General features: G+C 73.2%; 49 protein-coding genes, 1 tRNA gene and 1 pseudogene. 33 read left to right on the forward strand and 18 right to left on the reverse strand.

What is annotated here, in order from left to right; all coding sequences use genetic code 11:
- The first annotated feature begins 194 nt into the window (after window positions 1-194).
- Window positions 195-1583: a serine hydrolase domain-containing protein gene (locus AB0D44_RS23615; RefSeq protein WP_362594372.1), complete on the forward strand. Its 1389-nt coding sequence runs from the start codon at window positions 195-197 to the stop codon at window positions 1581-1583.
- On the opposite strand, the gene AB0D44_RS23620 is transcribed toward AB0D44_RS23615, so the two are convergent.
- Window positions 1580-2809, reverse strand: coding sequence for a PLP-dependent aminotransferase family protein (locus tag AB0D44_RS23620; RefSeq protein WP_362594374.1), 1230 nt, complete (start codon window positions 2807-2809; stop codon window positions 1580-1582). The two genes, AB0D44_RS23615 and AB0D44_RS23620, sit on opposite strands and share 4 nt — an antisense overlap.
- 128 nt (window positions 2810-2937) lie before the next feature.
- On the opposite strand from AB0D44_RS23620, the gene AB0D44_RS23625 reads away from it, so the two are divergent.
- A complete protein-coding gene (locus AB0D44_RS23625; RefSeq protein WP_362594376.1) occupies window positions 2938-3783 on the forward strand; it encodes a hypothetical protein in 846 nt (281 codons plus the stop codon).
- Between the two features lie 131 nt (window positions 3784-3914).
- Here the strand turns inward: AB0D44_RS23625 and AB0D44_RS23630 are convergent, their stop codons facing one another.
- From AB0D44_RS23630 to AB0D44_RS23640, 3 genes are all read right to left on the reverse strand, one after another.
- On the reverse strand, window positions 3915-4124 hold the full coding sequence (locus tag AB0D44_RS23630; protein ID WP_362304148.1) for a DUF397 domain-containing protein: 210 nt from the start codon (window positions 4122-4124) through the stop codon (window positions 3915-3917).
- Window positions 4125-4332: 208 nt separating this feature from the next.
- Window positions 4333-5226, reverse strand: a complete 894-nt coding sequence (locus AB0D44_RS23635; RefSeq protein ID WP_362594378.1) for a helix-turn-helix transcriptional regulator — start codon at window positions 5224-5226, stop codon at window positions 4333-4335.
- Between the two features lie 219 nt (window positions 5227-5445).
- On the reverse strand, window positions 5446-6180 hold the full coding sequence (locus tag AB0D44_RS23640) for a GPP34 family phosphoprotein (RefSeq protein WP_362594380.1): 735 nt from the start codon (window positions 6178-6180) through the stop codon (window positions 5446-5448).
- A 172-nt stretch (window positions 6181-6352) separates the two neighbouring features.
- Between AB0D44_RS23640 and AB0D44_RS23645 the strand changes: the two genes are divergently transcribed.
- The 4 genes from AB0D44_RS23645 to AB0D44_RS23660 all read left to right on the forward strand — a co-directional run bounded on the left by AB0D44_RS23645 (window position 6353) and on the right by AB0D44_RS23660 (window position 12842).
- Window positions 6353-8995, forward strand: coding sequence for a hypothetical protein (locus AB0D44_RS23645; RefSeq protein ID WP_362594466.1), 2643 nt, complete (start codon window positions 6353-6355; stop codon window positions 8993-8995).
- A 226-nt stretch (window positions 8996-9221) separates the two neighbouring features.
- On the forward strand, window positions 9222-10982 hold the full coding sequence (locus AB0D44_RS23650) for an MFS transporter (protein WP_362594468.1): 1761 nt from the start codon (window positions 9222-9224) through the stop codon (window positions 10980-10982).
- 100 nt (window positions 10983-11082) lie between these two features.
- Entirely contained in the window at window positions 11083-11283 is a 201-nt protein-coding gene (locus AB0D44_RS23655; protein WP_362594382.1) for a hypothetical protein, read from the forward strand.
- 254 nt (window positions 11284-11537) lie between these two features.
- Window positions 11538-12842 (forward strand): HAMP domain-containing sensor histidine kinase, encoded by a 1305-nt coding sequence (locus AB0D44_RS23660; RefSeq protein WP_362594384.1) that lies wholly within the window; start codon window positions 11538-11540, stop codon window positions 12840-12842.
- A 49-nt stretch (window positions 12843-12891) separates the two neighbouring features.
- Here the strand turns inward: AB0D44_RS23660 and AB0D44_RS23665 are convergent.
- From AB0D44_RS23665 to AB0D44_RS23675, 3 genes are all read right to left on the reverse strand, one after another.
- Window positions 12892-12964 (reverse strand) — tRNA-Arg (locus tag AB0D44_RS23665).
- A 293-nt stretch (window positions 12965-13257) separates the two neighbouring features.
- Entirely contained in the window at window positions 13258-13656 is a 399-nt protein-coding gene (locus AB0D44_RS23670) for a TOBE domain-containing protein (protein WP_362594386.1), read from the reverse strand.
- 79 nt (window positions 13657-13735) lie between these two features.
- Window positions 13736-15013, reverse strand: a complete 1278-nt coding sequence (locus AB0D44_RS23675) for a M6 family metalloprotease domain-containing protein (RefSeq protein ID WP_362594388.1) — start codon at window positions 15011-15013, stop codon at window positions 13736-13738.
- A 504-nt stretch (window positions 15014-15517) separates the two neighbouring features.
- On the opposite strand from AB0D44_RS23675, the gene AB0D44_RS23680 reads away from it, so the two are divergent.
- The 4 genes from AB0D44_RS23680 (at window position 15518) to AB0D44_RS23695 (ending at window position 20118) form a co-directional block, all read left to right on the forward strand.
- Complete coding sequence (locus AB0D44_RS23680) at window positions 15518-16114, forward strand: TetR/AcrR family transcriptional regulator (protein ID WP_362594470.1); 597 nt, start codon at window positions 15518-15520, stop codon at window positions 16112-16114.
- 73 nt (window positions 16115-16187) lie between these two features.
- Window positions 16188-17726, forward strand: a complete 1539-nt coding sequence (locus AB0D44_RS23685) for an MFS transporter (protein ID WP_362594389.1) — start codon at window positions 16188-16190, stop codon at window positions 17724-17726.
- A 185-nt stretch (window positions 17727-17911) separates the two neighbouring features.
- On the forward strand, window positions 17912-18700 hold the full coding sequence (locus AB0D44_RS23690; protein WP_362594391.1) for a class III extradiol ring-cleavage dioxygenase: 789 nt from the start codon (window positions 17912-17914) through the stop codon (window positions 18698-18700).
- A gap of 440 nt (window positions 18701-19140) precedes the next feature.
- Window positions 19141-20118 (forward strand): sigma-70 family RNA polymerase sigma factor, encoded by a 978-nt coding sequence (locus tag AB0D44_RS23695; RefSeq protein ID WP_362594393.1) that lies wholly within the window; start codon window positions 19141-19143, stop codon window positions 20116-20118.
- A gap of 65 nt (window positions 20119-20183) precedes the next feature.
- Here AB0D44_RS23695 and AB0D44_RS23700 read toward each other — a convergent pair whose 3' ends face one another.
- Window positions 20184-21152, reverse strand: coding sequence for a YafY family protein (locus tag AB0D44_RS23700; protein ID WP_362594395.1), 969 nt, complete (start codon window positions 21150-21152; stop codon window positions 20184-20186).
- Between the two features lie 62 nt (window positions 21153-21214).
- Here AB0D44_RS23700 and AB0D44_RS23705 point away from each other — a divergent pair, with 62 nt between their 5' ends.
- From AB0D44_RS23705 to AB0D44_RS23720, 4 genes are all read left to right on the forward strand, one after another.
- Window positions 21215-22801 (forward strand): MFS transporter, encoded by a 1587-nt coding sequence (locus AB0D44_RS23705; RefSeq protein ID WP_362594397.1) that lies wholly within the window; start codon window positions 21215-21217, stop codon window positions 22799-22801.
- 134 nt (window positions 22802-22935) lie between these two features.
- Window positions 22936-23697 (forward strand): DeoR/GlpR family DNA-binding transcription regulator, encoded by a 762-nt coding sequence (locus AB0D44_RS23710; protein WP_362594399.1) that lies wholly within the window; start codon window positions 22936-22938, stop codon window positions 23695-23697.
- Window positions 23694-24644, forward strand: coding sequence for a 1-phosphofructokinase (gene pfkB, locus AB0D44_RS23715; RefSeq protein ID WP_362594400.1), 951 nt, complete (start codon window positions 23694-23696; stop codon window positions 24642-24644). The genes AB0D44_RS23710 and pfkB overlap by 4 nt, the downstream gene beginning before the upstream one ends.
- Window positions 24645-24664: 20 nt before the next feature.
- Window positions 24665-26728: a fructose-specific PTS transporter subunit EIIC gene (locus AB0D44_RS23720; RefSeq protein WP_362594402.1), complete on the forward strand. Its 2064-nt coding sequence runs from the start codon at window positions 24665-24667 to the stop codon at window positions 26726-26728.
- 128 nt (window positions 26729-26856) lie between these two features.
- Here AB0D44_RS23720 and AB0D44_RS23725 read toward each other — a convergent pair whose 3' ends face one another.
- The gene (locus AB0D44_RS23725) at window positions 26857-27627 is read right to left on the reverse strand and encodes a DUF6227 family protein (RefSeq protein ID WP_362594404.1); all 771 of its coding nucleotides are present in this window, start codon (window positions 27625-27627) and stop codon (window positions 26857-26859) included.
- 183 nt (window positions 27628-27810) lie between these two features.
- Here AB0D44_RS23725 and AB0D44_RS23730 point away from each other — a divergent pair, with 183 nt between their 5' ends.
- On the forward strand, window positions 27811-28461 hold the full coding sequence (locus AB0D44_RS23730) for a vitamin K epoxide reductase family protein (RefSeq protein WP_362594406.1): 651 nt from the start codon (window positions 27811-27813) through the stop codon (window positions 28459-28461).
- 85 nt (window positions 28462-28546) lie between these two features.
- Here AB0D44_RS23730 and AB0D44_RS23735 read toward each other — a convergent pair whose 3' ends face one another.
- A complete protein-coding gene (locus AB0D44_RS23735; protein ID WP_362594408.1) occupies window positions 28547-28960 on the reverse strand; it encodes a rodlin in 414 nt (137 codons plus the stop codon).
- A gap of 268 nt (window positions 28961-29228) precedes the next feature.
- Between AB0D44_RS23735 and AB0D44_RS23740 the strand changes: the two genes are divergently transcribed.
- Complete coding sequence (locus AB0D44_RS23740; protein ID WP_362594410.1) at window positions 29229-29714, forward strand: hypothetical protein; 486 nt, start codon at window positions 29229-29231, stop codon at window positions 29712-29714.
- Between the two features lie 142 nt (window positions 29715-29856).
- On the forward strand, window positions 29857-30096 hold the full coding sequence (locus tag AB0D44_RS23745; RefSeq protein WP_362594412.1) for a chaplin: 240 nt from the start codon (window positions 29857-29859) through the stop codon (window positions 30094-30096).
- Window positions 30097-30165: 69 nt separating this feature from the next.
- On the opposite strand, the gene AB0D44_RS23750 is transcribed toward AB0D44_RS23745, so the two are convergent.
- From AB0D44_RS23750 to AB0D44_RS23765, 4 genes are all read right to left on the reverse strand, one after another.
- Complete coding sequence (locus AB0D44_RS23750; protein WP_362594414.1) at window positions 30166-30510, reverse strand: hypothetical protein; 345 nt, start codon at window positions 30508-30510, stop codon at window positions 30166-30168.
- Window positions 30511-30688: 178 nt separating this feature from the next.
- A complete protein-coding gene (locus AB0D44_RS23755) occupies window positions 30689-31933 on the reverse strand; it encodes a chaplin family protein (protein WP_362594416.1) in 1245 nt (414 codons plus the stop codon).
- 121 nt (window positions 31934-32054) lie between these two features.
- On the reverse strand, window positions 32055-32288 hold the full coding sequence (locus AB0D44_RS23760; RefSeq protein WP_362594418.1) for a chaplin: 234 nt from the start codon (window positions 32286-32288) through the stop codon (window positions 32055-32057).
- A gap of 218 nt (window positions 32289-32506) precedes the next feature.
- Window positions 32507-32917, reverse strand: a complete 411-nt coding sequence (locus tag AB0D44_RS23765; RefSeq protein WP_362594420.1) for a rodlin — start codon at window positions 32915-32917, stop codon at window positions 32507-32509.
- Between the two features lie 303 nt (window positions 32918-33220).
- On the opposite strand from AB0D44_RS23765, the gene AB0D44_RS23770 reads away from it, so the two are divergent.
- From AB0D44_RS23770 to AB0D44_RS23810, 9 genes are read left to right on the forward strand one after another with little or no spacing between them, the layout of a single operon-like run.
- On the forward strand, window positions 33221-34330 hold the full coding sequence (locus AB0D44_RS23770) for a DUF3344 domain-containing protein (RefSeq protein ID WP_362594422.1): 1110 nt from the start codon (window positions 33221-33223) through the stop codon (window positions 34328-34330).
- 19 nt (window positions 34331-34349) lie between these two features.
- On the forward strand, window positions 34350-35537 hold the full coding sequence (locus AB0D44_RS23775) for a glycosyltransferase (RefSeq protein ID WP_362594424.1): 1188 nt from the start codon (window positions 34350-34352) through the stop codon (window positions 35535-35537).
- A gap of 2 nt (window positions 35538-35539) precedes the next feature.
- Window positions 35540-37060 carry an exopolysaccharide biosynthesis polyprenyl glycosylphosphotransferase gene (locus tag AB0D44_RS23780; RefSeq protein ID WP_362594472.1) on the forward strand — a complete coding sequence of 507 codons (1521 nt, stop codon included), beginning with the start codon at window positions 35540-35542 and terminating at the stop codon, window positions 37058-37060.
- Window positions 37060-38490 (forward strand): O-antigen ligase family protein, encoded by a 1431-nt coding sequence (locus tag AB0D44_RS23785; protein WP_362594426.1) that lies wholly within the window; start codon window positions 37060-37062, stop codon window positions 38488-38490. Before AB0D44_RS23780 ends, AB0D44_RS23785 begins: the two co-directional genes overlap by 1 nt.
- The gene (locus tag AB0D44_RS23790; RefSeq protein WP_362594428.1) at window positions 38487-40565 is read left to right on the forward strand and encodes a lipid II flippase MurJ; all 2079 of its coding nucleotides are present in this window, start codon (window positions 38487-38489) and stop codon (window positions 40563-40565) included. Before AB0D44_RS23785 ends, AB0D44_RS23790 begins: the two co-directional genes overlap by 4 nt.
- On the forward strand, window positions 40555-41331 hold the full coding sequence (locus AB0D44_RS23795; RefSeq protein WP_362594430.1) for a polysaccharide deacetylase family protein: 777 nt from the start codon (window positions 40555-40557) through the stop codon (window positions 41329-41331). Before AB0D44_RS23790 ends, AB0D44_RS23795 begins: the two co-directional genes overlap by 11 nt.
- Window positions 41328-42521, forward strand: coding sequence for a glycosyltransferase (locus AB0D44_RS23800; protein WP_362594432.1), 1194 nt, complete (start codon window positions 41328-41330; stop codon window positions 42519-42521). Before AB0D44_RS23795 ends, AB0D44_RS23800 begins: the two co-directional genes overlap by 4 nt.
- A 32-nt stretch (window positions 42522-42553) precedes the next feature.
- Complete coding sequence (locus tag AB0D44_RS23805; RefSeq protein ID WP_362594434.1) at window positions 42554-43381, forward strand: lipopolysaccharide biosynthesis protein; 828 nt, start codon at window positions 42554-42556, stop codon at window positions 43379-43381.
- Window positions 43378-44520, forward strand: coding sequence for a GNAT family N-acetyltransferase (locus tag AB0D44_RS23810; protein ID WP_362594436.1), 1143 nt, complete (start codon window positions 43378-43380; stop codon window positions 44518-44520). The genes AB0D44_RS23805 and AB0D44_RS23810 overlap by 4 nt, the downstream gene beginning before the upstream one ends.
- Before the next feature lie 665 nt (window positions 44521-45185).
- Here AB0D44_RS23810 and AB0D44_RS23815 read toward each other — a convergent pair.
- Window positions 45186-46214 (reverse strand): annotated as a pseudogene (locus AB0D44_RS23815) (glycosyl hydrolase); the annotation flags it as partial.
- A 294-nt stretch (window positions 46215-46508) separates the two neighbouring features.
- On the opposite strand from AB0D44_RS23815, the gene AB0D44_RS23820 reads away from it, so the two are divergent.
- From AB0D44_RS23820 to AB0D44_RS23840, 5 genes are all read left to right on the forward strand, one after another.
- Window positions 46509-47837: an ATP-grasp domain-containing protein gene (locus tag AB0D44_RS23820; protein ID WP_362594438.1), complete on the forward strand. Its 1329-nt coding sequence runs from the start codon at window positions 46509-46511 to the stop codon at window positions 47835-47837.
- Between the two features lie 31 nt (window positions 47838-47868).
- The gene (locus tag AB0D44_RS23825; RefSeq protein ID WP_362594440.1) at window positions 47869-49152 is read left to right on the forward strand and encodes an NAD(P)-binding domain-containing protein; all 1284 of its coding nucleotides are present in this window, start codon (window positions 47869-47871) and stop codon (window positions 49150-49152) included.
- A gap of 36 nt (window positions 49153-49188) precedes the next feature.
- On the forward strand, window positions 49189-49434 hold the full coding sequence (locus AB0D44_RS23830; protein ID WP_362594442.1) for a hypothetical protein: 246 nt from the start codon (window positions 49189-49191) through the stop codon (window positions 49432-49434).
- 108 nt (window positions 49435-49542) lie between these two features.
- Entirely contained in the window at window positions 49543-51555 is a 2013-nt protein-coding gene (locus tag AB0D44_RS23835) for a SpoIIE family protein phosphatase (RefSeq protein ID WP_362594474.1), read from the forward strand.
- 71 nt (window positions 51556-51626) lie between these two features.
- A complete protein-coding gene (locus AB0D44_RS23840) occupies window positions 51627-51794 on the forward strand; it encodes a hypothetical protein (protein WP_362594444.1) in 168 nt (55 codons plus the stop codon).
- Between the two features lie 54 nt (window positions 51795-51848).
- Here AB0D44_RS23840 and AB0D44_RS23845 read toward each other — a convergent pair whose 3' ends face one another.
- Window positions 51849-52274, reverse strand: a complete 426-nt coding sequence (locus tag AB0D44_RS23845; RefSeq protein WP_362594446.1) for a DUF6299 family protein — start codon at window positions 52272-52274, stop codon at window positions 51849-51851.
- 187 nt (window positions 52275-52461) lie between these two features.
- On the opposite strand from AB0D44_RS23845, the gene AB0D44_RS23850 reads away from it, so the two are divergent.
- Together AB0D44_RS23850 and AB0D44_RS23855 are read left to right on the forward strand one after the other, a co-directional pair.
- Entirely contained in the window at window positions 52462-53082 is a 621-nt protein-coding gene (locus AB0D44_RS23850) for a hypothetical protein (RefSeq protein WP_362594448.1), read from the forward strand.
- A 57-nt stretch (window positions 53083-53139) separates the two neighbouring features.
- On the forward strand, window positions 53140-53634 hold the full coding sequence (locus tag AB0D44_RS23855; RefSeq protein ID WP_362594450.1) for a DUF5949 family protein: 495 nt from the start codon (window positions 53140-53142) through the stop codon (window positions 53632-53634).
- A gap of 139 nt (window positions 53635-53773) precedes the next feature.
- Here AB0D44_RS23855 and AB0D44_RS23860 read toward each other — a convergent pair whose 3' ends face one another.
- Window positions 53774-55021, reverse strand: a complete 1248-nt coding sequence (locus tag AB0D44_RS23860; RefSeq protein ID WP_362594452.1) for a cytochrome P450 — start codon at window positions 55019-55021, stop codon at window positions 53774-53776.
- Between the two features lie 117 nt (window positions 55022-55138).
- Window positions 55139-56287, reverse strand: a complete 1149-nt coding sequence (locus tag AB0D44_RS23865) for a low temperature requirement protein A (protein ID WP_362594454.1) — start codon at window positions 56285-56287, stop codon at window positions 55139-55141.
- Window positions 56288-56574 lie beyond the last annotated feature (287 nt).

The raw sequence follows: 56574 nt of genomic DNA on the forward strand, positions 1-56574 counted from the left end.
GACCAGGTGGCCGGCCGGGGCCCCCGAGCGGGAGGCGCACGGCCGCCGGCGGGGGTGTGCGCGCTCGCCTCGCGACCGGCTGAGGGCGGGCCTACGCTGGTCCTGCTGCCCTGGTCCGCGTACGTGGTCCGCGTACTCGTACGTGCGCTCGTACCTGCATTCGTACCCCTCCCCCGTACGACAGGAGGCATGCCGTGAGTCCGACCCGCACTCGGCTGCGCCGGGCCTGCGTGGCCGCTGCCGCAGCAGGTCTGCTCGTCGCCCCGGCCCTCGCGGGCCCCGCCTCCGGGGCTCCGACCCCGGGTCCGTCCGTCTCCGCCACCCCTTCCCCCGACGGTGACGCGGACTTCCCGCAGCTCACCCCGGCCGTCGCGGCGAAGCTGGACGCCGCGGTCCAGGGGGTCCTGCGCGAGGCGCAGGTACCGGGCGTGATCGTGGGCCTGTGGGCTCCCGGCAAGGGAAGCTACGTACGGACCTTCGGCGTGGCCGACAAGGCCACCGGCTCCCCCATGGAGACCGCCTTCAACATACGGATCGGCAGCGAGACCAAGACGTTCACGGTCACCGCCCTCCTCGAACTCGTCGACCAGGGCAAGCTGGCCCTCGACGACACCATCGGCAAGTACGTCAGCGGAGTCCCGAACGGGGACCGCATCACCCTGCGCGAACTGGCGGGCATGCGCAGCGGCCTCTTCAACTACAGCCTGGACGAGGACTTCAGCAAGGCGCTCGCCGCCGGTCCGACACGGCCGTTCACGCCGCAGCAGTTGCTCGACTACTCCTTCCGGCATCCGGTGCAGTTCGAGCCGAACGCCAAGTGGCAGTACAGCAACACCAACCTGATCCTGCTCGGGCTCGTGGTGGAGAAGGTCGGGGGCAAGCCCATCCAGGAGTTCATCCGGCAGGAGGTGCTGGAGCCGGCCGGGCTGCGGCAGACGGTCTTCCCCACCGACGCGCACTACCCCGACCCGCATCCCCGCGGCTACACGGACGACACGACCACCGGCGGGAAGATCGTGGACGCGACCGACTGGAACCCCTCCTGGGCCTGGGCCGCGGGCGCGATGATCTCCGACCTCATGGACCTGCGCAGCTGGGCGCGCACCCTGGCGACCGGGACGCTGCTGAAGCCCGAGACCCAGACCGAGCGGCTGAAGACCACCTCGATCAACGGCATTCCCGGTGCCGGGTACGGGCTGGGCATCTTCAACATCCAGGGCTGGATCGGCCACAACGGCTCGCTGCCCGGGTACGAGACGCTGACCGTCTACCTGCCGGAAGCCCAGGCGACCCTGGTCGTCCTGCTCAACACCGACGTCCTGCACGAGGGCCAGGAGCCGAGCACGCTCTTCGGCGAGGCGATCACCGGCATCGTGACGCCCGACCACGTGTACCCGGGCCACGTTCCCGTGGCCCCCGAATCGAAGTCCCCTTCGCCCTCGGCCTCCGAGCCGTCGGCCGCCACGCCGTCCGCCGCCACGCCGTCGGCCTCCGCACCGACGGACTCCGCGCCGCCCACCTCCACGCCCACGCCGGCCACGCCCGCGCCGGCCACGCCCACGGCGCCGACCGCCCCGCGTTAGGACCTTCGGCAGGCCCGCCCCAGGCGGGCCAGGCCCTCCGTGATCTCCGCCGGAGTGTGCGTGGTGAAGGACAGGCGCAGGGTGCGGGGGTCCGGGGGGCCCGTGAAGAACGGGGATCCCGGGACGAAGGCCACCTCGTGGGTCAGGGCCGTGCCGAGCAGGCCCGCCGCGTCGTGGCCCTCGGGCAGGCGGGCCCAGACGAACATGCCGCCCTCCGGGCGGTTCCAGGAGGAGCCTGCCGGGAGGGCGTCGGCCAGGCCCGCCAGCAGGGCGTCGCGGCGGGCCCGGTAGGCCGCGCGGACCGCGGACACATGGGCCTCCAGGTCCACCGCCGCCAGGTAGTGCGCGGCGGCCAGCTGGTCCACCGTCGAGGTGTGGAGGTCCGCCGCCTGCTTGGCGACCACCGCGGCCCGGCGCAGCGCCGCCGGGGCACGCAGCCAGCCCAGCCGCAGACCCGGCGCCATGATCTTCGAGAAGCTGCCGAGCAGGGCGGTACGGTCCTGCGCTCCCGGGTGCGCCGCCAGCCAGGGGACCTCGGCGCCCTCGTAGCGCAGTTCCCCGTACGGGTCGTCCTCGATCAGCCACAGTCCCAGCCGCGCCGCGGTCTGCGCCACGGCCGCACGGCGGGTCCCCGGCAGGGTGCGGCCCGTCGGGTTCTGGAAGGTGGGGATGGTGTAGAGCAGTTTGGGGCGTTCCCGCGCGACGATCTCCTCGAGGGCCTCGGGAACCAGGCCTTCGGCGTCGCAGGGCACCGCCACCACCCGGGCCCCGGCCATCCCGAAGCACTGGAGCGCCGCGAGGTAGGTGGGGTTCTCGACCAGCACCACGTCCCCGGGCTCGACCAGCGCGGCGGTGAGCAGCGTGAGGGCCTGCTGGGAGCCCGAGGTGACCAGGACGTCGTCCGTGCCGGTCGGCAGGCCCCGGGCCGTCGCACGCCGCGCGACGGCCTCGCGCAGTTCCGGTACGCCCTCGGTGGTGGAGTACTGCAGCGCCCGCCGGGCCGACACCGCGAAGGCGGCGTCGTACGCGGCCCGCAGGCCCTCGGTGTCGAAGAGTTCGGGCGCGGGGAGGCCGCCGGCGAAGGAGATCACCCCGGGGCGTTCGGTGAGTGCGAGGATCTCGCGCACGGGAGAGCCCCCCACCGAGGTGGCGCGCGAGGCGAACGCGGGCGGCGGGGCGACGGCGCAGGGGGAGGGGGCGGCGGACACGGCGGCGGCAGCGGGCACGGGTGGCTCCTCCGGGAGTCGGGTGCGGGCATCGTAGCCATAGAAAGATGCAGATAGCACCTATGTGTCACATGGTGAACGGCCCGCAGGGGCTGCCGATCTGACGTGACATCAGCTAAACCGGTCGCATGACCACAGAAGAGCGGGACACCCGCACCGAGGGCTACGCCGAGCTCGCGGCCGTCGGCCCGTACGGCGTCCGGCCCGGCCATGCGCTGATCACCATGGTGGAGCCGCACCCGGGCCACGAGTACGCGTACAACCGCTGGTACGAGGACGACCACTACTACGCCGGCGCGATGGCCATGCCCTGGATGTACGCGGGCCGCCGCTGGGTGGCAACCCGCGAACTCCAGGAGCTGCGCTACCCGGAGAAGTCGGCCGTCGCCCAGCCCGTCACCGCCGGCTGCTACCTGTCGACGTACTGGGTCACCGAGGGCCGCTACGACGAGCACATGAAGTGGACCGTGGGCATCAACAAGCGGCTCAATCGCGACGGCCGTGTCTACCAGGACCGCACCCACGTGTTCACGGCCTTCCAGGACCACGAGGCCACCGTCTACCGCGACGGAGCCGCCGGTCCGCGGGACTTCCACGCCCTCGACCACCCGTACGCCGGGCTCGTCTTGCAGGTCGTCGATGCCGACGGGCCCGGGCAGCGGGCCGAGCTGCTGGAGTGGCTGCGCGCGCGGGCCCTGCCCCAGCGGCTGCACGGCTCACCGGCCGCGATGGTGACGGTCTTCCGGCCGACGCCGCTGCCCGGCGACCGGATGACGTACGTCAAGCAGGTGGAAGGGGTCGACACCCGCCTGACGCTCCTGTGGTTCCTGGAGCAGGACCCCCGGACCTGCTGGGACCGGTTCCAGGGGCTGGACGCGGAGGTCGCGGAGGCGGGGTCGGGACGGGTGGAACTCGTTGCTCCGTTCATCCCCACGGTGCCGGGGACCGACCGGTACGTCGACCGGCTGAGGTAGACGTACGCGGACATGGCCGAGCCCCCTCGGCCAAGACGGCGGACCGGTCGAGAGGGCTCCAGGCAGTGGTGCGGGTACTGCTTGCACTGCTTGCACTGCGTTCGGGTCGGTTGGGGTGCATGCCGTGACGTTCAGGCGAGGCGTCCCAGCCGGCCCTCGTTGACGCCGTCGACGAACGAGGTCCAGGAGCCGGGCGCGAAGGTGAGGGACGGGCCGTCCTGCACCTTCGAGTCGCGGACCGCGATGGCCTCCATGACGGGGGACTTGACCTCGACGCAGGCGCCGTTGGCGGAGTAGGAGGACTTGGTCCAGTGGTGCGTCGCGCCCTGACGAATAGCCATGTTTCTCTCCGGTTCAGCGAGTAGTTCCGTTTGTCGCGCCGTCCGGCTTGTTTCTCCGGCCGACGTGATCGACGCTACCCGCAGCTCCTGACAGGTGAAGGAGCCATTCACCCGACCGGGTGGCATATTCCATTCAGGCCTTCTGTGGCCGGGGAGTGACGGTGTACGGTACCGGCCCTCCCCGTCGCCCCAGGGGATTTCTGCGCTTCTATCGTGACTCACCGATCTTGCCCGCATACTTTCCGATGATGTCGGAAATGAACTGCCGGGTTTGGTCGACATTGAGGGCCTGGGCGCGCAGGTGCTCGTACATCACGCTGTACTTCTGCACGTCGTTGGCCTTCTCCAGGTACAGGTCGCTCGTCACGCCCTCGATGTAGACCACCGTCGAGTCGGACGCGTCGGGGAATTCCAAAATCGCGTACTGGCCGTTGACGCCGGGGTGCGCACCGAGCGAGAAGGGCATCACCTGCACCGTGATGTGCGGCTGTTCCGACTGCTCTATCAGGAACTCGAGCTGCCGGATCATCAGCTCCGGGTCGCCCACGCACCGGAGCAGCGCGGCCTCGTCGATGACCGCCCACAGGCGCAGCGGCCCGAGTTCCGGATTGTTGTTCTCCGTCTCGGACAGCCGCTTCTGGCGGTGCATCCGGACCTGGACGCGCTTCTCCACGTCGGCCGGAGCGGTCTCCGGCCACGCGCCGCGGACCAGGGAGTGGGCGTACTCCGTGGTCTGGAGCAGTCCCGGGATCACCAGGGGCTCGTACGTGCGCAGGCTCGCGGCGTCGGTCTCCAGGCCGATGTAGACGCTGTACGGGATGTCGCCGAAGGCGTGCCACCAGCCCTGCTGGCGGGAATCCTTCGCCATCTGCATGAGTGAGTCCACGAGCCGGGGATCCTCCACCTCGTACACCTCGCACAGGTCGCGTACGTCGCGCTGGCTGATGGACCGGCGGCCGTTCTCCAGCCGGCTGATCTTGGACTGGGAGACGAGGAGGCGCTCGGCGACCTGCTCGGCCGTCATGCCCTTGTCCTCACGGAGCTTGCGCAACTCCATGCCCAGTCGGCGGCGTCGGACGGTGGGATTGACATTGGACGCCACGTGAACGGCACCTCCGCCTTCTTCTGTCGTGCAGCTGTCTGTCTCTCTGCGTGTCTGATGCTGAGCAGACTGCCACCGAAGGGCGCCGCGGCGCTGGGGAACGGCAGGGAAAAGCAGACGCGCGGGGCGACGGGACCGGTGTGACCGGCCCCGCCACCCCGCGCGCCGGCGTGCTGATGGCGGTGCGGTGGATCAGGTGGAGCGGGTGGAGCGGGTGGATCAATGCGCGGCCGCGCGGGCCATCGCCCCCGTCCGGCGCGGCTGCAGCGGAACGCTGCCTGCCGTGGCCCGGGCGGGCGGTACCGGGGCGCGGTCACGGCGCGGCTGTGCGGCCACACCGTTCTGGACGTCCATCACGGCGTGCGCCACGAGTCCGCCCATCGGGTCGTGCCGGATCAGGTCCCGCAGCCGGGATCTGGACGACCGCCCCTCGTTGCCGGGGTACAGGTGCTTGCCGAGTCCGACCGCGTGGGCCAGTGCGGCGAGCGCCGCGGTCCGCGGGTCCGGCGGTACGCCGGTGCGGATCGCCGTGTCCAGCCGGGCACGGATCTCCCGGCTGATCGCCGTGTCCGTCGCCTGGTAGCGAGTCGTCGGCAGCACCCCGCACATCTGGCCCGCGACGGCATGGACCATGCCGCAGCGCTCCAGGTGGGCGAGGTAAATCTGACGGAGCCCCAGGCGGGGTCCGCCGATCCAGTGGACGGCCCGTACCGGACTGCCGCGCCTGCGCAGCAGTTCCAGTGCGGAGTCCAGAGTCGGATCTCCTGTCGGCCGTGGCATCACCACGGCGATACGATCCCCGTCAGGGGCTATCCGTCCTGCCAGAGCCAGCTCCACTAGCTGTGCCCCGGCCAGGCCGAGGTCGAGCGACTGCGGCTGCGCCGTGGTACCCGTGGCCGGGTCCAAGGCGAGCAGCAGAAGCTCCTCCGGAATTGTTCTGCGGCTCCTGCCCATCCATGCCTCCCCGCGTGGATGAGTGACAGGGTGACGCCTCTCACATTCATCTGTCGAGAGCGCGTGGCCGCTTTGTGGGGGAACCCGCAGCTATGTCGTTCTCGTCTAGCACGGGGGCGATGCCCCCTAGACGGGACACTGTTAGACATTCGGACAGCCGGACGTGGCGACGATGGAGGAGGAACTGGTGGCGGGCGAGTCCCCCGACAAGTCGGTTGATGAAGGAGCGCCGGGGGCGGCGTCGACCTCCGCGGAGCGTGATCCGAGGCTGTCGGTGTTCCGGCAGAGGGATCCTGAGGGTGACTCGGGTGACGCGGACGTTGACGGAGACGCGGACGTGGACGTGGACGCCGAACGGGAGCCGGACGGTTCCGGCGGCGGGGACGCGCTGCGCGACGCGGTGGCGGCGTGGGTCGCCACGGCGGACGAGCCGTCCGACACCGCCGGGGCCGAGCCGAAGACCGCGGCCGGGGCCGCCCCCGCCGACGGCGAGGGCGCGCCCGTCTCGCCCCCCGCGAGGCCGGCCGCCCCTGCCGCTGCTTCCGCTTCGGCGGACGGGCCGGGTGCCGGTGACCGCCCGGCCGCGTCGCGCGCGCAGGAGCCGGCCGCTCCCGCCGGGGAGTCCGCCGACGGTGAGCGCACGGCCGTCTTCCGCACGGTGAAGCCTTCTCCCGCCGACTCCGACTCCGCCGCGGCGGTGCCTGCGGCTGCTTCCACTTCGGCGGACGGGCCGGGTGCCGGTGACCGCCCGGCCGCGCCGCGCGCGCAGGAGCCGGCCGCTCCCGCCGGGGAGTCCGCCGACGGTGACCGTACGGCCGTTTTCCGCACGGTGAAGCCGGCTCCCGCCGACTCCGCCGCGGCGGTGCCTGCCGCTGCTTCCGCTTCCGCGGACGGGCCGGGTGCCGGTGACCGCCCGGCCGCGCCCCGCGCGCAGGAGCCGGCCGCCCCTGCCGGGGAGCCCGCCGACAGTGAGCGCACGGCGGTGTTCCGTGCGGTGCGGCCGCCTGCGCCGAAGGAGGCCCCGGCCGATTCCGGTTCGGCGGCGTCGAAGGCTGCACCCGGTGCTGGTTCCGTTTCCGCGGACGAGCCGGGCGCCGGTGACCGCCCCGTCGCGCCCCCCGCCGACAAGTCCGCCGACAAGCCCGCCGACGGCGACAGCGAGCGCACGGCGGTGTTCCGTGCGGTGCGGCCGGACGCGCCCGCCAAGGAGCCCGCCCCGCGGGAGCGGACCGGGGTGTTCCGGATTCCGCCGGTGGATGCCGGTGCGGAGACCGACGACAGCGAGCGCACGGCTGCGTTCCGTGCCGTGAAGCCGGCGGCCCCCGCCGACCCCCGCTCCGGGGATTCCGCTTCGGCGCCGGCCGCGCCGCCCAAGGCCAGCACCTTCGTGCCGCTGCGGACCGACGAACCCGGGCAGCAGCCGAAGGACCCGGCCCCGCCAGCCACGGCCCCGGCAGCCAAGGCTCCGGCCGCGTCGGCCCCCGCCTCGATGGACCGGACCGAGCGGACCACCCAGCAGCCGCTGCCGCCCAAGCCGCCGCTCGACATGCTGGCGGACCTCACGAACAACCCGCCCCCGCCGCCGAGCCCGCTGCGCACCGCCGTGCGGCGGTTCAAGATCTACTTCCCGCTCGTCGTGCTCCTGGCGATCATCCTCGCCGTCGTGCAGCTGGTACGCCCGCTGCCGGAGCCGAAGCTCGTGATGACCGCGCAGTCCTCGTACACCTTCGGCGGCAGCAAGCCCGAGCTGCCCTGGCCCAGCGAGGGCCAGGCCTACATGGCCGCCGCCGGCCTCGGCACCCTCGGCCAGTCCGGCGAGCAGAAGCCCGTGCCGATCGCCAGCGTCACCAAGTCGATGACGGCCTACATCATCCTGCGGGACCACCCCGTCAAGAAGGGTGAGCAGGGCCAGATGATCGACGTCGACAAGCAGGCCGAGACCGAGGGCAAGAAGAACGACTCGGTCAACAACGAGTCCACCCTCGACACGGTCAAGGAGGGCGACAAGATCTCGGAGTACGACGCGATCGCCGCCCTCATGATCCCGTCGGCCAACAACATCGCGCGGCTGCTCGCGCGCTGGGACGCCGGTTCCCAGGAGGCGTTCGTCAAGAAGATGAACGACACCGCCAAGGAACTCGGCATGACGAACACCACCTACACCGACCCCTCGGGCCTGGACGCGACCACGGTCAGCACCGCCGAGGACCAGGTGAAGCTGGGCCTCAAGCTCGTCGAGATCGAGACGCTGCTCGACATCACCAAGAAGCCCAAGTGGATCGACCCGTCGGGCAAGGAGTGGCGGAACTGGAACGGCCTGGTCCCGTACAACGAGTCGCTCGGCATCAAGACCGGTACGACGACGAAGGCCGGCGGAAACCTCCTCTTCGCCGCCCAGAAGAAGATCGGCAACACCAACCAGCTGATCGTCGGCGCCGTCCTCGGCCAGCACAAGCCGCCGATCATCGACAGCGTGCTCGCCGCGAGCAAGCAGCTGATGATCGCCACGCAGAAGGCCCTCGAGGGCGCGCCCGTCGTGAAGAAGGGCGATGTCGTGGGCCACGTGGACGACGGCCTCGGCGGCCGGACTCCGGTCGTGGCCACCGCCGACGTGCAGGCGGTCGGCTGGGCCTCCCTCACCGTGAACCTGAAGCTGGCCGACGGCGGCGGCACGATCCCGCAGACCGCCAAGGCCGGCACCGAGATCGGCGTGCTCACGGTCGGCGAGGGCGCGAGCCAGGTGAAGGTGCCGGTGGCGCTCCAGAGCGAGCTCGCCGCGCCCGGCATCGGCAGCAAGCTGACGCGCGTCGGCTGACCGGCGGTGAGAGCGCGGATCCGGCGTCCCGGGCAACCCCGGGGCGCCGGAGCGCGTCTTGAGTCCAGGGACCTGGACGTGTGTGCGGGTGTGGACCCATGTGTGGGGGAGTGCGTCAGTGACCACCGCTGAGCAGCGGCAGCAGCAGGAGGGCCGGCGTGGCGAGGGCCACGCCGGCGGCGCGGCGGCGCCTGCGCCCGCGGCCCCCGGCGGTGGCACCGGCGGGGTGGGAAGGCGGGTCCTGGACCTGGTCCGGCGCCACCCCGTCACCGTGTCGACGCTGCTCGCCGGCGTGCTGCACGTCATCTGGTTCTTCAGCTTCGCCAACAGCGGCGGCGATCTCGCCGCGCAGGACGCCTGGGCCGAGTTCGTCGGCCGCCATCCCGACTCGGCGTACAACCTCGCCTGGTACGGCGGCATGCACCCCGTCTCGTACAGCGTGGTCTCGCCGTACCTCATGCACATGCTCGGTGTCCGGACCACGATGATGATCGCGGGCACCGTCTCGGCCGGGCTGCTCGCCCTGGTCCTGACCCGCTGCCGCGGCGCCGTGCGCGAGCCCCTGTGGCCCGCCCTGGCCGGGGTGTACGGGCTGCTCTGCAACGCCCTGTCGGGGCGCGTCACCTTCGGCCTCGGCGTGATGTTCGCACTCGGCGCCGTCGCCGCCGTCTTCTGCTGGCCGCGCAAGTGGGCCGAGCGGCGCTGGGCGAAGGCGGCCGTGGCGGCCCCGCTGGCCGGGCTCGCGACGGCCTCCAGCCCGGTCGCCGGGCTCTTCCTCGGGGTGATCGCGGCCGCGCTGTTCCTGAGCGGGCGGCGGCCGGGTGCGTACGCGCTGGGCCTGGCCCCGGTGGCTGTGGTCGGGCTGTCGGCCTGGCTGTTCCCCTTCTCCGGGACGCAGCCGATGAAGTTCGGCTCGGCCTGGCTGCCGTTCGTGTTCGCGCTGGCGGTCCTGCTCCTGGTGCCCGAGCGGTGGAAGACGGTCCGGACCGCCTCGGTCGTCTATGCCCTCGGGGTCTTCCTGACCTGGGCGATCGACTCCCAGGTCGGCTCGAACGTCACCCGGTTGATCATGCTCTTCGGCGGGGCGGTGCTGCTCGCGGCCCTCCCGTACGCGGTGCCGCGCACGCGGCGGTGGTACGCGCTGCTGCTCGCCTTCGCCGGTCTGAACATCTGGATCACCGTCAACAGCATCACGGACATCGTGCGCACCACCCCGGTGGCCGCGTGGAACCGCGAGCTGGCCCCGCTCGTCGACCAGCTGCAGAAGGCGGGCGCCGACCGTGGCCGGGTCGAGGTGGTCCCGGCCAGCAGCCACCGCGAGTCCTCCGCGTTCCCCTCGTACGTGAACCTGGCGCGGGGCTGGAACCGGCAGGCGGACCTGGAGCGCAACCCGCTCTTCTACGACGACACCCTGACCGCCGACAGCTACCGGGCCTGGCTGGAGCGCTGGGCGGTGCACTACGTGGTGCTGCCCGCCGACAAACCCGACTCGGGCGGGGAGGACGAGGCGAAGCTGGTGCGCGAGGGGCTGCCGTACCTCCAGCAGGTGTGGGGCGACGCGAACTGGCAGCTGTTCAAGGTCCAGCAGCCGACGGACCTGGTGTCCGGGCCGGCGACGGTGGTGCGGGCGGGCGCGGACCGGCTCGTCATCCACGTGACGCAGGCCGGGCGGGTGCTCGTACGGATCCCGCACTCGCCGTGGCTGGGGCTGGTGGACTGGGCGGGCAAGCCGGTGGCGCCGCCGGAGGAGACCTTCGCCTCGAAGGCGAAGGGGGCCGTCCCCAAGGAGTACGCGAACACGGACGGCTGCCTGTTCAAGGCGGCCCCGGACGCGGCGGGCGACGTGTGGACGGAGCTGCTGGCACCGGCCCCGGGGGAGTACCGGGTGGCGGCGAAGTACCAGCTGCCGCGGGGCACGCCCTGTCCGGAGGAGCTGGTGTACGGCACGCTGGGGCCGCCGGAGCGGCCCGCGCCGCCCCAGCCGTGATCCACATATCCTTTACGCCCGGTCCGGGTGCGTTCACCCGTATATCTGCATACCATCCCAGTAGTCCGATTGGGTGCTTCCCTAGGGAGTTGACGACGGGATGAGCAAAGAGCAGAAGCAGGAGTTCCGAGCGGCCATCCAGCCCCACGAGCCGGACCGGCCGCCACGTCCCGCGGGCCACGGCTTCGACGGTCCGCTGCGGAGCAAGGTCAAGGGCGGGGCGCACACCAAGGCGGCCCTGAAGCGGGCCGGCACTCCACAGGGCGACCGCATCGGCGAGCGCAGCAGAGGCCTCAGCTGAGCTGCGGACCCAGGCTCCGGACCCAAGCCGATCTGATCTGATCTGAACTGGTCCGACCCTTTCGAGACGCCCTTCCGGCCGCGGCCGGGAGGGCTTTTCCGTACCGTCACGGCTTCGCGGGAGAGCATCCGGCCAACCGTGACGAGGGCGTCGGGGTCATCTTCTGCGCCGACCTGGTGGCGGGATCCGGCGCCCGCCGCGAGCCCGCCGGGACGGGCCCATTACGGTGACCTGATGAACGAGACCGGCGCACCATGAGCGTTCGGCTGCCCGCCTGGACCTCGACCCTGACCTGGAAGGCCGCGGTCTTCATCACCCTCATGTGCTGCGGGCTCGCAGCGCTGCTCGGCGGCCTCGTCCACAGCGCCATGACCCACCAGACGGTCGGCACGGCGCGGGAGAAGGCGCTCGCCAAGCTGGACCGCACCATCGCGGCGTACGAGATCGGCGCGCGCATGGCGCGCGGCGAGGGCATCGACCCCGTCGGCCTGCCCCCGGAGCTGCGCGCACTGGCGCTCAGCGGCAAGCGCGCCACGTTCATCGGCGAACACCGCGGGCGCCCCGCGATGTGGGCGGCGGCGCCGGCCGACCACGGCACCGCGATAGCCGTGTCCGTGGACTTCACCGCCGCCGAGCGGACGATCGCGGAGCTGGACCGGGCCATCCTCGGCTCCTCGGTGCTCGCCATCGGCGGCACCCTGCTCATCGGCGCGGCCGGCGTCACCCGGATCACCCGGCGGCTGCACCTGACGGCGCAGGTGGCCCGCCGGATCAGCGCGGGCGACCTGGACGCGAGGGTCGACGACAGGGCGCGCAACAAGGACGAGGTCGCGGCGGTCTCCCGGGCCCTGGACACGATGGCCTCCTCGCTCCAGCGCAAGCTGGAGGCGGAGCAGCGGTTCACGGCGGACGTCGCCCACGAGCTGCGCACCCCGCTGACCGGCCTGAACGCGGCCGCCGAGCTCCTGCCGCCGGGCCGGCCGGCCGAGCTCGTACGGGACCGCGTGCAGGCGATGCGGGCGCTGACCGAGGACCTCCTGGAGATCTCCCGGCTGGACACGGGCAGCGAGCGCCTGGACCTGGACGCCTACGACCTGGCGGGCCTGGCGGCCCGTACGATCCGCGCCTCGGGCACCGACACGCGGCTGGAGGTGGTCTCGTCCCTGCAGGTGGAGACGGACCGGCGCCGCCTGGAGCGGATCCTGGGAAACCTCCTCGCCAATGCCCACAAGCACGGCGCGGCCCCGGTCACCGTCCGGGTGGACGGCCGGACCGTGACGGTGAGCGACGCCGGCCCCGGCTATCCGGAGTACCTGCTCACCGCGGGCCCGCAGCGGTTCCGTACGGAGGGCATGAACAAGGGCCACGGCCTGGGCCTGACGATCGCGGCGGGCCAGGCCCGCGCCCTCGGCGCGACCCTCGCCTTCCGCAATCCGCGGGAGGGCGGCGCGGAAGCCCGCATCACCCTGGCCGGGCCCGCAGCGCCGGAGCCAACTGCGCCTCCGCGCTGCGCAGATGCGCCCCCGGCTCCCGGCCCGGCCGCTCCACCCGCCCGCTGACGGAACGACGAGGACCCCCCGCCGTGTGCGGCGGGGGGTCCTCGTGATGTGCCCTCGGCAGGATTCGAACCTGCGACACCGGCTTTAGGAGAGCCGTGCTCTATCCCCTGAGCTACGAAGGCAGCGTGCGGAGACCTGGCTGTGAGGCCTGGCCGCCGCGGTCAGTGTAGCGGGTGGCGCTTGATCCGCATCTGCGATCCGCGGCCCCCGGCGATCCCGGGGGACCACCAGGGCGGTGGCGACGGGCGGGGCGGCGGCCAGGGCCGCGAACAGGTGCGGGAGCCGCCGGGGGCGACGAGGGTGACGAGGGTGACGAGGGTGACGGTACGGGTCGTGATGCAGGTGCGGGCGGGCAGGCCCGCGCAGGGGATGCGTCCGAGCGTCGACGCGAAGCGGCAGAAGCAGGGCTGCGCGCTCAGTCGCGGTCGATGTGCACGCTGGTCGACTTCACCCGGGCGGTGGCCCGCATGCCGACCTCCAGCCCGAGTTCCTCCACGGCCTCCCGGGTCAGCAGGGACACGACGCGGTGCGGACCGGCCTGTACCTCGACCTGGGCCGCGACGTCGCCGAGCTTGATCCCGGTCACGATGCCGGGGAAGGCGTTGCGCGCCGAGGTGTACGGGGCGTCCGAGTCCTCCGCGGACGAGGCCTCCTGCGCGGCCTCCACGCAGAACGCCGCCAGGTCGGGGCCGTCGACGATGCGGCGCTTGCCGTCCCGGCGGGTGGGGAAGCGGTCGGCGTCGGCCCACCGGCGGGCGGTGTCCACGCTCACGCCCAGCAGTCGCGCGGCCTGTCCGATGGTGTAGGACTCCATGCGTCCCACCCTAGGTCGTGCCGTCGAAGTCCCGCCCGGCCGGTGGGGCCTGGCACGCACGCTCGCCAGGGGGTGCCGGTCAGGGCCGGATGATCCGCACCTGGTAGCTGCCGTTGCGCAGTTCGCCCACCACCGAGACGCTGATGCCCGCCTTCTCGTCGGTGAACGTCTCGCCCGGCCGGAACGGTGCGTCCGACAGCTCCGCGTGCACGTTGGGCCGCCGGGTGCAGCCGCCGCTCGAGTCCGCGCTGTCCGACACCGTGACCGGGCCGCGCCCGGTGTCCACGTCGGAGTCCACCTTGTAGATGAGGACACCGGGCTTGCAGACGGCCTCGTCGTTCCCGGCCTGCGTCCGGACCTCGACCGCGTACCCGGCGCTCTCGGACAGCGGGACGAAGGCGAGCTTGGTCCCGCCCGACACCGCCAGCGGCGACAGGACGTGGTCGCTGGGGCCGGACTTCGACGCGCAGCTGATCTGCGTGCTGTCCAGCCAGCCCAGCTTCCACTTGTGCCAGCCCAGCAGGTCGTTGTTGGAGCCCCAGTCCTCGCTCATGATGTCCCAGTGCCCGACGGTGCCCCCGCCGTCCGAGGTGTAGAGGTCGGGCAGCCCGAAGACGTGCCCGTTCTCGTGCGGGAGCACCCGGTAGCCGGTCTCCCGGTAGGTGCCGGAGCCGTCGTCCTGGCGGCTGTAGACGAAGGACGTGTTGGCGAGCGGCACCCCGTCGGCGACCGGCGCCTCGCCGTTGCCCGAGAAGGTCACCGACAGGACGGTGTCCAGCGCGGAGGGGCCGGCGTTCGGCGTGACGAGGATGTTGACCAGGTCGTACTTGCTGAAGTCCACCTCGGAGTCGGCGGCCTTCGCGATGTGTTCGACGAGCTGGCGGTAGCCCGGTTCGTACGCGGACCCCCGCTCGATCCCGTACGCGGCGAAGGGCATCGGCATCCGCAGCCAGCTCCGTATCGGCGCTTCGGCCCGGTAGCTGAGCCGGCCGTAGGAGCTGGTGCGGAACCAGTTGGCGGTCTGGGGGAAGAACTCCGCCAGCCGGTCCAGGGCCGTGCCCTCGCCCTTGGCGTCAGGGAAGTCGATCATCAGGTTGAGGGCTTTGACCTCACCGGTCGAGCGCGCGTACCCGGGGGGCGTCGGCAGGCCCTCGGACATCTGCACGCCCATCGTGCCGGCGATCCGGCAGGGCGCGAGGGCCGATTCGGCGGTCGTGGCCACGGGTCCGGCGGCCGAGTGGCTGCGGCTGGATATGCCCGTGCTCGCCGTCGCCGTGACGCCGAGGGCCAGCGCGGTCAGGCCGATGAACGCGCTGGTGCGGCGTGATCTGCGTATCCGCTGGCGGGTCTGCGGCATGGAGATCGCCTTCGGGTCCGCGGCAGCCGGCCCTGTCCGGACTGCGCTCTGTTCGTCACCCTCCGACGGCTGCGGCGCGCCCGCGCGCCGGGAGAGGCCGAACGTGAAGTGACCTGTGAGTCAGGTCACACGGAGGAGTGAAATAACCGGGGAGCGGATCCCCGTTTGTACGGGAGTCCCACGAAGTGGGGACCGGCTCCCCGTTTGGCGGATGCCGTACGTGTCACCGCGCCAGGGAGGCCCGGAATGAAGCGCCCCAGCCCCACCGCCCCGGCGGCCCTGTCCGTCCCGGGAGCGGCCGTGGACCTGGCGGCGTCCGAGGCCGAAGCCAAGGCCGCACCCGTGACCTCACCCATGACCTCACCCAAGGCCAAGGCCGTGGCCGCGACGCGCGGCGCGCACGCCTGCCAGCGGTCCGCGGTCGCGGACACGGCCACCGGTACGGACACGGCCACCGGTACGGGCACGGCCGCGGGCCCCGTCCCGCGTCCCCGCGCCGACGCCGTGCGCAACCGCGAGCGGATCCTGGTGGCGGCCCGCGAGGCGTTCGTCGAGTTCGGCGCCTCGGCCCCCTTCGACGAGGTTGCCCGCCGGGCGGGCGTCGGGAACGCCACGCTCTACCGGCACTTCCCCGACCGTCCCGCCCTCGTCCACCACGTCGTGCTCTACGTGATGGGCCGGGTGGGCGCCCAGGCCGAGGCCGCGCTCGCCGAAGAGACCGACGCCTTCGCCGCGCTGTGCCGCTTCACGCACGCCGCCGCCGACGAGCGGATCGGCGCCCTGTGTCCCATGCTCGACGGCGACTTCGACTTCGAGCACCCCGAACTCATCGCGGCGCGCGGGGTCCTGGAGGCGGGCGTCGAGGCCCTGCTGGCGACCGGCCAGGACGCCGGGCTGGTCCGCACGGACATCGGCGTCGGTGATCTGATGGTCGCCCTCTCCCAGCTCAGCCGCCCGCTCCCCGGCACCGCCTGCCTCGACACGGACCGCTTCGTCCACCGTCACCTCCAGCTCTTCCTCGACGGGTTGCGGGCCCCGGCCCGCTCCGAACTGCCGGGTTCGGCCGCCACGTTCGAAGACTTGAGGCAGAAAACCATGTGACACAGCCAGAGCTTCCTCATTAGGTTTTTCCGGTCAATTCCAGTCATTCCGCACAGTGAAATCGGGTACACCCATGCCAAAAACAGCCGCGACTCCGCAGCTGGCCGCAGATCCCAGCCGCTGGAAGGCGCTCGTCTTCATAGCCCTGGCGCAGCTGATGGTCGTCCTCGACGCGACGATCGTGAACATCGCCCTCCCCTCCGCCCAGACCGACCTCGGCATCTCCGACGGCAACCGCCAGTGGGTCATCACCGCCTACGCGCTGGCCTTCGGCGGACTGCTCCTCTTCGGTGGCCGCATCGCCGACAAGTGGGGCCGTAAGAACGCCTTCGTCGTCGGCCTCATCGGCTTCGCCCTGGCCTCCGCGCTCGGCGGCGCCGCGAACGGCGAGGCCATGATGCTGGGCGCCCGCGCCCTTCAGGGTGCCTTCGGCGCACTCCTGGCCCCGGCGGCCCTGTCCCTGCTCGCGGTGATGTTCACCGACACCAAGGAGCGCGCCAAGGCCTTCGGCATCTACGGCGCCATCGCGGGCGGCGGCGGCGCCGTCGGCCTGATCCTCGGCGGCTTCCTCACCGAGTACCTCAACTGGCGCTGGACCTTCTTCGTCAACATCCCGTTCGCCGTCATCGCGGCCGTCGGCGCCTGGCTGGTCATCCGTGAGCCCGCCGGCTCCCGCAACCGCGCGCCGCTCGACATCCCCGGCGTGGTGCTGTCCACGCTCGGTCTGGTCTCGCTGGTGTACGGCTTCACCCGCGCCGAGTCCGCCGGCTGGTCCGACACCGTCACCGTGGCCATGTTCGTCGCCTCCGCGGCGCTGCTGGCGGCGTTCGTCTTCGTCGAGTCCAAGGTCACGTCCCCGCTGCTGCCCTTGCGCGTCCTGCTGGAACGCAACCGCGGCGGTGTCTACCTCTCGCTCGGCCTGGCCGTCATCTCGATGTTCGGCCTGTTCCTCTTCCTCACCTACTACCTCCAGGTCGTGAAGGGCTACTCGCCCGTCATGACCGGCTTCGCCTTCCTGCCGATGATCGCGGGCATGATCACGGGCTCCACGCAGATCGGCGCCCGGCTGATGACCCGGGTCCCGCCGCGCCTGCTCATGGGGCCGGGCTTCCTGGTCGCCGCCACCGGCATGCTGCTGCTGACCCAGATCGAGGTCGGGTCCTCCTACCCGGCGCTGATCCTGCCGGCGCAGCTGCTGCTCGGCCTCGGCATGGGTACGGCGTTCATGCCGGCCATGTCCCTGTCGACGCACGGGGTGAACCCGGCCGACGCCGGTGTCGCCTCCGCCATGGTCAACACCTCGCAGCAGGTCGGCGGCGCCATCGGCACCGCGCTGCTGAACACCATCGCCGCCTCGGCGACGACCGCGTACCTGACCGACCACGCGGCGGAGGCCGCGGCGGGCGGCCCGGCGGCCAAGCTGATCCAGGCGCAGGCCATGGTCGAGGGCTACTCCTCCGCGATCTGGTGGGCGGTGGGCATCCTCGTCGCCAGCTCGGTGATCGCGCTGACCCTGATCAACACCGGCCGTCCCGGCGCGGGCGGCCCGGTGGCCTCCGGTTCCGGCCCGGCCGAGGACGCCGAGTTCAAGGTTCCGGTGATCGCCCACTGACGGGGGCGACGGCGACGGGAGTACCCGTCCGGGAATGACTGACCACCCCGCTTGGTTCAAATTTGAACCAAGCGGGGTTAGTCTTTTCGTGCGACCCCCGTAGCGCGGACCCGCGGCGGCAGCCGGCACGGAACCCCTGCCCAACCCCGTCCGCGGAACCCGTCCCGACGACCGAGGAGCGCCCCATGTCCCCCGCCCCGACCCGCATGCCGGCGCTCTACCTCAGCCACGGAGCGCCGCCGCTCGCGGACGACCCGGTCTGGCCCGGCGAGCTGGCCGCCTGGTCCGCGGAGCTGCCCCGCCCCACCGCCGTCCTGATGGTCTCGGCCCACTGGGAGGAGGCCCCGCTCGCCCTCGGCGCCACCCGGACCGTCCCCCTGGTCTACGACTTCTGGGGCTTCCCCGAGCACTACTACCGGGTCCGCTACGAGGCCCCGGGCGCCCCGGAGCTCGCCGAGTCGGTCCGTGCCCTGCTCCGGGCCCCGGGCACGCCGGTGCAGGACATACCGGACCGCGGGCTGGACCACGGCGCGTACGTCCCGCTGGTGGAGATGTTCCCGCAGGCCGACATCCCGGTCCTCCAGATCTCCATGCCGACCCTGGACCCGCGCCGCCTGATGGACCTCGGCCGCAAGCTGGCGCCCCTGCGCGACGAGGGGGTCCTGATCGTCGGCAGCGGATTCTTCACCCACAACCTGGCCGCCCTGCGCCACACGGGCCCGGGCGTCCCCGCCTGGTCCGCCGAGTTCGACGCGTGGGGCCACGAGGCCCTGGCCGCCGGCGACCTCGACTCCCTGCTCGACTTCGAGGCCAAGTCCCCCTCGGGCCGCCTCGCCCACCCCCGTACGGAACACTTCGCGCCGCTCTTCGTCACCCTCGGCGCGGCCGAGGCGTCCGGCGACCTCGCCACCCGCCGGGACACGGTGGACGGCTTCTGGATGGGCCTCTCGAAGCGCTCCCTCCAGTTCGGCTAGGCCGCCTGGACCGCCTCCCGCGGGCCCGGCCGCTTCTCGTGCCGGCGCCGTCCAGGCAACCAGAAGGCGCTGCGGGCCGTCCTCAGGGGTAGGGGTGCAGCCATGGGCGGCGCTGTTCCGGAGTGGAGACGGCCGTGTCGGACGTGACGGCGGTCTCACGGGCGTGGTGGTTCACCGCTCCGTGGGATCTGCCAGGTCCGCCTCCGCGCCGGGCCTGACCTGCACCTCTTCGGGTTCCTGCGACACCCGGCCCCCTCTCGTGGCGGGGCAGGATACTGCAAGATCTCGAGAAAGAGGGACCAACGTGGGAATTCTGTCCCGATTCCAGTCGTTGTTTCCTTCGGATGCGGGCACTCGGGAGAGTGTCCGGGGGCGCACCACCCCGCCAGGGTGGCGTCCGGCAGCCGCACCGCGACCGAACTCATCGCAAGGGAGCACGCATGGCAACCCGCGCCGTCGCCCGCCGTCAGTCCACGAGCAGCGCCCGCGCTGTGGGCGGGGAGATAGCAGACCGCGACCTGGTCGGCATGTACCTCGACGAGATCGCGCGCACCCCGCTGCTCGACGCGGCCAAGGAAGTGGAGCTGTCCCAGATCATCGAGGCGGGCGTCTACGCCCAGCAGATCCTCGACGGCGTGATAGAGCGCGAGGGCCGGGCGCCCTCCCGCGAGGAGCTCGAGGCGCTGGCCGCCGAGGGCGAGCGCGCCAAGGAAGTCTTCATCCGCTCCAACCTGCGCCTCGTGGTGGCCGTCGCCCGCCGCTACCCGCGCAGTGGTCTGCCCCTGCTCGACCTCATCCAGGAGGGCAACGCCGGCCTCGTCCGCGCGGTCGAGAAGTTCGACTACGCCAAGGGCTTCAAGTTCTCCACGTACGCCACGTGGTGGATCCGCCAGGCCATCACCCGTTCCATCGCCGACCAGTCCCGCACCATCCGCCTCCCCGTCCACCTGGTCGAGGAGCTCGGCCGGATCCGCCGCATCCAGCGGGAGTTCAACCGAGAGAACGGCCGGGAGCCGGAGCACGCCGAGATCGCCGCCGAGCTGGACACGACGGAGAAGCGCGTGGGCGACGTACTGGACTGGGCGCGCGACCCGGTCAGCCTCAACATGTCCGTGGACGACGACGGTGACACCCAGTTCGGCGACCTCCTCGAGGACACCTCCGCCATCTCGCCGGAGCAGTCCGTGCTGTCGCTGCTGCGCAGCGAGGAGCTGGAGGACCTGCTCGGCAAGCTCGACCAGCGCACCGCGTCGATCATCAAGATGCGCTACGGCATCGACGACGGCCGCGAGCGGACCCTGACCGAGGTCGGCAAGCAGCACGGCCTGACCCGCGAGCGGATCCGCCAGATCGAGAAGCACGCCCTCCTCGAGCTCAAGCGGATGGCCCGCGACACCGGCTTCGACGCCGTGGCCTGACCGGCCCGCGCCGCAGCCCCCCGAACGAGCCCCGGCACCTATCCCCCCCAGGTGCCGGGGCTCCCTCATGCCCGGGCGAGCCGCGCGGCCAGTGCGTGCGCCGCCGTCGTCAGCTCGGCCGGAGCCTGCACCGTGAACGGCAGCCCCGTCAGGGCCAGCCGCGCCACCAGCCACTCCGGCGCGTCCCCGCTGTCGAAGCGCACCCGCGTACCCCCGCCACCGTCGCCGTCCGCGTTCGCGTCCGCCTCCCCGTCGGCGACGGCGGCGTCCCGCAGCCACTTCGGGAGCTCCGCCCGGCCCGCCGCGAAGGTGACCTCCACGGCGTACGTCTGCCGGCCCCGCACCCCCCTGCGGACGAACTCCTGCGGGTCCATCGGCAGTTCCCGCGGGGTGAAGCGGGCCCCGGTCGCGAAGGCCTCGCCCACCCGGTCCACCCGGAAGGTCCGCCAGTCCCCGCGCTCCAGGTCGTAGGCGACCAAGTACCAGCGGCTCCCCGCGCTCACCAGCCGGTACGGCTCCACCAGCCGCCGCGAGCGGGCCCCGTCCCTCGCCTCGTAGGCGAACCGCAGCCGCTCGGGCCCCGCCACCGCCGCCGCGATCGTCGTCAGCGTCCCCGGGTCCACGCTCGGCCCGTCGCCCCGGGTCAGGGCGACGGTGGCCGACTGAAGTGCGCCCACCCGGTGCCGCAGCCGCGACGGAAGCACCTGCTCCAGCTTGGCCAGAGCCCGTACGGAGGCCTCCTCCACCCCCTCGATCGCATGCCCGGCGCCCGCCCGCAGCCCCACCGCGATCGCCACCGCCTCCTCGTCGTCGAGGAGCAGCGGAGGCATCGCCGCCCCCGCCACCAGCCGGTACCCGCCCTCCGCCCCCAGCGTGGCCTCGACCGGATAGCCGAGCTCCCGCAGTCGCTCGATGTCGCGCCGGATCGTGCGCGAGCTCACCCGCAGCCGCTCCGCGAGCTCGCTCCCGGGCCATTCGCGCGGGGTCTGGAGGAGGGACAGCAGGGAGAGCAGCCGTGCCGGGGTGTCGGTCATGAGCCAAGGTTGCCAGCGAAATAGGACACGAACTGACCTACATCCCGCATAGGTTTCTCTTCATGAGCACCGAGACGCCCAAGACATCGCCCGAAAGAGAGAACGGGCCCCTACGAGAAGAGCCCAGCTCGCCCGCCGACCGCCGCCGCTGGCTGGCGCTCGCCATCGTGATGACCGCGACCTTCATGGACCTGGTCGACGTCACGATCGTCAACATCGCGATACCCAGCATGCGCCAGAACCTCGGCGCGTCCACCAGCGCGATCCAGTGGATCACCGCCGGCTACGCCCTCGCCTTCGCAGCCGGCCTGATCACCGGCGGCCGTCTCGGTGACATCTACGGCCGCAAGCGCGTGTTCCTGATCGGCATCAGCGGCTTCACGATCGCCTCGCTGCTCTGCGGCATCGCCGAGAACCCCTCGATGCTCGTCGCCTCCCGCATCCTGCAGGGCGGCATGGCCGCCATGATGGTCCCGCAGGTGCTGGCGATCATCCACGTCAGCTTCCCGCCGCACGAGCGCGGCAAGGTCTTCGGCATGTTCGGCGCGGTCGTGGGCCTCGGCGCCGTCTCGGGCCCGATGCTCGGCGCGCTGCTCACCGAGTGGAACCTGTTCGGTCTCGAATGGCGCCCGATCTTCCTGATCAACCTGCCGGTCGGCATCGCGGCCGTGATCCTCGGCCGGATGTTCATCAGCGAGTCCAGGGCCCCCAAGGCCCTGCGCCTGGACCTCGTGGGCGTGGTCCTGGCGACCCTCGCCCTGGTGATGCTGATCTTCCCGCTCACCCATGGCCGAGAGAACGACTGGCCGCTGTGGGGCTTCATATGCATGATCGCGTCGCCGTTCGTCTTCGCCGCGTTCATCACCTACGAGAAGTACAAGATCAAGAAGGACGGCTCCCCGCTCGTCGAGCTCTCCCTCTTCAAGGTCAAGAGCTTCTCCGGCGGTATCGCCGTCCAGCTCACCTTCGGCATCGCGACCGGCATCTTCTTCCTGGTCTGGACGCTCTACATGCAGATGGGCCTGGGCTGGAGCGCCCTGCGCGCCGGCTGCACCGGCATCCCCTTCTCCCTGGCCGTCTCGGGCGCCGCGGGCATCTCGGTCGGGAAGCTCGTGCCGCGCTTCGGCCGCAAGGTGCTCCAGGCCGGTGCGCTGATCATGGCCTCGGGCCTACTCCTGTACATCTGGGAGTCCGAGCACTACGGCATGGAGATCGCCTCCTGGCAGATGGCCGCCCCGCTGGTCCTCATGGGCATCGGCATGGGCCTGATCGTGGCCCCGCTCAACGACACGACGCTGTCCGAGGTGCCGCGCGAGCACGCGGGCTCCGCCTCCGGCCTGATCAACACCACCGGCCAGATGGGCAACGCGCTGGGTCTCGCCCTGACCTCCGTCGTCTTCTTCGGGCTGATCGACGACGACATGGTCTTCGGGCCGCCGTACGTCGAGGCCTTCCGCGGTGCGCTGTGGTGGGTCGCGGCCGTCCTTCTCGTGATCTTCGTGGTGATGTTCATGCTGCCGCGCAAGCCGATCCCCATGGAGCAGCGCGAGGGCGGCTCCGAGCACCCGGCCACCGTCGCGCAGAAGGCCCTGGGGGAGACCGCACAGGAGAGCGCGGAAGGGGCCCCGCAGAAGGTCCCGGCCGTCTGAGGCCGTCCTGCCCCACGTCACGGACATGCCCGCCCTAGTTGGCGGGCATGTCCGTTTCTCTTTGTTTTGCCTTCGATCGGGCGTAGTGTGGGAGCCAAGCCACACAGTCGGGCATCGAACGGACGTAAATCCACATGTACGCACCGGAGCGCCAGCAGGAGATCCTCCGCCTCGCCCGCGAGGCGGGCCGGGTCGACGTGCTCTCCCTCGCCGAGCAGTTCCAGGTCACCGCCGAGACCGTACGCCGTGACCTGAAGGCCCTCGACCGGGCCGGCCTGGTCCGCCGCGTGCACGGCGGGGCCATACCGGCCGGCCGCCTCGACTTCGAACCGGACCTCACCGAGCGCGAGGCCACCGCCGCCGACGAGAAGGACCGCATCGCGGCCGCCGCCCTCGCCGAACTCCCCGACGGCGGCAGCGTCGTCCTCGATGCCGGCAGCACCGTCGCCCGCCTCGCGGCGGCCGTCCCCGTCGACATCGCGCTCACCGTGGTCACCCACGCCCTGCCCGTCGCCGCCCGGCTCGCCGACCACACCGGCATCGACCTCCACCTCGTCGGCGGCCGCGTCCGCCACCGCACCCGCGCCGCCGTCGACGCCTGGGCCCTGCGCGCCTACGCCGAGATCCGCGCGGACGTGCTGTTCCTCGCGACCAACGGCTTCACCGCCCAGGGCGGCCTGACCACCCCCGACCTCGCCGAGGCCGCCGTCAAGCGCGCCGCGATGGCCGCAGCCCGCCGCGTGGTCCTCCTCGCCGACTCGGCCAAGGCCGGACAGGAGCACTTCGCGTGCTTCGGCTCCTTCGCGGACGTCGACCTGCTCATCACGGACACGGGGCTCGACCCCGCCCACAAGGCGGCGATCGAGGCCGCCGGTACGGAAGTTGCGCTCGTATGATCCTCACCGTCACGCCCAACCCCTCCCTCGACCGGACGTACGAGGTCCCCTCGCTCGGGCGCGGCGAGGTGCTGCGCGCCACCGGCGACCGGGTCGACCCCGGGGGCAAGGGCGTCAACGTCTCCCGGGCGGTGGCCGCCGCGGGCGTCCGTACGACGGCGGTCCTCCCGCTGGGCGGAGCGCCGGGCACCCTGCTCGCCGAGCTCCTCGTGGCGCAGGGCGTGGACGTCACCGCCGTCACGATCACCGGCGAGACCCGCGCGAACATCTCGCTCGCCGAACCGGACGGCACCCTCACCAAGATCAACGCCCCCGGTCCGGAGGTCACACCGACGGAATCCGCCCTCCTCCTGGACACGGTCCGCACCTGCTCCGGCGACGCCTCCTGGATCGCCTGCTGCGGCAGCCTCCCGCAGGGCCTCGGTCCCGAGTGGTACGCCGAGCTCGTCACCCGCGCCCACGAGGCGGGCGCCCGCATCGCCCTGGACACCTCGGGCCCGGCCCTGGTCGCGGCGCTGCCCGCCCGCCCCGACGTGATCAAGCCCAACGCGCAGGAGCTCGCCGAAGCCGTCGGCCGGCCGCTGGCCACCCTGGGCGACGTCGTCAAGGCGGCCGAGGAGCTGCGCTCGCTGGGCGCGGGCGCGGTCCTGGCCTCCCTCGGCGCCGACGGACAGCTGCTGGTGTGCGCGGGGGGCGCCCACTACGGCACCGCGCCGGCCCCGGCGGTCCGCAGCAACGTCGGTGCGGGCGACGCCTCCCTGGCCGGTTTCCTGATCGCCGGAGGCACCGGCCCCGACGCGCTCGCCTCGGCCCTCGCCCACGGCGCGGCCGCGGTCCAGCTGCCCGGCAGTGCCATGCCCACCCCCTCGGACCTGCGCCCCGAGGCGGTCCGGATCACCCAGGACCTTCCCCTGGACCTCCCCCTGTCCGAACCCGCCACGGCCTGAGGCGAGCGAAGGAGCCCCCGATGAGCGAGATGATCACCCCCGAACTGGTCGACCTCGACCTGTCCGCCGAGTCGAAGGAAGCGGCGGCCCGTGCGCTCGCGGCCCGCATGGTGGAGAGCGGCCGGGTCACCGACCTGGACGGGTTCCTGGCGGACGTCGCTGCGCGCGAGGCCCAGATGCCGACCGGCCTGGAGGGCGGCATAGGCATCCCGCACTGCCGGAGCGCCCACGTCACGGTCCCCACCCTCGCCTTCGGCCGGTCCCCGGCCGGCATCGACTTCGGGGCCCCCGACGGCCCGGCGGACCTGATCTTCCTGATCGCGGCCCCCGCCGGCGCGGACGACGCCCACCTGTCGATCCTGTCCTCGCTGGCCCGCCGCCTGATGCGGCCGGATTTCGTGGCGGCCCTCCGCGGCGCCGCCGACCCGGCGGTGGCCGCACGTCTCGTGTCCGGCGAGCCGCCGGCCGATCCGGCCCCGCCCGCGTCCGAGGCGCGGGAGCCGGGCGGCGGAGCCCCCGCCGGGTCCGGGGCGCAGCCTGCGGAGCGGGACCTTGGGGCGGAGCCCCGAGTCCGGGGAAGGGGCGGGGTGGGGCAGACCCCGGCAGGACACCCGTTCCGCGTCGTCGCGGTCACCTCCTGCCCCACCGGGATCGCGCACACCTACATGGCCGCCGAGTCCCTGACGCGTGCCGCACGAGCCGCCGGCATCGACATCCGCATCGAAACCCAGGGTTCCGCCGGCTTCACCCGCCTGTCCGCGCAGGACATCGCATCGGCCGACGCGGTCGTCTTCGCCCACGACGTCCCGGTACGGGACAGGGCCCGCTTCGCGGGCAAGCCCACCGTGGACGCCGGCGTCAAGGCCGGCATCAACCGCCCCGCCGAACTCCTCGCCGAGGCCCGCGACAAGGCCGCCCGCGGCGAGGTCGCCGACCACACCCCGACCCCCGTCGAACGCGCCGGGGAGGAGGCCGACGGCTACGGGGCCAAGCTCCGCACCTGGCTCATGTCCGGCGTCAGCTACATGGTCCCCTTCGTCGCCGCCGGCGGACTGCTCATCGCCCTCGCCTTCGCCATCGGCGGGTACGAGATCAACACCGCCCCCTCCGTCGCCGAGCACTTCGTCTGGACCGAGGCCGCCAGCTGGGCCGCGCTCCTCTTCCAGACCGGCGGCCTCGCCTTCGGCTTCCTGGTCCCCGTCCTCGCCGGATACATCGCCTACGGCATGGCCGACCGGCCCGGCCTCGTCCCCGGCTTCGTCGGCGGCGCGGTCGCCCTCACCATCAACGCCGGTTTCCTCGGCGGCCTGATCGCCGGCCTCATCGCGGGCGCCACCGTCCTCGCCGTGCAGCGGCTGCGGATCCCCGCCGCGCTGCGCGGGATCATGCCCGTCGTCGTCCTGCCGCTGATCGGCTCGGCCGTCACGGCGTTCCTGATGTTCCTGGTCGTCGGCAAGCCCGTCGCCTCGCTCCAGCAGGCCCTCACCGACTGGCTGTCCGGACTCTCCGGCGCCAACGCCGTCATCCTCGGGGTGGTCCTCGGCCTGATGATGTGCTTCGACCTCGGCGGCCCGCTCAACAAGGTCGCGTACGCCTTCGCCATCGGCGGCCTCGCCACGCCCAACGAGGGCAGCCTGAAGGTCATGGCCGCCGTGATGGCCGCCGGAATGGTCCCGCCGCTCGCGATGGCGCTGGCCACCACCCTCCGCGGCCGGCTCTTCTCCAGGACCGAGCGGGAGAACGGCAAGGCCGCCTGGTTCCTCGGCGCCTCCTTCATCAGCGAGGGCGCCATCCCCTTCGCGGCGGCCGACCCGCTGCGCGTGATCCCCGCCTCGATGGTGGGCGGCGCGGTCACCGGCGGCCTGTCGATGCTGTTCGAGTGCACCCTGCGGGCCCCGCACGGCGGCATCTTCGTGATCCCGCTGATCGGCAACCCGCTGCTCTACCTGCTCGCCATCGCCGCCGGTACGGCGACCACCGCAGGCCTGGTGGTCCTGCTCAAGGGCATGCGCAAGCAGGCCGGCGCCGCGACCCCGTCAGCCGAGCCGGCCGCCATGAGCAGCGAGGTCACGGCCGCCGCCTGACGGAGCGCCGGGAGGGGCGCCGGGAGCGGGAGCACCGGGCCCGCCCCGCGCCGCCGCGCCCCACCGCAGCCCGGCTCAGCCGGGCCGGCCCGCCGCAGGCCTCAGCGCCGGCAGCCCCGCCGCCGGGGTCACCGCACCCGTGCGCGGAGCTCCATGGCCCCGCGCGCCGCCGCCTCGCTCTCGTACACCTCGCACATGTGCCGCCCGTCCGGTGTCGCGGTGTGCTCGACCTCCCACAGGCTGACCTCTTCCCCGTCCAGCAGCACGAAGGCGTGCTCGTACAGGCTGAAGCCGGCCTCCCGCCCGCCCGGCGGGCCGTGGCGCCCGCCGAAGGACTGCGTGATCTGGTGCGCGTACGCCGACCGGAGCCGCGCCGCCACCCGCTCGCCGGGCCGGTCAGCGTTCTCCGCGCGGCGCAGCACCCGCCGGGCGTGGTCGGCGGACTGCTCCACCGCGTACTCCCGGTGCGGCCGCGTCGAGGCGGAGGCCGCGAACAGTGCGGCGAGCACCGCCACGCCGTCGTCGGGCTCCTCTTCACCCGGCAGGAGCAACGGGTCCAGGGCCGCCTCGGCAGGGGACTCACCGAACAGCCGGGCCACGGCCAGCCGGCTCTCCGCCCTGCTCGCGAAGAGCTCGTGCCGGATCGTACGGTCGCCCTCCTGCCGGTACACCAGCTCCCACAGGGTCACCGAACCCCCGTCGGCGAGCAGGTAGGTGTGCCGGTGGGTCTCCCGCCAGGATCCCGCCGCCGGGCTGTGGTGGGTGGTGGAGAGCGAAGAGCTGTGGGCGAGCGCCGTGCCGAGGCGCTCGACGAGCCGGTCGGGCAGGTCGAAGGAGTTCAGGGCGCGGCCGAGGAGCCGGCCGAGGTGTGCCTCGGTTGTCTCGTACGGATCGCTCACGGGGGGTCTCCAGGCCGTCGCAGCTTGTCACATCGCGGAAGCTCAACGTAACCCCTGGTTCTGACATCACGTCCGGGGTTCGGTAAAACGTCCGGGAAGCATCGGGGGTTCCCGCCACACCTTCAGGTCAACTTGACTATGAATGAGCATGGTTAGGCCCGCTCTGTGGTGGAGCGCGGGACTATGGGCCACATGGCAACGAATACAGTGGGAGCCCCCCGCCAGCAGGGACGGCCCCCCACCCGGCACGAGAACGGACAGGACGCCACGGCACGAGGGTTGGCCTGGCTGCTGGTCCTCACCGGCGCGGCCGGGGTGCTGGCCTCCTGGGTCATCACCCTGGACAAGTTCCTCCTGCTGGAGGACCCGGACTTCAAACCCGCCTGCAGCCTCAACCCCGTGGTCTCCTGCGGCAGCGTGATGAAGAGCGACCAGGCGGCGGCCTTCGGCTTCCCCAACCCCATGCTGGGGCTGGTCGCCTACGCCGTGGTCGTCTGCGCCGGCGCGGGCCTGCTCGCCGGCGCCCGCTACCGCGGCTGGTTCTGGTTGGGTCTGAACGCCGGAACCCTCTTCGGTGTCGGCTTCTGCTCCTGGCTGATGGTGCAGTCGCTGTACGAGATCAACGCGCTGTGCCTGTGGTGCTGCCTGGCCTGGGTGGCGACGCTGCTGATGTTCTGGGCCGTGACCGCGCACAACTTCCGTACGGGGATCCTGCCTTCACCCGCTCCGCTCCGCGGCTTCTTCACCGAGTTCGGCTGGGCCCCGCCCGCCCTGCACATCGGGGTGATCGCCATGCTCGTCCTCACCCGGTGGTGGGACTTCTGGACGGGCTGACGTCCCGGGCGACGCGAGAGGGCCCCGGCAGCTGGAGGCTGCCGGGGCCCTCGTTGCTTCGCTCCACGGGCACGGGGCCCGAAGGTCAGCTGCCGACGGAGGCGTTGCCCGAGAGGACCGGGATGTTGTCCAGGATGTGCGAGAGCGACTCGTCGCCCTTGCCCTGGGTGGAGTTCTCGGTGCACTGCTGGTTCATCGGGTTCGACAGGACGTTGATGTCCTGGACGCCGATGTTGGCGATGATCGCCACCAGGGACTGGGCGTTGACCTTGGCCGGCAGGCCGATGCAGGGCTTGTTCAGGGTCCCCTGGACCAGGCCGAGCTGCGGGCTCTGCTCGCCCTCGGTCTTCTGGTTGCCGTAGATCTGCGTGGCACCGTTGCCGTTGAGGGTGTTGACCCCGTTGTCGTTGCCGATGGCCATGGCCGGGGCCGCGGCAGCAGCGCCGGCGCCGACCGCGGCGGCGGTGACGGCGGCGGCGGTCATGATCTTCTTGAACATCTTGATCCTTCTGTCGCACGAGTGCCCGCTAATGGAGCGCCCTGGTCAACTGCCCCGTCCGGGAGTTGGTTCCGCTGCTTCACTCAAACGGCCCGTGCGGGCGGCGGTTTTCCCCGGCCCGGGTGAGAGCCCCCGGACGCCTGCGCGAAGCCCGTACGGAGCGCGCAGTCGGCCCGTCTCCGGTTGCGCTCCGTGAAAGCTGTTCGCACGGTGGGTGAGGGAGCGGATCGCTCAGATCCGTATCCTCGCGCCAACCGAAGGAACATCCATGCACCCCACGAAGCCGTCCCGCGGCCGCCTCCGCCTCCTCGTCCCGTCGGTCCTCGCCGCCGCCATACTGTCCGGCGCGGCTTCCCCCGCGGGCGCCGTGGACGGTGACCGCGCGGTCGTCCGGCCGCAGCACGAAACGACCCAGCAGCGTGCGGCGGCCGGTCCGGTCGACGACCTCATCAACGGCATCCTCGATGCCATCAAGGGCCTCCTGCCGCCGGGCGTCAGCCTGCCGGAGATCAAGATCCCGGAGATCGAGCTCCCCGAGATCAAGCTGCCGGAGATCAAGCTGCCCGAGATCCCCGGGGTCGAACTCCCGGAGATCCCGGGGGTCGAGCTCCCGGAGATCCCGGGAGTGGAGCTTCCGGCCCTGCCGCCGCTCACTCCGCCGACGCTGCCGGCCCCGGCGGCTCCGGTGGAGACCGTGCCGGAGGTCCCCGAGATCGAGATCCCGGAGCTCCCGGAGATTCCGGACCTCCCGTAACGCCTGGAACCGCTCATGGTTACGACTATTGAGCTGAACAGGTCTGATCGTGGATGGAACCGTGTCGTCGGGGAAGATGGACCGTTTCGTTCGTTGTGAGCCCCGCATCGGGGCAGAACATCGAACAGAAGGTGCACTTCCCATGAACTCTGCCAAGAAGGCCGCCCTGGTCCTGGCCACCGCCGGTCTCGCTGCGGCCGGTGCCGCCGGCTCCGCCGTCGCCGACTCGTCGGCCGATGCCGCGGCCGCGGGTTCCCCCGGTGTGCTCTCGGGCAACCTGGTCCAGGTCCCGGTCCACGTGCCGGTCAACGTCTGCGGTAACACGGTGAACGTGATCGCGCTTCTGAACCCCGCGTTCGGCAACGTCTGCGTCAACAGCTGACGTCGGCCGCAGAACGACTGTGGGCGCCCCGGCCTCGCCGGTGGCGCCCACAGGCATGTCGGGACCGCCTCAGTGGGCGCCGCCGTTGAGCTGCACGCCGCCCAGGAGCGGGGACGCCTGGGTGGCGCCGTTCGCGAGGCCGAGCACCTCGCCGGGCGCGTTGTTGCGGACCTGGTTGACCCTCTGGAGGGTGTTCAGGACGTTGTCGACGTGCTCGCCCTGCTCGGCCAGACCGGCGCCGACGATCTGCGGGAGATGCTCGGAGACCGGGTTCACGGCCTCCGTCACCGTCGTCGCCCCGCTCGTCAGGCTCATGGGCACCGCGGGCGGGGCATCGGCCGCGAACGCGGGCGCGGAGGCGCCGAGGGCGGCTACGGAGCCGGCGACGACAGCGGCGACCTTCGTGAGCTTCATTATCGAAATCCTCTTCTTTTCGTGGGCGCGGGCGCCAGCGGCGACCGTCGCGCCGCTTTCGCCATGGCTAACGACTCCCCGCCGATCCGGAAACGCGGCGCGCGGGTACATGACAGCGGCCGGAGAATCCGACAAAGGATTCTCCGGCCGATATTTCTTCTGATTACCGGTATTGCCGTCAGGCGATACGGGACCGCCGGTACAGAATGGCGCCGCCCAGGATCAGCGCCGAGGCGAGGACCGCCGCGGCCGCGGGCTGGCCCGCGCCGGTCTCGGCCAGCACGGGCGCGGTCACCTGCGCGGGAGCCGGGGCCGGGGCAGGGGCCGGAGCCGGAGCGGGGGCCGGAGCGGGCGCCGGGGCGGGCGACACCGGGGGCAGGTGGACGGGGGTGTCACCGGCGGGGGCGGACGGGGGCTGGTCGGCAGGCCGGACGGCCTCCGGGGCCGGGGGCTCCACGGGCTGGCTGCCGTGCGGCGGCCGGGGCGCGGGAGCCTCTTCCCCCTCGGGGACCGGCGCGGGAAGCGGTACGGGTGCCTCCGCAACGGGGGCGGGGAGCGGCGCCGGCGCCTCCTCCACCGGGGCGGGGAGCGGCGCCGGGGTCTCCTCCACCGGGGCGGGGAGCGGCGCCGGGGTCTCCCCGACGGGCTCCGGCCCGGGCACGGGTGCGGGCAGCGGCTTGGGGGCCTCGTCCACCGGCCCGGGGGCGGGAGCCTGGGGGCTCGGCGCGGGTGCCTCCTCGACCGGAGCGGGCAGCGGGGCCGGGTGCTCCGCCACGGGCTCGGGCAGGGGGTGGGGCCGCTCGGGCGCCGGGGGTGCGTGGTGCACGGGCGGCAGCGGAGCGGACTTCGTGTGGTCGTCGCACTCCTCCTCGCCGCCCTTCCCGCCCGGGCGTCCGTAGGCGCCCTCGTGACGCGGCTCCTCGTGGCGCGGCTTCGCGTGCCGGGGCCCCTCGGAGCGCGGCTTTTCGGAGCGGGGCGCCTCGGCGCGGGGCTGCTCGGCGCGGGGCTGCTCGTGGCGCGGCTGTTCGTGGCCCCGCGATTCGTGGCGCTGCTCCGGCACCGCGTGCCGCGGTCCCGGGCGCTCCTCGAGGTAGCGCTCGAAGGCCTCGGCGTTGCGGGGGCTGAGGTAGCGCCCGTAGTCGTACCCGTCGTCCGTGTGCGAACCGGTCGTGGTGACGCAGGTGTTCCCCATGGAGGGGTTGAGCGCCGCACCCCCGTCCACGCTGTTGCCGCACACATTGGGGGCGAAGGTGACCGGTACCGAGACGCTGTTGCCGGCCAGCACACCCGGAGAGTGCGCGGCCTCGGCCGTCGCTCCCGGATGCGCGTAGGCCGCGCCGGTCGCGATCGACAGCAGACTCGACGCTGCCGCCGCCGTGAGCATCCCCTTGCCCAGTACCTGTCGGCTCAGTACCTGTCGCATGGGTCCTTCCCTGTCTACCGGCTCTGGCGCCGGTGCTGAATCGAAGGTGGCCCCGGAGTGCACCGCCGTGCACTCCGAGGCCACCCCGAGGAGGTTTGCCCGTGTGGGCGCAACCGCTTCGTCAGCGGTTGATGCAGACGTTGCCGAACGTGGGGTTCAGCAGCCCGATGACGTTGATGCTGTTGCCGCAGAGGTTGATCGGGATGGCGATGGGCACCTGGATGGCGTTGCCCGACGCGACGCCGGGGGACTCCACTGCCGCGCCGGTGGCGTCGGAGGAGGCCAGGGCGGGGGAGGCGGCACCGGCTGCCATCAGAACCCCGGCGGTCAGTACCGCTGCCTTCTTGTGCTTCATTTGCTTGTTTTCCTTCCCGCAGGGGCGTGTCCGCTGCAGAAATAACAACGAGTGGTCCGGGAAAAAGAAACCGTGGATTTTCGGCGGGGCTCCGGGAATTCACCCCGATGGTCCGGGGAATTAGGAAAACCCGGCGAATGTGCGCCGCCGTTCATGCATTTACGCGGCGAGGCCGCCGCGACCCGAAGGTGCGACGGCCTCGCCGGGGCGTTCCTCCGTCAGCTGCCGGCAGAGGCGTTGCCGGAGAGGACCGGGATGTTGTCCAGGATGTGCGAGAGCGGCTCGTCGCCCTTGGCCTGGGTGGAGTTCTCGGTGCACTGCTGGTTCATCGGGTTGGACAGGATCGGGATGTCCTGGACGCCGACGTTGACCAGGGCCAGCACGGACTGCACGTTGGCCTTGGCGGGCAGGGCGATGCAGGGCTTGTTGAAGGAGCCCTGGATCAGCGCCATCTGCGGGCTCATGTTGCCGTAGGTGGCCTGGTTGCCGTAGATCTGCGAAGCGCCGTTGCCGTTCACGGTGTTGATGCCGTTGTCGTTCCCGATGGCCATCGCCTGCGGCGCCATGGCGGCACCCATGCCCACGACCGAGGCCGCAACCGCTGCCGTGGCCATCATCTTCTTGATCATTGTCGTCCCTTTTTTGCAGGATTGCCCGGTACTGGAGCACCTGGGACAACGGCCCGGCCCCCGCCGGGGTTGCGTGGCTTCACCCGGATGCCGCCGTTTCGGGTGTCGGGGTTGACGCTCAGGCGTTCCCGGGAACCCGTCTTTCGGTTCGAACAATGCTCCCGGCGATAACGACCCGCCCGCTTCGAGGGTGCGTGTCATCGCCCAAAAGGCCGTACGAGCGAGTCCGACGTGATTTCCAGCCCGATTTCTGACAAAGTTCACTCCTGTTTTGTCCCCTTGATCGAAAATGGAGACGGGGTCATGGGTTCCTCCCGCAGAATCCTCGGCATACTCGGTCTGCTGTCCTGCCTCGCGCTTTCCGTGTACGTTCCCGCTGCGCAGGCGGCCCCCGCTCCCTCCGTCCCCGCCCCCCGGGAGATGCCCCGGATTCCGTTCACCCAGCGTTACCAGGCTGTGCAGCACGGCGGGCTGGTACGGGCCTCCAACTCGGGCATCAGCTGCCGCCGCGAGGAGTCCCCGCAGGCCGAGCCGTGCGCCGACGTCAAGCGGGGGGCGGCGGGGGTCAACGGGGACTTCGAGATGTTCTACAGCGAGGTCGACAAGGATCCCGACACCTACAACTCCACGCGGGCCGAGCTCAAGGTCCCGCAGGGCGCGAAGGTCTCGTACGCCCGTCTGTACTGGGGCGGGAACCTGCGGGTGGGCGAGCAGAAGCCGCCGCAGGACAACGGCCGGGTGCTGGTCGCCGAGCCGGGCGGTGCGTACAAGGAGGTCCTGGCCGACACGGTGATGGGCCACCGCACGGACGCGGGCAGCGACGCCTACCAGGCGTCGGCCGATGTGACCCCGCTGGTGCGCAAGGGCGGCGCCGGGATGTGGACGGTGGCGCAGCTCAACATCGCCATGGGCCACTCCGAAGCGGGGGCCTGGGGCGGCTGGACGCTGGTCGTCGCGTACGAGCACCCGCAGGAGCCGGTGCGCCGGATCTCGGTGTGGGACGGGTTCGAATCGCTCGCGGCCCGTCCCGGCGCCGGTGACGGCCTGGTCGAGGTGGACGGTCTGGACGTGCCGGCCGGGGCTGCCGGGCGGGTCGGGGTGGTCGCGTACGACGGGGACCGGGGCACCTTGCAGGACTCACTCACCGTGACGGCCGACAGTGGTCGCCGGGTACACCTCAGCGATGCAGAAAATCCTTTTAATGATGTTATGAATTCCACGATCACGGAATTCGGACAGCAAACGTTCGTGCGACAGCCTGATTATGTGAACAATCTCGGCTACGACGCGGACGTGTTCGACCTGAGTCCCGCCCTGTCCGGTGGCGCCCGCAGTCTGAGCTTCAGGTTCACGGGCGAAAGTCAGGGCCATTTCCTCGGTGTGCTCTTCGTTCAGACAGACGCCCGCCGCTGAACGCAGGAGACCACTCCACGTGCCCACACAGCCATGGGCGGCACCGCCCACGACCGTCCTCCACCTCGCCCAGCCCGTAGACGGCGGTGTCGCCCGGGTCGTCACCGATCTCGTGCGCGCACAGACCGCCGCGGGCCTGCGCGCCGTCGTCGGCTGCCCGCGCGGCGGAACGCTCGCCGACGCCGCCCGGGAGGCAGGCGCCGAGGTGCTCACCTGGCGCGCCGGGCGGGCCCCCGGTGCCGCCCTCCCCGCCGAAGTGCTCGGTGCCCGGCGGCTGCTGCGCCGCGTCCGGCCCGATCTCCTGCACGCCCACAGCGCCAAGGCCGGGCTGGCCGGGCGGCTCGCCGCCCGGGGCTCCCTCCCCACCGTCTTCCAGCCGCACGCCTGGTCCTTCGACGCCGTCGGCGGCGCCACCGGGGCGCTCGCGCTGCGGTGGGAGAGGTACGGGGCCCGGTGGGCCGACCGGGTGCTGTGCGTCAGCGAGGCGGAACGCCGCGCGGGCGAGGCCGAGGGGATCGCCGCCCGCTGGTCGGTGGTCCGCAACGGCGTGGACCTCGACCACTTCCGGCCCGGCGGCCCCGACCCCGACGAGGACAAGGCCCGCGCCCGCGCCGGACTGCCGCTGCCCGCCGCCTTCCGCCGCGACGGACCGCTCGCCGTCTGCGTGGGCCGGCTCTGCCACCAGAAGGGACAGGACATCCTGCTGCGGGCCTGGCCGGAGCTGCTGGGCACCGTCCCCGCAGCCCGCCTCGCGCTCGTCGGCGACGGCCCCGACACCGAACGGCTGCGCCGCACCGCCCCCTCCGGGGTGCTCTTCGCGGGCCCCGCCCCGGACATCCGACCGTGGCTTCGGGCCGCCGATCTCGTTGTACTGCCGTCGCGGTGGGAAGGCATGGCGCTCGCCCCGCTCGAAGCCATGGCCTGCGGCCGACCGGTCCTGGTCTCCGACGTCAGCGGTGCCCGGGAGAGCCTGCCCCCCGGCCAGGGACGGCTCTGCCTGGTGCCACCGGAGGACCCGACGGCGCTGGCCAAGGCCCTGGGACGGCTGCTCGCCGAACCGCGGCTGCTCGCCGAGCTCGGAGAGCAGGCCCGGCAGCACGCCCGGGCCGACTTCGACGTGCGGCGGACCACGGACGCGGTCACCGGCCTGTACCACGAACTGCTGGGCAGGCCCCGGCCCTTGAACCAGGAGCGCATCAGCCGATGACGATGGACAGCGCACCCGCCCGGCACACCGGGCAGGGCGGCACGGGGCCCGCCGGCGGTGCCGGCACCACTGCCGTACGCCGTGCCGCGACCGCCATCCACCCTCCGCGCGGGCCCAGGGCCGGCCAGGCCCGGCCCGCCGTGCGCCCGCAGCGGGTCCGTCGCCGCGACGGGGTGCTGCCGCTGCTCACCGCCGACGCGCTGGCCGCCGTACTCACCGCGACCACCCTGCCCGGAACGGCCCTGCCCGGCGCGGCCCTTCCGGCCGTGGCGGCCGCGCCGCTCGCCGTCCTGCTCACCGCGCTGCACGCGCAGGCCGGGCTCTACCGGCCCCGCCTGGCGCCCTCGGCGCTGCGCGAACTGCCCGCGCTGGCCGGGTGGTCCGCGGTCCTGTGGTGCGGCGCCGCCACCGTCGTCGCCGCCGTGGACCCCGCCCGGGCCCTGGGCTGGAGCGCGCTGCTCACGGCCGTGTGCCTCCAGGCCGTACTGGCGTGCGCGGCACGCGGGTTCGTCAACCGGTTCCGCCGTCGCACCCGCGTGCGCCGCCCCGCCTCCGCCCTCGTGGTCGGACCCGGCGCCGGCGCCGCCGCGGTGGCCGCCGCCCTGCACGGCCGACCCGAGTACGGGCTGTGCCCGGTGGGGCTCGCCGACACCGCGCCGGCCGGCGAAGGCGACAGCGGCCCGCTGCCGGTGCTCGCCACCCCCGAGGACATCCGGCGCGCGGTCATCCAGAACTCCGTGCGGCACGCCGTGTTCACCCGCCCGCCCGAGGCCGACGAGCGCACCGCCTCCCTGGTCCGCCTCTTCCACGACCACGGCTGCCGGCTCTGGCTCGCCGACCCCGCCGGTACCGCCAAGGTCACCGGGATGCAGGTGGCACACCCCTGCGACCAGCTGTGGGGGTACGCCGTCCAGCCCCTGCTGCCGCGCCCCGCGCGGCCGGTGGAGCGCGGGGTCAAGCGGGGACTCGACGCGGTCCTCGCGCTGGTCGCGCTCATCGCCGCCGCGCCCGTGATGGCCGCCTGTGCGCTGGCCGTACGGGTGTGCGACGGGCCGGGGGTGATCTTCCGGCAGGAGCGGGTCGGCCTGTACGGGCGGCCCTTCACCCTGCTGAAGTTCCGTACGCTGCGCGCCGACGAGCACGAGTCCGCCACCCGCTGGACGGTCGCCGGCGACCGGCGGATGAGCCCGGTCGGCTCCTTCCTGCGCAAGTCCTCGCTGGACGAGCTGCCCCAGCTGTGGAACGTCGTGCGGGGTGACATGAGCCTGGTCGGCCCGCGCCCCGAACGCCCCTTCTTCGTCGCCAAGTTCTCCACCGTCCACCCCGGCTACGAGGCCCGGCACCGGATGCCCGTCGGGATCACCGGCCTGGCCCAGATCAACGGCCTGCGCGGGGACACCTCCATCGAGGACCGGGCCCGGTTCGACAACCACTACATCGACACCTGGTCGCTGTGGCAGGACGTGTGGATCCTGGCCCGCACCGCGGCCTCCTTCTTCCGCTTCCGGCTGGGGGGCAGCTGATGAGCCTTGCGGTATCCCTGAACGGTGTCCGGCCCGACGTGCCGGGGCTGTTGCGCCGCCACTGGCCGCTGCTGCCGCTCGCCGCGACCGTGCTCTTCCTGCTGGCCCCGCTGCCGGCCGGGGACGCGACGGCCTCCGGGAAGGTCGGCCCGGCCGACGCGGCCTCGCTGCTGCTGGTCTTCGTCTGCGCCGTGCAGGCGCTGCGCGGGAGGGTACGGGGCCTGACCCCGCTGGGGGCGGTGGTGCTCGGGATGCCCGCCGTGGGCCTCGCGGTCGCGACGATGACCGCGGGGGACCCGTACGCCGCCCTGCCGGGCTTCGTGCGCTACCTCCAGGTCTTCGTGCTGGTCCCGGCGGCCGTGGTGCTGCTGGTGCGCGACGCCGGGGAGTTCCGGATCGCCGCCGGGTGCTTCGTGGTCCTCGCGCTGGTGCAGGGCGCGGTGGGGGTCGTGCAGTACGCGACCCGCACCGGGGCCTCGTACCAGGGCGAGGACATCCGGGCCGTCGGCACCTTCGGCCCCGGTGACGTCATGGGCATGGCCACGGTGGTCGCGTACGGGCTGGTCGTGGCGACCGCCGTCGCGCTCGCGCCGGGGCCGGCGCGGCGGATCCGGCGGCTCGCCGGGGGCTGCGCGCTCCTCCTCGTGCTGCCGCTGGTGCTGTCCTTCAGCCGCGGCGCGTGGATCGCCACGCTGGGCGCGGCGGTGCTCGTGATGCTGCTGGCCGGGATCAGGCGGGCGCTGAAGGTGCTGGTCGCACTGGCCGCCGCCGGGGTCGTCCTGGTCGGCGGGCTCGGGGTCGGCTCCGAGATGGTCGCGGAGCGGCTGACCTCCATCACCCAGGTCTCCAGCGCGCCCGACCAGTCGGTGACCGACCGCTACACGATGTGGGCCGCAGCGGAGTCGATGTGGCGGGAGCGGCCGGCGGTGGGGGTGGGGCTGAAGGGCTTCCCCGCCCACCGGGACGGGCACGCCTCGCTGGGGCTGTCCTCGGGCAGCGACACCGCGGGCGCGGGACAGGCGTACGTCCGCCAGCCGCTGCTCTCGCCGCACAACATGTACCTGCTCATCCTGAGCGAGCAGGGGCTGATCGGGCTGACCGCGCTGGCGGGCGGCTGGGCGGCGCTGCTGGTGGCGGGGGCGCGGCGGCTCGCCCCTGCGTCCGCCTCCGGCTCCGGCTCCGGCGGCGGAGCGGAGCGGATCCGCGACTGCGGGCTGATCGCGACCGGGCTGTTCGTGTGGCAGCTGACCGACTTCCTGTACGCGGACATCGGCGGCCCGTCCACCGTCCTGACGGGGGTGATCATCGGCCTCGCCGCCTGGTGGGCCCTCCCCTCCCGGGGGGACGGGGTTCCGGGCGGCCCGTCCCCGGCCGTGGGGTGCGGCGCGGGTGGGCGGGGCCCGGGCCCTGAGGGTTCGAGCGGCCGGTGACCGACACCACGCCTTGGCGGCCCGCCTCCGGTCCTCCGGCCGGGGCGGGCCCCGCCCGTGTCCCGGGCGCTCCCGACGCGGCCGCGCCCGCGGCGGCGCCGGTCCCGCTCCGCGACCCGGCCGCCCCCGCCCGCCCGCAGGCTCCCCCGCTCCTGCCGGATCCCGCCTCCACCCCGGACCCGGCCGCGGGCCCGGTCCGGGGGCCGGTGCCGGCCGGGCGGCCCGCGGCTGCGGCGGGGCGCGACGCAGGGGTGCCGGGGTCGGCGGCGCGGGATCCCGGGTTCATCGCCGGGGCGGTACCCGGCGCCGCCGGGCGGCGCGTGCGGGTGGCGGCGTACGCCACCGGCGGCTCGGCGCCCGGATCCGGCGGCGGAACCCGGCGGATCGGGGCCCGCCGGGCCGGCGCCGCCCCCGCGGCCCCCGCCGGCCCCTCTGTCCCCGCCGCCCCGAGTGGCAGCGGACCCGCGCCGCTCGGGCGGTTCCTGGCCAAGGCCGCCGCCGTCACCGCCGGACTGACCGCCGCCGGAGCGGTGTTCGGGCTGGTGCGGGACCAGACCATCGCACACCTCTTCGGGGCCGGCCACGACAGCGACGCCTTCCTGATCGCCTGGACCGTCCCCGAGATGGCCTCGACGCTGCTCATCGAGGACGCCATGGCCCTGCTGATGGTGCCCGCCTTCAGCCACGCCCTGGCCCGGCGGGCGGCCGGCCGGGCCGGGCTCACCCGCCGGGAGGCCCGCGCGCAGGACCCCGTACGGCTGCTCGTGGGGGCGACCCTGCCCCGGCTCGCCGTGTTCCTGGCGGCCGTGGCCTCCGTGCTCATCGTGGCCGCGCCCCTGGTCGTCGCCGTGCTCGCGCCCGGTCTGCCCGATCCGGAACTGGCCGTCCAGTGCACCCGCCTGACGGCCCTGACCGTCATCTCCTTCGGCCTCGCCGGATACTTCAGCGCGGCCCTGCGCGCACACCGCTCCTTCGTGCCGCCCGCCGCGATCTACGTCTCGTACAACGTGGGCATCATCGGCACCATGGTCGCCCTGCACGCCCTGTGGGGGGTGCGGGCGGCCGCCGCGGGGGTCGCGGCCGGCGGACTGCTGATGGTCCTCGTCCAACTGCCCGCCTTCATCCGGAACGTGGGTTTCGGCCCTCCCCGGGCCAAGGGCGCCTGCCGCAGCCAGCGCGACCGCGACCGCCCCACCCTCATCGCCCTCGGCGTGATCGCCCCCGTGATCTTCTTCGCCGTCTTCCGGCAGTCGCAGGTGCTCGTCGAGCGGTTCCTCGCCGCCTCCCTGCCGCCCGGGGCGATCTCGCACCTCAACTACGCGCAGAAGGTCGCGCAGATGCCGATGGTGCTCGCCCTGATGATCTGCACCGTCACCTTCCCCGTCGTCGCCCAGGCGATGGCCGGCGGGGAGCGGGAGAAGGCCCGGCGGCGCGTCGAGCAGGACCTGGCGCTGGCCTGCCTCGCCGTCCTGATCGGCACCGCGCTCGTCGTCGGCTACGCGCCCCAGATCATCCAGGTCCTCTTCGAGCGCGGCGCCTTCACACACCAGGACACCCTCGCCACCGCCTCCGTCATGAGGGTCTACGGACTCGGACTCCTCGGCCACTGCCTCGTCGGGGCACTGTCCCGGCCCTTCTTCTCGACCGCCCGGCCCACCTGGTTCCCGGCGCTCGCGATGGGCGCCGGACTGCTCGTCAACATCGTGGCCGGAGCCCTCGCCGTCGGCTGGTGGGGCACCCACGGCATCGCCGCCGCCAACGCGGCCGGCATCACCACCACCGCCGTCCTGCTGCTCACCGGCCTCGGCTCCCGGATCGTCCCCATCCAGGTCCGCCGGGTCGCCGTCAGCATCGGGCGGCTGGCGGTGTCCGCGGCCGCCGCCTGCGCCACGGGCTGGATCGCCGGGCCCATGATCCCCGACCCGCTGCTCAGCGCCGCCCTCGGCTGCCTGCTCGTCCCGGCCATGTTCGGCGCCACCGGCACCGCCATACGCGCCCTCGAGGTCACCGCCCTGCCCGGTCAGATCGACCGGCTCACCGCTCAGTTCACGCAGAGGTTCCGCAATGTCCGCTGACACCGACACGGCGCCCGCCGCCGTGGTGGTCCCCGCCCGCCGGACCGCATCGCCGTGGGTCCTGATGTACCACTCCGTCGCCGAGTTCACCGACCCCGCGGAGGACCCGTACGGCATCACCGTCACCCCCCGCGCCCTGGACGCCCAGCTGCTGTGGCTGCGCTCGCGCGGGCTGCGCGGGGTGTCGGTCGGCGAACTGCTGCGGGCCCGGGCGGCCGGACGGGCGGCCGGCCTGGTCGGCCTGACCTTCGACGACGGCTACACCGACTTCCTGACCCACGCGCTGCCCCTGCTGCACCGCCACGACTGCACCGCCACCCTCTTCGTCCTGCCCGGCCGGCTCGGCGTGGACAACGTGTGGGACCCGCTGGGCCCGCGCAAATCCCTGCTCACGGCCGAAGGGATCCGCGAAGTCGCCGAGTCCGGACAGGAGGTCGGCTCGCACGGGCTGCTCCACCAGGACCTCACCGCGGCCCCCGACGACGTGCTCCAGCAGGAGCTGCGGGGCAGCCGCGACCTGCTGCGCGAACTGACCGGAACGCTGCCCGAGGGGTTCTGCTACCCGTACGGACACCTCGACGCCCGGGTCGTCTCCGCCACCCGGGCCGCCGGGTACGGGTACGCGTGCGCCATCGACCCCGGCCGGTTCGCGGGTACCTACGCCCTGCCCCGTACGCACATCAGCCAGGCCGACGGCGGGGCGCGGCTGCGCGTCAAGCAGCTGCGCCACCAGGTGCGTGAGCTGCGGCGGGTGGTCCTGCCGTGAAGGCCCTGCACATCATCACCGGGCTCGGCGTCGGCGGCGCCGAGCAGCAACTGCGGCTGCTGCTGCGGCACATGCCGATGCGCTGCGACGTCCTGACGCTGACCAACCCCGGACCGGTGGCCGAGGGGCTGCGCGCCGACGGAGTGCGGGTCGTGCACCTGGGGATGCGGGGCAACCGGGACCTGGGGGCGCTGCCGAGGCTGGTGAGGTTCATCCGGCGCGGCCGGTACGACCTCGTGCACACCCACCTGTACCGGGCCTGCGTCTACGGACGCCTCGCGGCCCGGCTCGCGGGCACCGGGGCGACCGTGGCCACCGAACACTCCCTCGGCGAGGGTGAGATCGAGGGCCGGCCGCTGTCCGGCGGGGTCCGCGCCCTGTACCTGGCCAGCGAACGGCTGGGAGCCGCGACCGTCGCCGTCTCGGACACCGTGGCCGCCCGGCTGGAGGGGTGGGGTGTGCCGGCCGCCCGGGTGCACGTCGTACCGAACGGCATCGAGTCCGTCCGCTTCCGCTTCGAGGAGGGCGTACGGCGCTCCACCCGCGCCCGGACCGGGCTGCCGGAGCGGGCCTTCGTCGTCGGCGGGGTCGGCCGGCTGGTGCCGGGCAAGCGGTTCGACGTCCTGGTGCGCGCCGTGGCCGCGCTGCCCGGAGCGCACCTGCTGCTGGCCGGGGACGGACCCGAGCGTGCGGCGCTGCGACTGCTCGCCGCCGAGCTGGGCGCACAGAGCCGGATCCACCTGCTGGGGGAACGGGACCCGCTGGGCGACAGCGCGGACGGCCGCACCCCGGGGATCCCCGCCCTGCTCGCCGCCATGGACGTCTTCGTGTCGCCCTCGCGCGAGGAGGCCTTCGGGCTGGCCGTGGTCGAGGCGCTGGCCGCCGGGCTGCCGGTGCTGCACGTGACCTGCCCGGCCATCGACGACCTGCCCGCCGCGCAGGCCCCCGGCGCGCGCCGCATCGGCACCGGTACCGACGAGCTGATCGCGGCCCTGCGCGGGCACATGGAGGCGGGCGCCCGGCGGCTGCCCCCGCCGCCGGTGGTCCGCCGCTACGACATCGCCCGCAGCGCCCGGCAGCTGCTGGACGTGTACGACCTCGCGCTGTCGGCCCCGCCGGGCCCCGCGGGGGCCGGCATGCGGGGCTCCGCCCCGGACTCCGCACTCCACACACCGGCGGGGCTGGAATGACCCCCCTTCACTCCTCAGGAAGCGAGCAGACCATGGCCGAGAGCGCCGAGCAGAAGAAGTCCGAGAAGAAGCCGGAGGGCAAGCCCGGTACGAAGCCGGAGGGGAAGCCCGAGAAGAGGCCGGAGCGGAAGGCCGAGAGGAGGTCCGACCACCGGTCCGGGAAGCGGCGGTTGCGGCCGCGGCTGCTGCCGCCCCCGGTCTGGTGGCCGCTGCCCGCCTGCGCCCTGCTGGGGCTGGCCGCGGGTGGGGCGTACGGGGTGATCAAGGCCCCCGAGTACGCCGCCACCAGCTATGTCGTCGCCGTCCCGGACGACACCACCGAGCCGGCCACCGCCCTCGGCTTCGCCCAGGCCTACGCCCGCATCGCCACCAGCAGCTCCACGCTCGCCTACGCCCAGCCCCGCGCGGGGATCGGCGCGCGCCAGCTGCGGACCCAGGTGCGGGCCGAGACCTCGCCCGAGTCGCCGATGATCGCGATCACCGGGACCTCCAAGAGTCCCGGCGAGGCCGCCGACATCGCCAACGCCGTGGCCGACGCCCTGTCCCTGAGCAGCAATCAGGCCGCCAAGAACACCGGCGTGCAGCTGCTGCTGTTCAACCAGGCCGTGGCCCCCACCGACCCCGCCTCCCCGTCCGCCGCCGTCAGCGGCGCCGTCGGGATGTGCGCCGGCGGCCTGCTGGGCGGACTGTGGCTGCTGGCCCGGCCCGCCCGGCGCCGGGAGCGGGAGCAGGAGCAGGAGCAGGCGGAACCGCGGGTGCCGGTGCGGACGCCGCAGGAGCAGCCGGTCGTCGAGGAGTACGCCTCGCTCCCCGCGCAGGGTGAGCACGCCGAGACCAAGGAGAAGGAGTCCGTGCGATGAGTGCGGGCCCCGCCGCGGCCCTGTCGGTGACGCTGTGCCGCGACCCCCGGCAGTTCGCCGCGCTGGAGGAGCAGTGGAACAGGCTCGTCCGCTCCTGTCCCGCCGCGACCCCCTTCCAGAGCCACGCCTGGCTGCACTCCTGGTGGCTGTCGTACGGGAAGGACGGCCGGCTCCGGATCGTTCTCGTGCGGCGCGGCGAGGAGCTGGTCGGCGCGGCCGCGCTGATGCTCGTACACCGGCCGCTGCCGCTGCTGGTGCCGCTCGGCGGTGCCATCACCGACTACTTCGACGTGCTCGTCTCCGCCGAGTACGCCGATCAGGTCGTCCCGGCGCTGGCCCACGGGCTGCACCGGGCCGCCCGGGGTGCGGTGGTCGACCTGCGCGAGGTCCGTCCCGGGGCCGCGGCCGAAGGGCTGTGCAAGCACTGGCCCGGGGTCGGCGCCCGGCTCACCGACTCCACCTGCATGGAACTGCCCGCGCTGCCCTTCGACGAGCTGGTCAAGCGGATGCCGGCCTCCGGCGCCCAGCGGGTCCGGGCCAAGCTCCGCAAGACGGACGCGGCCGGGATCGAGGAGCGCGAGGCCGGCGAGCAGGACGTGCCGCGTGCCGTACGGACCCTGCTGCGGCTGCACGAGAAGCAGTGGCGCGGCCGCGGGGTGACCCCCGAGCACCTCCGGCCCCGGTTCGCCGAGCACCTGACCCGGGCCAGCCGCCGGATGGTGCGGACCGGGGAGGCCCGGCTGACGGAGTTCCGGCTGGACGGCAAGGTGGTGGCGGCCAACCTCACGCTGTTGTCGGCCGGGCTGAGCGGCGGTTACCTGTACGGCGCCGATCCGGACCTGCGGGCGCGGAAGGTGGACGTGGCGACGCTGCTGCTGCGCCACGACGCCGGGCGGGCGCTCGCCGAGGGCCGCCCGGTGGTCAGCTTCCTGCGCGGCAACGAGCCGTACAAGAACCACTGGCGGCCCGAGACGGTGGTCAGCCAGCGGTTCCTGCTGGCCACCGGCGCGCTCGCGCCCCTGCTGCGGCTGCACGAGTCGCAGGTGACGGGGCGCGAGCGGGCGGTGGACGCCCTGCGGGAGGCGCTGCCGGCCGCCAGGGACTGGCGGGCGCGGCTGAGCGAACTGCGGGTGCGATGACCCGTCTAGAAGGGCCAGAAGCCGGAGCCCTCGCCCACGTCGACCTTGACGCAGACCGACTGCTTGCCGACCAGCGTGGAGAGCCACTCGCCGAAGTTGAGCGGGACGCACCACTGCTTGCTGTTGACCGGCGGCTTCGCCGGTTCCGGCAGGGGCTGCGGCTTCGGTGTCGGCGTCGGCCGGGAGGCAGTGGGCTCGGCCGACGGCACGGGGGTGGGGGCCGGCCGCGTCGGCTTCGGGGCTCCGGAGGGGGTGGGGACGGCCGGAGTGGGAACGTCCGGCGAGGGCACGGGTGTCGCCGGCTCGGGCCCGTCGGGGGTGGGAGCGACGGGCGAGGGCTGGGGAGCCACCGGCGTGGGCGCCACGGGGGACGGCTCGGGGACCACCGGCGTGGGCGCCACGGGGGACGGCTTGGGCACCACGGGGGTGGGGACCAGGGGCGACGGGACGGGGGTCGGGTCCACGGGGCTCGGGGCCGGCACGGCCGGTGTCGGGACCTGTGGCCTCGGCACGGCCGGGGTCGGGACCTGCGGCGTCGGGAGGTCCGGTGTCGGGACGGCCGGAGTGGGTACGGCCGGCGTGGGCACGGCGGGGGTGGGCACGACGGGCGTGGGCAGGACGGGCGTCGGGACCACCGGGGTGGGCACGACCGGCGTCGGGACCACCGGTGTCGGCACCACGGGCGTGGGCACGACCGGGGTCGGGACAGGACCGGGCTGCTCCGTGCGCAGTGCGTCGCGGAAGGCCTTCGCGGACCGCGGGTTCTGCTTGCACTGCCACACGCCGTGCGGGCAGTAGTCGGTGATGGTGTGGTAGAGCGGCTTGTGCTGCTCGATCCACTTCAGCATGCGCCGCACGTACTCCGGGTTGTCCCCGTGGCGGAACAGCCCCCACTCCGGGTACGAGATCGCCTTGCCGTGTGCTTTCGCGAAGTCGACGTGCTGCTGGAGTCCGTACGGCTGGCTGATCTGCTCGTCGAAGGTCCGGCCGGGAGCCTGGTCGTACGAGTCCATGCCGATGATGTCGACCACGTCGTCGCCGGGGTAGCACTCGGTCCAGCCGATCGCGTCCTTGCCCCGGTTCGGCGCGAAGTCGAACTTGAATTCCTGACCGGGCACGGCGCGCATCGCGGTGACGACGCGCCTCCAGTACGCCTTCCAGTTCTCCGGGTCCGGCCCGCAGCGGTGGGTGTAGGTGATGCCGTTCATCTCCCAGCCGAGCACGATCACCGTGTCCGGCACGCCCAGCCCGACCAGCCGCTCGGCGAGCCGCGTGAAGTGCCGGTCGTACTGGCCCTGCGCGCCCGCCCTGATCAGCCGGGCCACCTGGCGGTCGGACACCCGGCCCTCGTTGCGCTCCTGCATGGGGACGTTGAGGACGAACAAGCGGTCGTCCCGGGCCCGGCGCCACTCGGCCCAGTCCTCCAGGAAGCCGACCCTGCCCTCGATGGCCGCCCACTGGTCGCCGGGCAGATAGGTGTGCCCGACCCGGATCTCCTTGCCGCCCAGCCAGCGCGACAGGTACGGGATCCGGGCCACGCCGGGCGGCCCGTAGTCGAGGTACGCGCCCATGGCGATGTCCGAGGCCGGGTACCGGTCCTCGTCGGGAGGTGTGAGTGCGGCCCCGGTGGCGAGGAGCCCGGCCGTGACCGTGCCGATGCAGGTGCTCGCCAGTCGGCGGCTTGGTCTGGGCATGGCGTCTCCCGGGTTTTCCCGAATCGGTGTGCTTGCTCATGACGTTAGGCATCACATCTGACGAATGGCCTGTCCGGTGACGGCCGCCTAGGCCATTCGCAGCTGCGTACCCTCCCCGCTTGGCCCGACTAGGTGAAAGACGCCGCCGCCATGCACGCGTATCTCAACCATGTGCCCGCCGTTCTGCTCAGACTCGATCGCAATCCGTTCCACCACGGAACCCTCGGCGCCGTCAGATCCCTTGGCCGCAAGGGCGTGGAGGTCCATGCCGTCGTCGAGGCCGGGGGAGGTCCCATGGGGCGTTCGCGGTATCTGCGCGCCGTGCACCCCGGCCCGGCCGGCGGGCTGGACCCCGAGGCGCCGCAGATGCTGCTCGAGTGCCTGACCGGCGTGTCGGAGCGGATCGGGCAGCCGGCCGTGCTGTTCGCCATGGACGACCTGAGCGCGATCACGGTGTCCCGGGTCGCACCGATGCTGACGGACCGTTTCCGGATCCCGCATCAACCGGCCAACCTGCCCGCGCGGGTGGCCGACAAGGCCGAGCTGGCGCGGCTCTGCGCGCGCTGGGACGTCCCGCACCCGGAGACGGTCGTTCCGGCGAGCGGCGGCGAGGCGGCGACGGCGGCCCGGCGGCTCGGCCTGCCGGTGGTCGCCAAGTGGAGCCGGCCCTGGCTGCTCCCGGCCGCGGCCGAGGGACTGCGCAGCACGACGCTCGTACACACCGTCGCCGAGGTCCGGCGGCTGTACGAGCGCTCCGCCGAGGCGGGGAGCCGGCTGCTGCTCCAGCGGTTCCTGCCGGCGGGACCGGACACCGACTGGTTCTTCCACGGAGCCTTCTCCCGGGGCGGGCGTCCGCTGCTGGCGGGCTCGGGCCGCAAGGAGCTGTCCTGGCCGGTGCGGACGGGGCTCACCGCGGTGGGCCGCTGGCTGCAGGATCCGGCGGTGGAGGAGGCGGGGCTGAGGCTCGCCGCGCGCCTGGGCTACCAGGGCATCCTGGACCTGGACTTCCGCCGGGACGAGCGCGGCGCCTTCCGGCTGGTGGACTTCAACCCCCGCCCGGGCGCGCAGTTCCGGCTGTTCACGGACGCGGCCGGGCTGGACGTCGTGCAGGCGATGTATCTGGACCTGACGGGACAGCGGGTCCCGGAACCCGCGGGCGGTCCGGGCCGGGTGTTCGTCGCCGAGAACTACGCGCTGCTGGCGGCGCTGCACGGCCGCTCGCTGCCGCGTCGCCGCGCCGCGGACGCGGCCCCGCCGGGGGCCGCCGCCCGGCCGGCCCCGCGGACCGGCCCGGGGCGGCGCGGGCGGGCGCCGGCGGGGCGGGGCCGGGGAAGGGGGCCGGAGAGGGAACGGGGACGCGTGGAGGCCGCCTGGTTCGCCGCCGACGACCCGGTGCCGTTCCTGGCCATGCTCCTCGCGTTCCTCGCGCGCGGGTTCGGCAAGGGGGCGCGCGTCCTGCGGGGCGTGCCCGCCCAGGGCCGGCTCACCGCACTGGCGGTCCGGGCGCCCCGCCAGCGCGGGCGGGAGCAGCCCGGTCCGCCGCCGCTCTCCCGGCCCGCGCCGCCGCAGGCGCCGGCGCCCCCGGAGGCACCCGCGGCGCCGGACGAACTGGTGACCCGTTGAGCACGAGACTGGTGAGACTGGAAGGACGGCCGTGACGCGCACGGAGGATCTCGTGGTGGTCGGCGCGGGCCCGTACGGGCTGTCGATCGCCGCGCACGCGGCGGGTGCGGGGCTCGACGTACGGCTGCTGGGGCGGCCCATGGCCTCCTGGCGCGACCATATGCCCGAGGGCATGTACCTGAAGTCGGAGCCCTGGTCCTCCAACCTGTCGGCACCCGACGGGCGTCACACCCTGGCCGACTACTGCACCACCCGGGGACTGGTCGCGGAACACGGCACTCCGCTGCCGATCGGCACGTTCAGCGAGTACGGGATGTGGTTCGCCCGCCATGCCGCGCCCGAGGTGGAGGAGGTGACCGTCACGGAAGTGACCCCGCAGGGCGAGGGCTTCCGCGTCCGCACCGCCGAGGGGCCGCCGCTCCTGACGCGTACGGTCGCCCTCGCGGTCGGCGTGATGCCGTTCGCCCGGCATCCCCTGGCGCTGCGCGACCTGCCGCCGGGCCACTACTCGCACAGCAGCGGCCATCGCGACCTCAGCCGCTTCGCCGGACTCGAGGTCGCCGTGCTCGGGGCCGGGCAGGCGGCCCTGGAGACCGCCGCGCTGCTGGCCGAACAGGGCGCCCGGCCCTGCCTGGTCGCCCGGCGCGCCCGGCTGAACTGGAACGCGGTGCCGCAGCCCCTGAGCCGCCCCGCGCTGCGCGCCGTGCGCGATCCGCACAGCGGGCTCGGCACCGGCTGGCGCAGCTGGGTGTGGTCGGAGCTGCCTTGGGCGGTGCGCAGGCTGCCCGCCGCCACCCGGGAGCGGATCGCGGCGACCGCGCTGGGCCCGGCCGGGGCGTGGTGGCTGCGGGACCGCTTCGAGCAGCGCGTCCCCGCCCTGCTCGGGCACCGGCTGCACCGCGCGGTCGCGGTGGGCGAGCGGACGAGGCTCGGGCTGACCACCCCGTCCGGCGAGTCGGTGGTCCTCGACGCCGCGCACGTCATCGCGGCCACCGGGTTCTCCCCGGACCTGACCCGGCTGGAGCTGCTCGACGCGGGCCTGCGGGCCTGCCTGGAGACCGTGGGGAGCAGCAGGACGCCGGAGCTGAGCCCCGGCTTCGAGTCCTCGTGGCCCGGGCTGTTCTTCGCCGGCCTGCTCACGGCTCCCTCATTCGGCCCTTCCATGCGATTCGTGCACGGTGCGGGCTTCACGGCGGGGAGACTGGTAAGAGGAGTCCGCAAGCGGCTCGGCGCACGGAGCCCGCTGCCGGGCGCCACCGGTGAGGACCGGCACCGCCGGGCCGCAGCCGGGCATCCCAAGACGTATCTGCGGTGAGACCCGCAGTGAGACCCGCGGTGAGAGGGGTCCGCGATGAGCGCGGAGCGAGCACAGGGCCGTGGCTGGGTACGGATTCCCGGCAGTCGCGCCGAACAGCCCGCCACGGCGCGGGCCGCCGCGTACGACCGAGGCCCGTACGCGACGGCGTCCCACCCCGTCCAGCCCCCGATCTACCTCTCCCTCGTCAAGCGCTGGCGGGAGGCCGGGCGCACCCTTCCGGGGCATCCTGACGAGGAGTGGGAGCGGCTGGTCTCCCAGCCGTGCTGGCCCGGCCGTTAGGTGGTGTGTCTCGTGTCAGCGGCGGAGCGCGACCGTCCCGAGCAGGACCGCAGGACTCCCGAGCAGGACCGCAGGACTCCCGAGACCGGGCCGGGGGAACGGCTCGCGCTGAACGGCATGGGCAGCTTCGAGTGGGACCTGGTCGACGGCTCGCTGGCCCTGGACGAGGCCGGGATGTCGGTGTTCGACCTGGAGCCGGAGGGGTTCGACGGCACCCCGCAGGGGCTCGGGCTGCGGATCCCGCCGGAGGACGGCGCACGGCTGGCCGAGACCGTCCGAGGGGTCCTGGAGGGCGGCGCCGAGTCGTACGGGGCCTACTTCACGGTGCAGCGGCGCGACGGGCGCGACCAGTGGACGCATACCCAGGGCCGGGTGCTGCGGGACGGCGACGGGCAGCCGCGGCGGATCGTGGGCATCGTCCGGGACGCGACGGCGGAGCTCGCCCAGGCCACGACGCTGCGCAAGCTGGAGACGGCCCGGGCCCAGCAGACGACGATCGTCCAGCGGACCACGGAGGCCCTCTCGCGGGCGGTGACGGTCGACGACGTCACGGCCACGCTGACCGGGGCGGGCGCGCTGGAGCGGCTCGGCGCGGACGGGCTGGCCCTGGGACTGGTCGAGGGCGGCACCATCAAGATCATTGCGCTGAGCGGGGAGTCGCTGGAGATCCTCAGCGAACGGCGCTTCACCCGGCTGGACGGCTCGCTGCCGCTGTCCCAGGCGGTGCTCAGCAGGCAGGCACGTTTCGTCACCTCGCTCACCGCGCTCGGTGAGGAGTTCCCGCTGCTCAGCGACTACCTGGGCCGGATCCAGTACGACGCGGCCGCCTATCTGCCGCTGATCGCGCAGGCCCAGGCCATCGGCGGGCTGGTCCTCTTCTACCGGCGGCGCAGCGAGTTCAGCCCGGAGGAGCGCAACCTCTGCCTGGGCCTGGCGGGCATCGTGGCCCAGTCCCTCCAGCGCGCGCTGCTCTTCGACCAGGAGCGGGAGTTCGCCACCGGGCTCCAGGCCGCCATGCTGCCGCGGCGGATCCCGGAGATCAGCGGCGGGGAGATCGCGGTGCGCTACCACTCGGCCTGGAGCGGGCGGGAGGTCGGCGGGGACTGGTACGACGTGATCGCGCTGCCCCGCGACCGCGTCGGCATCGTGGTGGGCGACGTCCAGGGCCACGACACGCACGCGGCGGCCATCATGGGCCAGCTGCGGATCGCGCTGCGGGCGTACGCGGGGGAGGGGCACCCTCCGTCCACCGTGCTCGCGCGGGCCTCGCGCTTCCTGGCCGAACTGGACACCGAGCGCTTCGCGACCTGCATGTACGCGCAGGTGGACCTGGAGACGGGCGGCGTACGGGCCGTGCGCGCGGGCCACCTCGGCCCGCTGATCCGGCACACGGACGGCCGAACCGGCTGGCCCAACGTGCGCGGCGGCCTGCCCCTCGGGCTGGCCTCGGTCTTCGAACAGGAGGACTTCCCCGAGACCCGCCTCGACCTGGTTCCCGGCGAGACGCTCGTGCTGTGCACGGACGGCCTGGTGGAGGAGCCGGGCACCGCCATCACCCAGGGGATGGAGGCCCTCGCCCATGCGGTCCGCAGCGGCCCGCAAGAGGCCGGGGCGCTCGCCGACCACCTCTCGGACCGGCTCTGGGAGCGCTGGGGCTCCGGGGACGACGTGGCCCTGCTGGTGCTGCGCCGGGCCCCCGACCCGGGCACCCACCGGGCCCCGCGCATCCACCAGTACATCCACCAGGCCGATCCGGAAGGGCTCTCGGACGCCCGCTACGCCCTGCGCCAGGCGCTGCGCGACTGGGGCATGCCGGACCTCGCCGACGACGTGGAACTGGCCGCGGGGGAACTGCTGGTCAACGCCCTGCTGCACACCGACGGCGGCGCCGTGCTGACGATGGAGGTGCTGCCCGAGCCGGTCCGGCGGATCCGGCTGTGGGTCAAGGACCGCTCCAGCGTGTGGCCGCGCCGGCGCACCCCCGGCGAGGCGGCCACCACGGGGCGCGGGCTGCTCCTGGTGGACGCGCTGGCCACGCACTGGGGTGTGGAGTCCCGGGGCGACGGCAAGGCCGTGTGGTGCGAGTTCGACGCGGCGGGCACTCCGCGGAGCGCGGGGTGACCGGACGGCCACCCCGAGTTGTGGGCCGCGGGAAGGCGCGTGATGATGCGCGGTATGGAACGGATCGTGCTGTGCGCAGGCTGAGCAAAGGCGCCGCGACGGGCATCCTGGCCCTGCTCCTGCTGGCTGCCGGAGTGCCGACGGTCGTGGACTGGACGACGGGGCGGCCGCACGCGGACCCCGGCTGCCAGTCGGTGGCGTTCATGTCGATGACGGACGTCGCGCCCGAGTGCCGGTAGCGGCGGCTACCGGCCGGGGACGCCTCGGGTCGCAGCAGCGGCCGCAGCGGCCGCCTACCGGCGGACGGCGAGCCGGATCTCCCGGCGGTCCTCCGCGACCGTGTCGATGGAGCGGGGCATCAGGCCCGCGAAGTGGATCTCGTTGAGCTGGGCCTCGGCGAGCGCCCGGCCCGGGTGGACGCCCGGGGTGAACTCGAGCGTGCCGGTGGCCTCCCACGCGTGCTCCTGTCCGTCGCACTGTGCCTCGCCGCCGCCGAAGGCGAGGCGCGTGCCGTCCTGCACGACGGCCGCCGCGATCTGGAGCTTCGCCCTCATGGGGGACGGGTTCGAGCAGCGGTACTTGCCGGAAAGGGTGATCCTTCCGTCCTGGGAGATATGACCGTACGGCTGTACGGAAATTTCCTGGTCGAAAGAAGTCGCGCCGGCGGTCGCCGTGAATACCGTCGTGGCAGCCAGTGCCGACAGTGCTGCCAGGGCCATGCGGGTTCCGTGAATACCCATCGTTCCTCCGGGTGGATTCGGGGGGCGGGATTCCGCCGGAACGCATTGTGCTGGCAGCCGGGGGCAACTCGTCGTACACACCCGCCGGGCCCATCCGTGTCGGTGTGTGCAATTCCCTGCCCGGGCGCGTGAGACTGACCGGAATACGTCCCCGGAGGTATCCCGCATGCGCCAGTCCGCCACCCCTGTCCGCTTCCGCTCCGCCTCCCGCTTCCCGCGCTGCGCGCGCGCCGTCCTGCCGTTGCTGGTGCTCGGCGCCACGGCCTGCCAGAGCGCGCCCGAGGGGGCCGCCCTCGCCCCCGCCGCGGTGCCCGCCGTCGTGGTGGACGACGGGGCGCCGGGCGCCGAGGGGGCGCCCGCGCGGACCGGGGCGAAGGACGCCCGTGTGGGTGAGGCCGTACGGGTGCACGGCCAGCAGGTCGGGCGCCATCTGGAGGCGGTGCTGCGCGCGTACGTGGATCCCGCGGTCAGCGTGGAGAAGAACTTCGCCCCGTCGGCCGGCAAGCGCTGGGTGGCCGCCTCGATGTCGTTCGTCAACGTGGGCGGGGCCTCGTACGGGGCGCTCGGACGCATGTGGGCGCACGACGGCGCGGGACAGCGCCACCCGGTGGTGCCCACCGGTGAACTGACCACCGGCAAACCCCTCGTCTTCGATTCCCTCGCGGTCGGTGAGCGGGCCGAGGGATGGGTGGTGTTCGAAATCCCGGAAAACGCGCGGATTGAGCGGCTGCAGTACCAGGACGCGAACATCCAGGCGAATTCCGGAGGGGGATTCTGGGCCGTCTAGCCCGCCCGGGTGAAAGGCCGCGAAAGGGCCGGGCGGCAGACCACTAGGGTGCGGCGCATGACTTCTACTCAAGCCGAAATCGACCGGTCCCAGCTCGGCACCCTTTCGGTGCTCGCCTGGATCGGCGACCCCTCCGAGGCCCACGACATCCCGTACCTCCTCGCCTACACCCTCGGGGACGGCCCGGGCGGCCGGGAGGCCGGCGAGGCGGCGGCCCGCGGGCTGCTGGAGGAGATCGGCCTGCCCATCGGCGACGTCGTCATGGACGGCACCCGCAACCCGGCCGCCTTCCCCGTGCAGATCCTGCTGGAGGGCAACCAGATCGCGCTCACCCTGCCCGGGATGAACGCCACGTGCACCGCGCCCGACGAGTGGGTCGCCGCGGCGAACGAGAGCGGGCAGGCGTACTTCCTGTTCGCCACGCGCGCCTGGCCCGAGGCCGTCCCCGGCCGGCCGGTCGACGCGGAGACCCTCCAGGCCTTCGCGGGCGACGAGTCGGTGCTCACCGGCAGCGCGCACTGCGTCCTGACCGTGCGGCGCCTGCAGAAGTAGCGCGCCGCCGGACCGGCGCCGCGGGGCCGCGCCGCCGGACCGGCGCCGCGGGGCCGCGCCGCCGGCCCGCGCCGCCACCCCTGCTCCGGCCGCCGGGCTCCCAGCCTGCCCGGTGGCCGGGCCCGGTCCCCCCTGTTCCCTACGGGCGTTCGAAGGCGAACTTGAGCGAGCGGACCCGGTTGTCGAAGTTCGACCCGGCCAGATCGGGCAGGCCCACTGCGCGCAGCCCGACCGGCCGGGTGAGCAGTTCGCGGAAGAGCGCCTTCATCTCGACCCGGGCCAGGTGCGCGCCCAGGCAGAAGTGCGGTCCGCCGCCGCCGAAGCCCAGGTGGGGATTGGGCGAGCGGGTGATGTCGAAGGCGTCGGGGTCGGGGAAGACGCTCTCGTCGCGATTGGCGGAGGCGTAGTACAGGACCACCTTGTCGCCCGGCCGGAACAGGTGCCCGTCCATGGTGTGCTCGGCGACGACCGTCCGGCGGAACTGGATGATCGGCGTCGAGTGGCGGATCATCTCGTCCACGGCGCCATCGGCGTGCTCCTCGAAGGCCGAGAGCAGCAGGTCGCGTTGGTTCGGGTTGTCCGTCAGCAGGGTCAGCCCGTGGGTGATCGCGTTGCGGGTGGTCTCCACCCCGGCGACCATCAGGAGCGAGAAGAAGGCGCCGAGCTGGCGGGCGCCGAGGGCCTGGCCGTCGACGTTCGCGCACACCAGCGCCGAGATCAGGTCGTCGGCGGGGTTCCTGCGCCGCTCGCGGCCGATGCCGGCCACCATCCGCTGCATCCGCGCGAGCGCCCGCAGGCCGCGCCCCGGCATCCGCAGGCGGGCGGCCAGGCCGCGCTCCACGCCGATGTTCTCGGAGGCGTGGTTGACGCGTTCGGCGATCTCGGGGCGGTAGTGCTCCGGGATGCCCATCATGTTGCAGATGACCTCCAGGGGCAGGCGGGAGGACACCGCCGAGACGAACTCGTCGGGCTCCTCGGCCAGGACGTCGTCCACGATGCGGGCGGCCACCGCGTGGATGTCCGCCTCGGCCGCCGCCAGCAGGCGGGGGGTGAACGCCCGTTGCACGACCTTGCGGAGCTGGGCGTGGTCGGGACCGTCCAGGTTGACCATCGAGTCCCCGAACAGGGCGCGGACCCAGCGGGCGGGCTCGGGTGTGGTCACGCCGGGGGCGCTGGCGAAGACCTTGGGGAGCCGGCTGGCCTCCTGGACCTGGGCGTGCCGGACGAGGGCCCAGTGGCCGGTCCCTTCGGGGACGAAGACCGGGGATCCCTCGGCCCGGAGGCGGGCGAAGGCGGCCAGGCGGTGGGCGGGGGACTGCTGCCAGAAGCCGGGCTCGGCCAGGTCCCTGCCGGGGTCTTTGCCGGGGCGTGGTGCGGGGAGTGTCATGGCCGTGCCTCTTCCTTCGGCGGGGGGCGTTCCGCGCTGAAAACGGGCGGGGTGGTGCGGGAGTGACGGTTCGGCGCGACGCCGTTGCCGACGCTTCGGCGCCGGCGGTGCCCCCTGTCAGTGGGGTGTGCGGGTGGACAGGGCCACGCCGATCGCGACCGCCGCCGCCGAGACCAGGCCCGCGTACAGCACCGCGTACGCCCCCGCCCACGTACAGGCCAGGATCGCGAGCGCCGCGAGCGGGAGCGTCAGCTGCTGGGCCGGGCCGCGCTTGAAGTGGCGGGAGTGCAGGAGCCATACCGTCAGGAGGAACAGCGCGGACGGGACGGTGACGGCGGCGTTCGCGGCGAGCTGCGAGATGTGCGCCTTGCCGACTGCGTGCTCGACGGCGACCTCGATGCCCGCCCCGATCGCCGCGCCCGAGGCGAAGATCAGCAGGTGGCCGTAACCCCACGGGATCGCCTCCCGGTTGGTGCGGAGCCGCTCGTGCATCGGCACCGCGAAGTAGATCCACCACGCGGCGAAGACGATCAGCAGCCCGCCGCCGGCGATCGGCAGCAGCAGGTCCAGTGCCTCGTGCTCGTCGATGGCCGACTTCACCGCCACCGTGCTCGCGGCGATCGTCTCGCCCAGCACGATGATGGTGAACAGGCCGTAACGCTCCACGATGTGGTGTGCGTGCCACGCTGTCTGATGGCCGCGCTCGGCGATCACCGGGACCAGCAGCTCAGCGGCCGCCAGGAGCAGGAAGAGCCACCGCTTCCAGCCGTCCGGGGCGAACAGCAGTCCCACCCAGGCGGCCTGGCAGACCATCAGCCCCACCGCGTACGTCAGCGCCGCCGTGCGCGCCGCGCCGCTCTCCCCTGCGGCGGCCCGCAGCCACTGCGCGGTGAGGGCCACGCGCATGATCAGGTAGCCGATGACGGCCACCGTCCAGTCGTTCCCGTCGAAGGCCCGGCTCACGCCCGCCGCGTAGACGAGTACGCCGGCGATCTGGACGAGGGTCGCGATCCGGTACGGCACGTCGTCGACGTCGTAGGCGGAGGCGAACCACGTGAAGTTCATCCACGCCCACCACACGCCGAAGAACACGAAGAAGTAGCCGGTCACCCCCGCCCCGGGATGGCCCTCCGCCAGCGCGTGCACCAGCCGGGCACCGGCCTGCGCGATCGCGACGACGAAGCAGAGGTCGAAGAACAGCTCCAGCGGGGTGGCCGCGCGGTGCTGCTCGTCACGGCTGCGCGCGGTCATGGGGGAGTAGGCCATACCGGCCAGCACAGCAGATGCGTGCGGCTTGGGCGGGCCGGACGCGCGGCCCTCACCGTCCGGGTGCCCCGGGCGGTCGCCTGCCGCTCCGGGGCGGCCCTGCGCCGAAGACGGGGACGGGAGAGGTGTGCGCGGCCGGCGACCGGGCCCTCCCCGGCCCGTCTGCCGGTGCGCGCGCCGGCCTGACGTACCGACCAGGGCACCGGGGGTGGCGGGACCTTGGCCCGTCTGTCCCAGTGCGTTCTCCTCTGCCGCCGGGTGCCTTGGGCCACGGAACCTGAAGAGGC

Origin of the sequence: Streptomyces sp. NPDC048349 (genome assembly GCF_040651925.1) — a bacterium.
GTDB lineage: Bacteria > Actinomycetota > Actinomycetes > Streptomycetales > Streptomycetaceae > Streptomyces.

Coding starts and splice junctions, on each gene's coding strand:
- AB0D44_RS23660 (WP_362594384.1), top strand. CDS start 11,538: ATGAGCGTTCGGCTGCCCGCCTGGACCTCGACCCTGACCTGGAAGGCC.
- AB0D44_RS23830 (WP_362594442.1), top strand. CDS start 49,189: ATGAGCGCGGAGCGAGCACAGGGCCGTGGCTGGGTACGGATTCCCGGC.
- AB0D44_RS23795 (WP_362594430.1), top strand. CDS start 40,555: ATGTCCGCTGACACCGACACGGCGCCCGCCGCCGTGGTGGTCCCCGCC.
- AB0D44_RS23765 (WP_362594420.1), bottom strand. CDS start 32,917: ATGATCAAGAAGATGATGGCCACGGCAGCGGTTGCGGCCTCGGTCGTG.
- AB0D44_RS23755 (WP_362594416.1), bottom strand. CDS start 31,933: ATGCGACAGGTACTGAGCCGACAGGTACTGGGCAAGGGGATGCTCACG.
- AB0D44_RS23735 (WP_362594408.1), bottom strand. CDS start 28,960: ATGTTCAAGAAGATCATGACCGCCGCCGCCGTCACCGCCGCCGCGGTC.
- AB0D44_RS23760 (WP_362594418.1), bottom strand. CDS start 32,288: ATGAAGCACAAGAAGGCAGCGGTACTGACCGCCGGGGTTCTGATGGCA.
- AB0D44_RS23720 (WP_362594402.1), top strand. CDS start 24,665: ATGAGCGAGATGATCACCCCCGAACTGGTCGACCTCGACCTGTCCGCC.
- AB0D44_RS23640 (WP_362594380.1), bottom strand. CDS start 6,180: ATGGGCAGGAGCCGCAGAACAATTCCGGAGGAGCTTCTGCTGCTCGCC.
- AB0D44_RS23845 (WP_362594446.1), bottom strand. CDS start 52,274: ATGGCCCTGGCAGCACTGTCGGCACTGGCTGCCACGACGGTATTCACG.
- AB0D44_RS23655 (WP_362594382.1), top strand. CDS start 11,083: ATGAGCAAAGAGCAGAAGCAGGAGTTCCGAGCGGCCATCCAGCCCCAC.
- AB0D44_RS23785 (WP_362594426.1), top strand. CDS start 37,060: ATGAGCCTTGCGGTATCCCTGAACGGTGTCCGGCCCGACGTGCCGGGG.
- AB0D44_RS23670 (WP_362594386.1), bottom strand. CDS start 13,656: ATGGAGTCCTACACCATCGGACAGGCCGCGCGACTGCTGGGCGTGAGC.
- AB0D44_RS23690 (WP_362594391.1), top strand. CDS start 17,912: ATGTCCCCCGCCCCGACCCGCATGCCGGCGCTCTACCTCAGCCACGGA.
- AB0D44_RS23820 (WP_362594438.1), top strand. CDS start 46,509: ATGGGGCGTTCGCGGTATCTGCGCGCCGTGCACCCCGGCCCGGCCGGC.
- AB0D44_RS23700 (WP_362594395.1), bottom strand. CDS start 21,152: ATGACCGACACCCCGGCACGGCTGCTCTCCCTGCTGTCCCTCCTCCAG.
- AB0D44_RS23745 (WP_362594412.1), top strand. CDS start 29,857: ATGAACTCTGCCAAGAAGGCCGCCCTGGTCCTGGCCACCGCCGGTCTC.
- AB0D44_RS23645 (WP_362594466.1), top strand. CDS start 6,353: ATGGAGGAGGAACTGGTGGCGGGCGAGTCCCCCGACAAGTCGGTTGAT.
- AB0D44_RS23865 (WP_362594454.1), bottom strand. CDS start 56,287: ATGGCCTACTCCCCCATGACCGCGCGCAGCCGTGACGAGCAGCACCGC.
- AB0D44_RS23860 (WP_362594452.1), bottom strand. CDS start 55,021: ATGACACTCCCCGCACCACGCCCCGGCAAAGACCCCGGCAGGGACCTG.
- AB0D44_RS23810 (WP_362594436.1), top strand. CDS start 43,378: ATGAGTGCGGGCCCCGCCGCGGCCCTGTCGGTGACGCTGTGCCGCGAC.
- AB0D44_RS23710 (WP_362594399.1), top strand. CDS start 22,936: ATGTACGCACCGGAGCGCCAGCAGGAGATCCTCCGCCTCGCCCGCGAG.
- AB0D44_RS23730 (WP_362594406.1), top strand. CDS start 27,811: ATGGGCCACATGGCAACGAATACAGTGGGAGCCCCCCGCCAGCAGGGA.
- AB0D44_RS23780 (WP_362594472.1), top strand. CDS start 35,540: ATGGACAGCGCACCCGCCCGGCACACCGGGCAGGGCGGCACGGGGCCC.
- AB0D44_RS23740 (WP_362594410.1), top strand. CDS start 29,229: ATGCACCCCACGAAGCCGTCCCGCGGCCGCCTCCGCCTCCTCGTCCCG.
- AB0D44_RS23855 (WP_362594450.1), top strand. CDS start 53,140: ATGACTTCTACTCAAGCCGAAATCGACCGGTCCCAGCTCGGCACCCTT.
- AB0D44_RS23750 (WP_362594414.1), bottom strand. CDS start 30,510: ATGAAGCTCACGAAGGTCGCCGCTGTCGTCGCCGGCTCCGTAGCCGCC.
- AB0D44_RS23805 (WP_362594434.1), top strand. CDS start 42,554: ATGGCCGAGAGCGCCGAGCAGAAGAAGTCCGAGAAGAAGCCGGAGGGC.
- AB0D44_RS23630 (WP_362304148.1), bottom strand. CDS start 4,124: ATGGCTATTCGTCAGGGCGCGACGCACCACTGGACCAAGTCCTCCTAC.
- AB0D44_RS23685 (WP_362594389.1), top strand. CDS start 16,188: ATGCCAAAAACAGCCGCGACTCCGCAGCTGGCCGCAGATCCCAGCCGC.
- AB0D44_RS23770 (WP_362594422.1), top strand. CDS start 33,221: ATGGGTTCCTCCCGCAGAATCCTCGGCATACTCGGTCTGCTGTCCTGC.
- AB0D44_RS23695 (WP_362594393.1), top strand. CDS start 19,141: ATGGCAACCCGCGCCGTCGCCCGCCGTCAGTCCACGAGCAGCGCCCGC.
- pfkB (WP_362594400.1), top strand. CDS start 23,694: ATGATCCTCACCGTCACGCCCAACCCCTCCCTCGACCGGACGTACGAG.
- AB0D44_RS23705 (WP_362594397.1), top strand. CDS start 21,215: ATGAGCACCGAGACGCCCAAGACATCGCCCGAAAGAGAGAACGGGCCC.
- AB0D44_RS23850 (WP_362594448.1), top strand. CDS start 52,462: ATGCGCCAGTCCGCCACCCCTGTCCGCTTCCGCTCCGCCTCCCGCTTC.
- AB0D44_RS23625 (WP_362594376.1), top strand. CDS start 2,938: ATGACCACAGAAGAGCGGGACACCCGCACCGAGGGCTACGCCGAGCTC.
- AB0D44_RS23675 (WP_362594388.1), bottom strand. CDS start 15,013: ATGCCGCAGACCCGCCAGCGGATACGCAGATCACGCCGCACCAGCGCG.